Source organism: Chitinivibrionia bacterium (genome assembly GCA_009779925.1).
Lineage (GTDB): Bacteria > Fibrobacterota > Chitinivibrionia > Chitinivibrionales > Chitinivibrionaceae > WRFX01.
Window position 1 is genome coordinate 57672 of record WRAZ01000004.1, and the last position, 57577, is coordinate 115248.

Sequence of the window (57577 nt, forward strand, 5' to 3'; positions counted from 1 at the left end):
TTTTCGGACAAGAAATGCTTTATCGTTGGAGCAGAAGCGGCGGAACTGACGCTATTTTACGCCATCGTAATATTTTGAGGGTTATAACGACGCCCGACGGTTTTATTTACACATTAGACAATAACGGAAGATTGAGTGTTTGGGACAGAAACGGCAGAAGCAACACAAGTCAACAAGAAGAAATAATTGCAAGATTAGGCAAACTGAATATTCCGCCCGACTATATTTTAAATGACATTGCCGTTTTTGGTAATAATCGTGGATATTCGTTAGCATTTGCTTCCAACCGAGGTATTTTTTATTCGCCGAACGAAATTATCAAAACGCCGTTTGAACACTTTTACAAAAACATTCCGATAAGAAGCGGTCTCAGAGAAGTTTACGCCGAACCGGGGATACTCGCCGCAAACGACAGAGAAAGAAACAGATACGCAACTTTTCGCTACGCATTAGACAGACCCGACCGTATCACAATCGATATTTTTAACTATAATTTGGATTTTGTAGTAAGAATTGCCGAGAATGAATTCAGGCAAGCGGCAAGCGATGGCGTACATTCTACCAACGCGCGCGTTGACAGATGGGACGGCACAGTAAACAACAACGGAGGACGGCGAGCTCCTCCCGGAGTATATTTTTTCAAGATAACGACTCAAGAAGGAAGGCAATCTGCATTCGGAAGGATAGTGGTGGCACGATGAGACAGCAATGCGATATTAAAAATTTTAGACGCAGAATTATTTCTATCTGTGAGAATAATGCAAAATATAAAAATTGCCTGAAACACGGCTTGGCGCTTAAAAATTCTGCGTCTAAAATTTTTAACACCGCATTGCTGGTGGTTGGCGTACTTTGTGGTGTAAGTTATGCTGCGGGGCTTGGTGCTTATTCGGGTGGGTTTGAGCGCATTCCTCTGACAACTGAGGCGTGGGCGCGCGGAAATGCCGTATCGGCAAATCCCGAATACGCCGCCGCTCATATAAATCCCGCAAAATTAGGTTTTGTGCAGGGATTTCAACTTTCTTTCGGCAATACAATAAGACCGTTAGGCAGATACGAAAACTTTTTGTCGGCGGAATATAAAATTCCCGATACTCGAATTGGCGTCGGCGGCGTTTTTGCGTACAGAGGAATATCCAACCTTGACGGTTTGCGCTACGAAGGCGAAATCTATAATTCTACAAGCTTCATAAATACCACGCTCAAACTGGGTGTGGGAGCAATAATTTCAAGAAATTGGTCTATGGGTTTCTCGGCAACTTGGTTTTATTCCAGAATGCCTGTCGCATTCATCCCCGACAGCCGCGACATAAAAACAAACACAAACAGCACAATAGGCGGACTTACGCTTATGGCAAAATATCGAAACCACAGAGGCTTTACGGGCGCAATAGGTATTCGCGACATTTTTTCTTACAGTGATTGGAGCTATAAAGAAGCAGACGAGCTTTTTATTAACACGATTATGGACACAATGCCAATGCTCTTTGTAGCGGCGGCGGAATATGAATTCACGGTATTGGACACTCAAACCGTAAAAGTCAGCGCGGACTTTAACGGATATTGGATAAACTCCTTTTTTCAGCGCTACGAACACGTCGCCTTGTCGATGAATTATGGCTTTGAATGGTCGCCAAACAAAGTAATTTCGTTCAGAACGGGAATCAGAGACATCCTGCTAAACCGCAATTTCTTCGCCGACCGCCCAACTTGGCGCGACGAAAACAACCCACGCATCGGATTTGGAGTAGGCGTAAACTTAGAAACAATCCCCAATTGGAACCTATCCAGAAAATTCGGCGTAAATTACGCAGTAGCCAACAGCGGCGCCCAAGCAGGTTTAGAACATTCCGTGGACTTGGTATTCAGGTGGTAGAACACGAAAAATATATGCAAGCGGCGTTCGACGAAGCGCAAAAAGCATTCGCTAATGACGAAGTTCCGATAGGCGCGGTTGTCGTTAGAAATGGCGAAATAATCGGGCGTGGCTTTAACAAAATAGAGCTTTTGCAAGACCCTACCGCCCACGCGGAAATTATTGCAATTCGCGAAGCGGCGACAACAATCGGAACTTGGATTTTAGACGAATGCGACCTTTATGTCAGCGTTGAGCCGTGCATTATGTGCTTGGGGGCGGTGTTTCAGTCGCGGATAAAAAGCATAATTTACGGCACAGGCAACAGCAGATTTGGCGCAATAACAGATAAGAATTACATAGAATTGGCAAAAACAGCATATATGCGCGAACCGCAAATTATTTCCATCGGCGGTGAATACGAAGAAAAATGCCGAGATTTACTGCAAACTTTTTTTCGACAAATCAGAATTAAAAATAAAAGTGAAAAAAACGAGATTGTGAAATTCGCGGAGGAGTGAAATTACTACTCCTCAAATCCGAACTTATCTTTGAATAAGAAACGTAAGATACTATCAGCCTTTTTGTTTTTGTTTGATTTGCGTTTTTTTTTGATTTACCCTTGACTTTTAGAGTGGTTTGTTTGTATATTATTTATGTTAGGGTTTGTAGAATTGAAAAAATCCCGCAAACCGTAATCTATAAAAGGCGGCTTTGTTTCTTCCCCTCGGTGGTGACCGAGTGCCGGTTGAACAAGGTCGCTTTTTGCGTATATTTCCATATCGCTGACAACCGCCGTTCGCACATTGTTTTGCCCGTCAATTGTTTCAGGAATAGCAAATCGTATGTAATATCCATTTGCGCCATCAGTGAATTTGTTCACATAATGATGGTATTCCTTAAAGTTCGGGTGTTCTTTGTGTCCCGCAAATTTAATTTCAGATTCCGACCACGCTTTAATAGAAGTTTTGTACAAATTCGGTAGATTTTTAATAATGCGCGTCATCAAATATCTGTTACTGCCGATTATCTCACCAACTCTGCCAATAGGAAAAACAACAGCGCGACCATCAAAGTGCTCTATTTCTCCGAATTCTTTTACGATATTTTTCGCCTCTGTTTTTGTCAAATCTTTTTCAACATTTATTACAATTGGATTCATATTGTTTAATTTGTTTATGATATTCAAACGCTCCGCTACTTTTTTCGGAGACATATCAAAATCTTTTATCGAGTTTATCCTTAAATCTTCACTGCTAAAATTTTTTTCAAGCATAAAAATCCTTGTTTTTTATAATTTCGAAGACGAAAATACTATTTGCGCTATTTGTAAAACAAATTTAATTAAAAATACTTACTATTAATAATTCACAATTTCCCGCAATTCTCCCCCATTTCCCCAAAGCCCGAAACTATATTAAACAGACACAAATCCCGCATTTTCTTTCACCAATTGAAAACACGCATTGATACAAAAAAATCTAAGATAAAAATCTTTGAAACTCCGCTTGTGTATTGGGGTTATAAGCGATTTTAAGTGTAGGAATTTAAACCAACGTTTATTTTCCTATGCTTAATATATTACAAACTTTTGCTTTTTGCACAAATTTTTTACAAATCATTTTCTTTTATGAAAACCGACAAAGTTTTAGTGTCAACTTTCAATGTTTTTGCCATTTTTCGCCTATCCAATTGTTGATTTTCAGCTCGTTTTTGGTGCAGTAATTTTCAATCTCAAACATCTGATTTTGAGTTGTTTGTTTGTCGGTACTTACCCGAATATATCCGTAAATCATAAAAAATCCTCCTTAAAAAAATTGGGTTAAAAGTGTAGGAAAATAAACGTTGGTTTAAATTCCTACACTTTTAGGTGAAGTGAAAATATATGAGAGGTTGGAATATGGGTAAAAAAATTAAAACTAAAGTAAAGCACGAAGTCAAGGTTCAAAAGATATTTATCAAAAACTCTTTTTTGAGAGGGATTTTGTGTTGTTGTTTGGCTGTTCAAGGAATTTGGACGGTCTTTGTTTGTTTTGGTCAAAAAATGGTTTCAAATATAAATTTAACTTTGCCGAGAAAATTTCGGCAGGAAGGTGGTTTCTTATATGAGGCATGAAAATGTTATTGCTGTCAGTATTAACGATTCGTACAAGGGCGCGGAAAAGCATTTCGGAAAAGGAATGGTGAATATAAATGCCGTGTATGATTGCGCAAGAGCAGGTTGGGGAATTAACCTGAAAAAGCATAACCCTAACAACTTAAAATACGCAATAGCCATTTACAAGGGAAAAATCAAAGGGGTGTTTGAGATTAATAATGTTAATGGCTGGTATAATCAAATCAATTGTGTTAAACTGAATAAAGGTGATCGTATGGAAATTCCGCCGATATGGAGACATAATATGTTTGCAGGAGGTTATCTTCTGCCGGTGCCGAATGCTTGGAATTTTAGAGGAATGAATATTACTAATAAAAGCATAGGCAAAAATATTGCAAAGAAATGGTTGAGTAATTATCGGCTTTATGGTAAAACTAGGTATATGTATTTTCCTTGAAAAGGAGTTTGACAAATGAAAATTAACAACCTACTAAAACTACTGGCGATAGCACTATCCATCGCCACAAACCTATGGGCATTTGCAGGTGGCAACGGCACTGCCGCCGACCCGTTTATAATTACGACAGCCGACCACTTAAACGCTGTGCGCAATAACTTGTCGGCACATTACAGGTTGGCAAACAACATCACCCTCACGGAAGAATGGGTGTCGATACCTGAATTTAACGGAACATTTAACGGCGGCGGTAATACTGTAAGTGGAGTAAGAATTAACAACACCCTAAACAACCAAGCGTTTTTCAGCGTTATGAACGGAGCAGTTAAAGGCTTGTTGCTTGACGTTGATATTACGGGCGGGATTTTCGTTGCTGCATTAGCTGCGGTAAATTGGGGAACGATTGAGGAGTGCAAGGTTTCGGGGGTTGTAAAAGGCGCATTGATTGGTGGTTTGGTAGCCGAAAACAGAGGCGCTATCAGAAATTCATTTTCTCTGGTGGAGACGACAGCGCAGTTTATCCTCGAATTTCCTGTGGTCACGTCTCTTCCTTCAAATCCTGTAGAAGGTCAAGGGGTGCGGCTTCGTGTTGAGCATAATACAATTACCGCGCGATCTACTTATATAGATTTGGTTTATGTTGCACCCGGAGAGTTTACGCAAGGGGGAGCGCATTTCGGCGACAATAATACTCGCCCTGTCAGATTAACGCAAGGATTTTGGATTGGCAGATATCCGATAACGCAGGCGCAATGGCAGGCAATAATGGTAACTAACCCGTCAGCATTTACAGGAGCAGGTCGCGAAAATCACCCTGTATCTAATGTAAGTTGGAACGACGTACAGCCATTTATAGCGGCAATCGGCGCGCGCCTTCCGACGGCTGCGGAGTGGGAATTTGCAGCCCGCGGCGGTAATAGGCGCGACCCTTTTGCTTGGGCAGGAAGTGATAATGTGGATGATGTTGCTTGGCATAATATGCACCCTGATCGCATTCCCAATCAGACAATGCCTATTGGGCTGTTAGCACCGAATGGTTTGGGGATTTTTGATATGAGTGGTAATGTACAGGAATGGGTTAGCGATTTGTCGATGCTTTGGACGACAACAACAACAACAGCGGTAAATCCTACGGGTGGTACTACAGGCTCTAATCGCGTGGTACGCGGCGGCAGTTGGAGCCACGGTGCTTCTCACGCCCGTGTGGCTAATCGGTCCAACGGCAACCCCGACGACGGGAGGGTCCGCGGCTTCCGTGTTGCGTTCTCCCCCCAGTTCTAACACTTGCTGTTCGGATGTTTGGCTCTTTCTTTGAGTTGAAAAAACGGCTTTGGCTCAGTGTTGTCGTTGTGAGCGTTAGCCACTACGACTACTCTGAGCCGAGGCAGCTTCGAATGGCGATATTATGAAAAATGAGGAAAACAAAATAAAGGAGAAATAAAATGGAACGAAGTAAAAACACTAATGTTTTTCAACGAAACAAACTCAAAAACGTCGTATTGTTGCTCGCAATGACAATAACCGCCGCAACAGCATCGTCGCAATTTTCTTTCGGCGGTTTGGTCGGGACAAATTTTGGAATTATCGAAAACAGTTATTCGGCGGGAAAGGTCACCAATACTTCTTTTGTCGGTGGTTCAGGCGGATTAGTCGGACGAAACCAAGCGGGTATTACCACCATCGCCATCACCAATTCGTTTTTCGACAGTGAAATTACCGAACAATCCGACAATGACGGCAGAGGAATTCCGCGTACTACCGCACAAATGCGCCAACAAGCAACATTTATCGGCTGGGACTTTAACGATATTTGGGACATTAACCCCAATATAAACAACGGTATGCCGTTTTTACGTATAAATAATAACGAAGGCGGCACATTTATCCGCCCCCGCCAACCCACCGACACCCGATACGGCATTGTGTTGGAGAATGCGGTGGTGTCGGATTTGGCAAGGATTTCGGTGATACCCCCGGAGCCGGCAACGGTAAATTTGATGATTTTGGACAATTTGGGTAATGTTGTATTTTCGGCAAACGGTGTAGGGGCGGGGTTTGCCCGCCCTGAAAACAGAACGAACGGCGATTTGGGCGGGCAAACCCCGCCCCTACACAACGCAATCGTTTGGGATTTGACAAACAACGCAGGGCGATTTGTCGGCAATGGTACGTATTTAATTATCGTCGAAGCAATAGGCATTAGCGGTAGAAGATTTACGTATTCCGCACGACTTGGGGTAAGTAAATAGGTTTGGTACAAATAAAAGTTCAAGGCAAATCAGGCAAGTTTTTTGCTTGATTTGCCTTGAGCCAATCCCCCTTTTTTATCGAAAACATTCTCTATTTATCCTTAATTTTTGTCGATAAAAAGTCTGCACTATTATATACTCAAATATAATAGTGCAGTTTAATTGTATCATTACGAAAAATGGTTGAAATAACCGGAAGCTATCACTCCCCAAACCCGAACTTATTTTCAAACAGCGTTTTCATATTGGCAATTACTTCCTCTTCTCCTTCGCCGTTTGCTGTTATTGACACAGATGTTTTGTGTAAAATTTTCAGCATAAGAATTCCCATAATGCTTTTGGCGTCCGATTTGCCGCTTTTGGCTTCTATTTTTACTTCACAGTTTGGATATTCACTCGCCACTTTGACTATTTCAGCCGCAGGACGAGCGTGAATGCCGTTTACGTTTTCAACAGTTAGTTTTACATCAATCAATTTTACCGCCCTTCGTTTTCTGTTGTCGCGGCTGTCGCTCTTCTGTGTCGTCTTTCGCTGACAGCGCCAAATGGTCCTATACGTGCGCGCAAACGCAAACCGTCCACGCGAACTTCACTCAGTAATGTGTCAAGCACCGCTATTGTAGCCATTAGTTCTTCCATTGTTGTGCCGTCGTTCAAAAGAGAGCCGATAGAACCGTCTCCCGTATCGATTTTCGACGTAATGCTTTTTAAATCGGCAAGAAGAGAGTCGAGGTCAAACATCAAATTCGCCGCTCTGTCCGTCAGAGTGTCGGTGTTTGAAACGATACTGTTTATCCCTGCCCTGTTTTGCACAACAATATTGTCGAGAGTTCTTGTTGTAGAGCGCAAATCTCGGACGATGTGGTTGATGTTGGCGTCGTTGCCCTGCAACAATCTGTCCACGACTTCTACTATAGTATCGAGACGAACTACTGTCCTGTCCCAGAAATCTATAAATTCGTCGTTGCCCAAGGTATGCTCCAAAATAGTAGATACGTCTTCCACAAGAGCAGACGCATCAGCCATAAAATCGCCGAGCATTCCGAGCGCTTCGGCAATACCACTGTCGAAACCTCCGCGAATATACTCGCGAACTTTGCCGCGCTCATTCGGCAGACGACGTGTTCCTCTGTCGGAAAGCGTAATGTCTATTTTGCGCTCCCCCATAAGACCAACGTTTTTTACCGTAACCCGACAGGAGTCTGTAAAATATACATCACTGTCGAGCCGAAAATGTACCGCCACAAGCGCGCCGCGAAGTTCAATTCTTGCGACCGTTCCTTTGCGCAATCCGTTGACCGTGACAGGGTCGCCCGACTGCAACCCGCCAATATTCGAGAAAAGCCCCGTGTAATCCACCATTCTCTGAGTGAAACTGAAGGCTTTGAGCCACATTATTCCTCCGACAAGCATTATTATAGCCGAGAGTATAACTATTCCAACAAGTAAGTCCGCACGTTTTTTTCTCAAAACTTCTCCTTACAAAGATTGTGCAATATTCAATTTTATTCGCTTACAACAACTTTCTCTTCCATTACTTCGCTAAGCGGTTTTGAAGAATGATGGCTCTTTTTCTTCAATTCGTTTTGTTTTTTCAACTGCTCTACAACTTTTTGTATTGCGCCGTCAAATGCTTTGCCCATATTTTCGGAACTTGCGGTACCTACTACTTGCCCGCCGTCGATGTTCAATAATAATTTTACGGTGTCTTGAGTACCGCTTTTGAGATTTTCTTGCTCCCAAACTACCTGCGCAGAAGTAATCTTATCATAAAACTTTGTGAGAGCTTCAATTTCGCCTTCAATAAAGTCGCGGGTTTCGTCCGAGACCTTTCTGTCGTGTCTTGCTGTGATTTGAATATTCATAACTATCCTCCTAAATATTTTGACTGTGAAGTACAAATATAATATAATTTAACAGCAGAAATCGCAATTTTCGTATTTTTTTTGCATTTTCCGCATTTTTATCCCAATACATCGAAATTTGCCGCCGCCAAAATCTCGGAAACCACATAAAACGAGCCGCAAACTAAAATGGTTTCTCCGTCTGCAGTCGCCCTTTCAAGCGCCTCGCTCGCCGATTTGCAAACAAAAACATCTTTTACGCCCAATTTTTTGAAATCCTGCGCCAAATAATCCGCAAGCATTGCCCGTCTCGTCGCGGGAGTAAAGCAAAATACTTTGTCGGCGATGCCCTTTACACATTCTATAGTTTTTTTCGCGTCCTTGTCGCTCATAATTCCGAAAATCACCGAAAGCGGTTTTGAAATATTCTCTTTTGAAAGAGATTTTACCAACCCCTCCATAGACTGCGGATTGTGCGCGACGTCGAAAATTACTTGCTTGCCGTTTATTTCGCGTTTTTCCATTCTTGCCGTAATGCGAGTTTTGGCTATTGCATTTATTACCTTCTGATTTCCGCCGAAGCCCAAAGTTTCCAATGCGGTCAATGCTGAAACAAAGTTGATTTTTTGAAAATCCCCGTCCATTGTAAGCGTGTATTTTTCTTTGTCGTCCAAGAGGATTTCGCGCAGATTTTCAGAATTCGGAGCGATTTTTATGCGCGCCAAATCCGAAACTATACATTGCGAAGAAGTATGCCTGCAACGCTCGTGCGCCAAATCTATTACGGAGGGAACGTTTGCCGCGCTTATAACTAACGGAATATTTTGCTTTACTATCCCGAGTTTTTCGCCTGCGATTTTATCGACCGTGTCGCCAAGATATTCCATGTGATCCATCCCGATTGTCGTTATAACGCTGAGCTTGGGCATACAGATATTTGTCGCGTCAAGCCGCCCTCCCATACCCGTTTCGAGAACGACCCAATCGCATTTTTCGCGCTTAAACAACATAAAACCAATAAGCGTGGATATTTCAAAAAAGGTGAGCGAGTGTTTTTCACAGACGTCGCTCAGCTCGTCGTAAACGCTCAACCATTTCTGCGCGCCGACGACTTTTCCGTTTATGCGAAATCTCTCGGAGAAGTAAAAAATGTGCGGAGACGTAAAAAGTCCCACCTTAAACCCCGCCGCCGTCAGTCCCGCCGCAATCATTGAAGCCGTTGAGCCCTTGCCGTTGGTTCCCGCGACGTGAACAATTTTGCAGGCAAATTGCGGATTTTGGCAGTCCTGCGCCGCTTGCGTAATTCTATCAAGACCCGCAACTATATTATCGCGATTTCTCCCGAAAAAATTCTGCTGAATTTCATAAAATTTGTCTGCTGTTATCATAAAATCCCTGTTTTACTTCTTTCATCGGAGACAATATATTATTTTACCGCCACTGATAAGGAGAAAAAATGAGATAAACTGTAAAAAAATAAAATAAAATCCCTACAAGCCACACATAACTTTGCACTTTCAGGTCTCTTCATCGACAACATCCTGCGTTTGGAATATTAATCGTGTAAAAACCAATTTTCACCCCCAACATAGAGACGTATTACTATACGCCTCTTTCCGTACGCACTCCCCAAACCAACCACCAAACAAAAACCACCCAAACCTCTATTTCTCTCCCCACCGCTCTCCGCCAAATATTATTTTATTATCCGGAATCAGGTTTTCAGGGACAAAAACACTAAAATATAGGTTGCCACTATGCTCGCAAAAACAACACTCCCGACACTCGCAACATTGGCTTTAATTAAATCCAACGCCATTCTCCACACCTCAACAACCGCGAACGTGTTCGCGAAACCACCTATGTTTACCCCACCCCCCCCCCGCATAAGTCGTTGATTTGCAGACACTTACGCGCACCAACTAAAAGTAAAACACGAAGTCAAGATTCAAGGTATATTTATGGAAACCTCTTTTTTGAGAGGGGTTTGTGTTGTTGTTTTGTCGGCTCAAAAGTTTTGGGCGGTCATTCTTTAGTTTGGTCAAAAATGGTTTCAAATATAAATTTAACTTTTCAAAAAGGAGCGTTTTAGTATGAGTTCAAGTAAAACTACCCAAGAGGCAGTATCACCAAAACCGGACTTTAAGTCCATTGTTTCACCTTGGAAAGGATATTACAAATCCGCATTGCATTTAAAAAATGTAATGGGTGGTACTGCTAATTATGTAGGAGAATTCGCCGAAAGATTGGTTTGTGAATATTATGGTGTAGAAAAGCCTCTCACTAACCAAAAAAGTTTTGATTTTATTACAAAAAACGGAGAAAAAATTCAGGTTAAATCCAGAACAAAATCGGGAAAACTGAATATAATAAGAAGCTGGGATTTTGATATTTTAGTAGTAATTTTATTTTCACCTGACGGAAATGTTCTCAAGGCAGTCAAAATTAAAAAGGAGCATGCTAAAAATCTATCTAATGCAGATGAACATCAAAACGGACAGGCATTAACTACGTCTAAAGTGTTTAATAATTCCAATGCAAGCGATATTACAGACGAACTTAACAAGATAATTAGAGGAGAAGATTTATGAAAAAACAAGTTTTTATGATTTTGTTTGTAGCGTTGTTTTTTGCATCAATCGTATCGGCACAGACAATCGATTGGACTGCAGATAACATTACAATTAGAACAGAACGACAACTTAGAGACTTAGGGGAATATCTAAGTTCGGGAGTATCCTTTGGTGGTAGAACAATTACCTTAGGAAATGATATTACACTTACGAGCGCATGGGTGCCAATTGGCACTTCTGCACGCCCATTTAATAGGTTATTCGACGGTAACGGGCATTCCATCTCTAATTTGTCTATCTCTGGCACCTTTAGTGCAGCCGGTCTTTTTGGGCATGTTAGTGGAGGACAAATTAGAAATTTGGTTGTGAATGTTAGTGAAATAAGAGTCGATGACATTAATAACATAATGGCACAAACGGTGTCTGTTGGCGGATTAGCCGGCACATACAATTCAACAAGACCGGTAGAAAACGTCATAGTGAATATAAAAGACAGTATTCATTTTTCAAGAGCGGGAATTGCTTTTGTTGGTATTGGTGGGTTAGTAGGGATAGGAGATTCTTTAACAATTATTAATTCTTCTACAAATGGTAAAATTTCTTCTTCTGAGGCTATACCTATGACTACTTTGCCCAATACATACGTCGGCGGATTAATTGGAAGTAGTCGTAATATAAATATAAATAATTCTCACTCAACTGCTGATGTTTCTCTATCGACAGCAGCACTAGGGTTTTATGCTCACAGTAATGGAGCTGCTGGCGGATTGGTAGGACGCTTGCGACAGGGAAGCGCTACAATTGACAACTCTTGGGCTTCCGGAGACATAAGAGCGCCAATGAATATTGGCGGATTGGTAGGCGAAGTACTGAATAACAACGGAGTAATAAAAAATAGCTATGCTACCGGAAATGTAAGCGGAGGGCTGAGAGGTTTTGCTGGTGGATTGGTAGGAAGCAATGGAACGCGAAGTACCGAAAATACCGGCGTGAACATTGCGAATTCTTATGCGACGGGGACGGTAATAGTGGACTCATCGCATGTCGGTGGATTAGTAGGATTTAACCGTGGCGCTACAATATCTGGTTCACATGCAACCGGAACAGTGAGAGGAGCTCGCTCGATTGGTGGATTAGTGGGATACGCTAGTTCTGAAAGTGTGATAACCCTTTCTTATGCTACCGGAAATATAGTAGGAACTATCGGTATTGGTGGATTAGTTGGTAGTAATGAAGGAATTATAGAGCGTTCTTATGCTACGGGAAATGCGAATGGAAGATCAAATGTAGGCGGACTAGCAGGAACCTCTTCTGGAAAAATTGAAAATAGTTTTGCTACCGGAAATGCCACTGCTACTGGAATAACTACCGGTCCCGTTGTTAATCATGTGGACGGAGTTGTAGGTGGATTAGCAGGGTCAACATCAGCTGTTATTAATTCTTATTCTTTAGGAAGCGTAACAACAGAAAGAGGAGATTGGATTGGTAAATTATCAGGAAGTGGATCTAGTGTTTATACAGTCAGAAATTCTTACGCTTCACAACAAAGCGGCGGTAGAGGGTTTGTAGCAGGTGTGACTTCTCTTATTTGCCCAAATTCCGGTATAAGAACAGAAGCACAAATGAGACAACAAGGTACTTTCAATACTTGGGACTTTTCTTCAATTTGGGCGATTGACCCTAACATAAACAACGGTTTCCCGCATTTACGCGGTGTTGGAATCGGAGCAGGTAGCGGCGGTGGTGGTGGCGGCGAAACAGGCACAGCACCCGATTTAGCAGACGGAACTCACCAATGGGAACGCGATGTTGATTCTTTCGGCTCAAGCGTTAATTTTAATGTCGCCACAAGAAACGTATCGTTTACATTAAATCGCGTTGCAGATTTTCAACATCCGACAAATCCTGCTTTAAGTCGATGGAGTTGGGCGGGGATTACTTCTTATCCGTATGCAAATTGGAATAACTTTACAGGGATTGAAATTACCTATACATCAAACAGAGATTTATTGGTAGTTATTTGCGACCCGGAACTAACAGACTTGGGAGCAACTTTCAGAGCTGTTATACCGGCAGGAACAAACAGAAATATAACTCTTAACTTGTCGGAGTTCCGACAACCCGATTGGGTGCAATGGGAAGCCAGCATAAGAAAAACGCTTGACAGGTCAAAAATCACAGGAATTGGTATTACTGCGGTTGATGGCGGCGCAACAACAACGGGGGCAATAAGCAGGTTGGTTTTGAATGGCGTTGTAATGAATAGTGGCAGCTCTTCAATTCGTATTCCGCAAAATACAGACAACAGATTTGGAATTTTGCTCGAAAATGCCGTAGTTTCAAATGTTGCGAAAATTAGCGTAAAAACTCCCGAACAAGCAACAATAAACCTACGAATTTTCGACAATTTGGGCAATGTTGTATTTTCGGCGGACAATGTAAGGGCGGGTTTGAAACCCGCCCCTACGGCAGATGGTGCAATTGTCTGGAATTTGCAAAATTTCAACGGTCGCCTTGTCGCCAACGGCGCCTACCTAATCATCGCCGAAGCAACAACCATCAGCGGCAGACGGTATTTGTATTCCGCAAGAATTGGCGTGAATAGATAAGACTATTTCAGTTGTTTTCCAAGAGCAAATCTTCGGATTTGCTCTTTTTCCATCCATTCAATACATATCTTTCAATTCCGTTAAAACAATATTCTTATCCGCCGCGGCGGCTTTGCGAAGATTATCGTCGAAACCGCTTTTGGAGAACAGAAAGAAAAATTTGTTTTTGTAGCCGTCGAATATTTCGGATTTTCTTTGCAAATTTCTTAAAACTTCGATATCTACTAAAGAATTTGTGAATTTACACTCCGCAAATAACGCGCTGTCTTGCCGAGTGGTCATTATATCTATCTCTTCTTGTAAGCGAGTTTTTGGATTTGTCCCCCACCATCGACCGACATTACCGATAAAAAACGGGAGCGCGCCGCGCTTTGCCTGAACAGACAACCATTGCAAACATATATCCTCAAAAATATATCCCATATACGCGTTAAGATGGCGGTCGATTTCGTTGTCATAAACGTCGCCGCCAAGCCCTGCGTTAATCGCGCTGACGTTTTGAAAAACAAAGCGATACCAAAATCTGAACATAAAATCTTCGAGTTTGTAAATACTTCGTTTGCTCACAGTTTCGCCAAACGGGAGTTCTTTTTTTACTAATCCAAGCGCAATCAAGGAATTCAGATATTTGGAACATTTATTGCTCTCCAATCCCGACTTTACAGCTATCTCGTTTAGTCGCGAAGCGCCGCCGGCTATCGACTCAATAATTACGTTATATGTAGATGGTTCGCGCAATTCCTGTTTTATTAAGTTCGACGGTTCTTCAAAAAAATGACCCGATGTGCTAAGAAACATATCTATAATATTTTCACGCACGTTTTTTTGCGGATTGATTTTACAAAGATACTCGGGAATACCGCCTGTTATTCCATACAGAACCGCTTTATCGACAGTTGCAAAACTCGTGAAAAACGGAAACGCTTCAAAAAAAGTAAACGGGCGTATTTTAAACTGCGCAGTGCGACGACCGTAAAGCGGACTTTTGTAGCCGAGAACTTGACTTTCCATAAAACTCATACTTGAACCGCACAATATAAGCATCAATTTAGAATTGTCTTTTTTATGGTCTATCATAATTTGAAGTAAAGACGAAATACCGCGATACGATTGCGCAAGATACGGATACTCGTCAATCACTAAAACAAGTCGCTCGTTGCCTGCAAGTTCAAAAATCGCCTCTAATGCGCTTTCGTAATCGCTGAATATCGGCGCGTTGCTTTTACCGCCGATACACCTGCTGAAAGATAGCAAATTATCTGCCGCAGTGCTTTCGTTTGCAGCAAAAAACACAGATTTTTTATTCTTGACAAACTCTCGTATAAGCGTGGTTTTTCCTACGCGCCGCCGCCCGTAAATCACAGCAAATTCAAATTTGTTGCTATTAAACATCTCGTCTAATCGCTCCATCTCCGCATTTCGTCCGTAAAAAGCCATAATATGCTCCTTTTGCAATTGTTATACTCGTAAGTTTGCAACTCGTAAGTAGAATATACGTTGCGCCCAAAGAAAAAATCAATAGTTTTCGATGTTTTTCGTTTTTTTTCCTCATTTTCCTAAGCGCAATATATTATTTTATTGCCACATCTAAGGAGAAAAAATGAAACCGACGATAAAAAAAGACTTTGGCTTCTATTCGATACTTACCGACCCGACCCTCGGATATGATTATTTGGCGAATTTACTTGTTGAGCGCGAAGTCGCGTTTTTGCAACTGCGGATGAAAGACGAGGACAAGTTCAAAATACTTAAAACCGCTGAAAATATCCGAAAAATAACGCAGAATTCCAAAACGCTTTTTATTATGAACGATTTTATTGATATTGCAAAGGATTGCGGGGCGGACGGCGTTCATTTGGGACAGGACGACGAAAAATGCGATACGGCGCGCGACATTCTCGGAGAAAACGCGATTATCGGCTTATCGACCCACAATATAAATCAGACGAAAGCGGCGCAGAGCGAAAAAATCGATTATATCGGAATAGGTCCCGTCTATAAAACGCCGACAAAAAATATCCCCGACCCCGTGCTTGGACTGGAAAAGATGAAGGAGATGATCGACGCCTCGGCGCTTCCGGCAGTTTGTATCGGCGGCATAGATTTGGAGAGAATTAAAGAGGTAATGCAGGCGGGTGCGAAGAATTTTTGCGTGGTCAGATTGCTCAATAAATCGGACGATCCGAAAAGAACTTTGCGCGAAATACTAAAAATTCGTGATTTTTTTGCAAATTAGTATTACATTTTATTATATTTGAGGCTATAATTTTGTTATTTTGGTTTGTTTGCTGTTAAATATTGAAAGGAAGAGACTTATGTCCGACAAAAAATCCGCCGATGGCAATGAATTGACAGGAAAATACTTAACTTTTGTTTTAGGCAGCGGCGAGTATGCCATAGGTCTGCTCAAAGTTCAACAGGTTATTCAGATGCAACCGATGACGCGCATTCCTAAAGCGCCGAAATTCATTAACGGTCTCGTAAACCTTCGCGGAAAGGTAATTCCCACCCTTAATCTTCACAGTAAATTCAGTATGCAAATGCCCGAACAAACAAGCCGAACTTGTATTGTGATAGTCGAGATTTCCGACAAAGGGAGCAATCTTACCGTAGGAATTATTTTTGACGAAGTAAAAGAAGTAATGGAAGTTACCGCCGAAATGCTTACCGACACACCTGCTAAAACCGAGCAGTTGAGCAGTAGTGCAAAACACATTGTAGGCGCGTTCAAAGTGGGTAAAAAAGTACGCTTTATCTTGGATTTGGACGAAATTTTAAGCGTGGACGAGGTAGCGGCACTCAGAAAAACTATATGACGCCATATAAAGAGTACAGGAGAAAATTATGTTTAACGGCATAGTTCCATATACGCTCAATCCGGGACAAGTTCATCTTGTCAAAGAAACGGGATACATAAGAACCGTTGTAGGGAGTGCTGTGTCAATTTGTATATGGGACGAAGATTTACAATACGCTTGTATGTGTCATTTTGTATTTCCAAGTCCTGCTCCCGGTGATACGCCGAGCGGACTTTACGCCACAGAATCAATTCCGACAATGCTTAAAGCGCTGAGTAGCGCGGGCTCTAAAAGACGCTCGCTTTCGGCACACATTTTGGGCGGAGCAAGCCCATCAATTAACGTTGACCCCACGGCAGAAGCAAACGTCGATACGGCGCGAGCAATTTTATATCAAAACCGAATTCCCGTAATTTGCGAAGACGTCGGCGGAAACGTCGGACGAAAAATCGTGTTTAACGCAGAAAACGGAAATGTTGCAGTTGTAAAAGTAAGAAAACTAAGAGATGGAGATTGGAACAGTGATTTTTAAGAAAACAAGAATTTTAATTGTGGATGATTCGGCGTTGGTAAGACGCGTGCTTTCCCGCGAACTCGAAAAAGAGACGAGCTTTGAAATAGTAGGTCTTGCGCCCGACCCGTATGTTGCGCGCGACATAATAGCGAAAGACAAGCCCGACGTTATGATTTTGGACATCGAAATGCCGCGAATGGACGGTATAACCTTTTTGCGCAAAATGATGCAGAGTTTGCCCATTCCTACTATCATTGTGTCGTCGCTTGCTCAGAAGGGCTCGCAAATTGCGTTAGAAGCAATGCGTTGCGGCGCTGTCGAAGTAGTAGCAAAACCGTGCGAAGCATACTCAATAGAAGAAGTTATCCCCGACCTTATACGCAAAATAAAATCGGCGGCAATGGTTAACGTCGGAAAAATTCAAATGCAGGCAGGCGCGAGTTCTTTCGCAAAAATTACATCTTTCACGGCGACAACAAACAAAATTTTAGTTATAGGAAGTTCGACAGGCGGCACGGTCGCGCTCGAAAAAATACTTCCGACGCTTCCCAGAAATTGCCCGGGAACGCTCATTGTTCAGCATATTCCTGCTGGTTTCTCGCGCTCACTCGCCGAGCGTTTGAATACAACCTGCGACGTAAGAATAAAGGAAGCTGAAAACGGCGACAGTGTAGTGCCGGGACAGGTACTTATTGCTCCCGGCGGTTATCATATGTGGCTTAAACGCGACGGTGGGCGCTACGAAGTAAAAATCGGATTAGGCGACCCTGTGCATTATCAAAGACCTGCGGTTGAACATTTGTTTAACTCAACGGCGGAGCAGGCGGGCAAATCGGCGGTCGGCATAATTCTTACGGGAATGGGAGCAGACGGTGCCGAGGGACTTTTGAAAATGAGAAACGCAGGCGCGCGAACCATAGCGCAAGACGAAGCAACTTCGGTAGTTTGGGGAATGCCGGGCGCCGCAGTAAAAATAAACGCCGCAGAATTTATATTGCCGCTCGACAAAGTCATCCCGAAAGCGTTGGATTTACTGAAATAAAATGTGCAAATTACAGAAAAAAATGAACGTAGGGGCGGGTTTGAAACCCGCCCGTACATAATATAGAATATAGAAAAACAGAACAGAAAACAAATAAAGAAAGAGGTGTAAATGGGTTGGTTCAGCCACAAAAAAGAGGAAACCGTGAATGAGGTTATTTGGACAAAATGTTCAAAATGCAACAAATCGGTTTTCCACGACACTTGGATAGAGAACGACAAAGTTTGCCCGAAATGCGGATTTCACGACCGCCTGAACGCTTGGGAGCGTATAGAACTTCTGCTCGACAAAGGCAGTTTTAAGGAGACGGAAGCGTCAATCACGCCTGCCGACCCGCTTGGATTTGTCGATTCAAAAGCGTCTTACACCGAACGAATAAGCGCCGCAAAAAAGCAGACGGGGCTTAAAGAGTCCGTTATTACGGGAACTGGGCTTATGGACGGGCGCAATGTAGCCGTCGCTGTTATGGATTTTCGCTTTTTGGGCGGAAGTCTTGGAAGCGGAACGGGCGAAAAAATCTACAGAATTGCAATTAAAGCATACGAGCAAAATATACCGCTGATTGTAGTTTCGGCTTCGGGCGGCGCAAGAATGCAGGAAGGAATTTTGTCGCTTATGCAAATGGCGAAAACCTGCGGCGCAATTTCGATGCTCAACGAAAAAAACATTCCTTATATATCGGTTTTAACAGACCCGACGACGGGCGGCGTTTCGGCAAGTTATGCAATGGTCGGCGACGTAAATATCGCCGAAAAAGGCGCGCTGATTGCCTTTGCGGGAAGACGAGTTGTAGAAAACACCATTAAACAAAAATTGCCCGATGATTTCCAGACCTCGGAATACTTGCTTGAACACGGATTTGTCGATAGAGTTGTCGCAAGAGGCGATATGAAAAGAACAATTTCCGAAATTTTATCATTTTACAATCGAAACGCGGGGTAAATAATGGCAAAAACAGAAAAAAATACGGCGCAAACTACCGAAACACAAGTCGAGGCGGCGCAAGAAAAGAAAGCGGAAACCAAAGTTCCAAATACAAATTCGTCTTGGGAAGCGTGTTTAATGGCTCGAAATCTGAACAGACCTTATTTTAGCGATTATGCGAAAGGAATGTTTGCGGACTTCATTGAGTTGCACGGCGACAGAAGATTTTCGGACGACAAGGCGATTTCGGGCGGATTTGCAAGATTAGACGACAAACCCGTTATGCTGATAGGACACAACAAAGGCGGAAAAGACGTAGCGCTGAAAGACGAACACCGCTTCGGTCTCGCAGTTCCCGACGGCTACCGAAAAGCTCAGAGACTTATGGAACTTGCGCAAAAATACAACGTTCCCGTAATTACGCTGATTGACACTTCGGGCGCATATCCGGGGATTGAAGGCGAAGAGCGCGGACAAGCGGAAGCAATCGCGCGAAATTTGGTAGTTATGGCGCAGCTAAAAGTGCCGATTATTTGCGTAGTAGTCGGCGAGGGAGGCTCGGGCGGCGCGCTCGGAATTGGCGTAGGCGACACAGTTTTAATGTTAGAAAACGCTGTTTATTCGGTGATTTCCCCTGAAGGTTGCGCCGGAATTTTATGGCGCGACGGAACAAAAGCGGAACTTGCGGCAAACGCATTAAAAATTACGGCAAAAGATTTACAACGCTTTGGAATTATAGATAAAATTATCGAAGAGCCCCAAGGCGGCGCGCATAAAAATCACAAGGAAACTTTCGATAATCTCAAAAAAGCAATACTCAAAGAATTAAGCGTTTTGGAAAAACTCGACGTGCAAAAGCGAATAGAAAAACGTATTGAGAAATTTGCAGGTATGGGTGTGTTCGACGAGTAATAAAACAAAGCGACAAAAGCGCAATGTAAAAAACGGAGAGCAGATTCAATCTGCTCTCTTTCTTTTTGGTATTCATAGTTTGTCTTTTGTTTCGGCGAGGCGAATGGCGAATTCTTTTCGTTCTCTTTCGTAAATTTCTCTTATTTCGGAGATTTGCGCACGAAGGTCTTCTAATTTTTCGCCTGTAAGTTGCGGAGTGGCAATCATTCGTTTGTTCGACGGATTTATCCATTGCCCTCTCGGGTCTCTTATACGGAAACACAAATGCGGTCCTGTGACCATTCCTGTCGCTCCGCTGAGCCCTATTTGCTGTCTTGCCCTTACTTGCGCGCCGACTGATACCATTCGTCTGCTGAGGTGCAAATAGTACGACGTAGTGCCGTCAACGTGTCTTATTGCAATGTAATTTCCGTTCAGATTATCCTGCCTTGACTTTACTACCCTACCCTCCGCTACTGCAAAAACGGGTGTGCCGATCCTTGCGCGATAATCTACTCCCCAATGCATTGCCCTAACGCCTGTGACGGGATGACGGCGCATTCCGAATGGCGAGGTAATGTGAATTCTGTCCAAAGGATAACGAAGTCCTGCAAAAATCATTGCCCGTCCGTCCTCCCCGTAATGCGCGTTGTAGGAGGAGTTTGGCGCGTCAAAAAATCTGTATCCTATGTGTCGTCCCGCCCTTACGCCCGAATAAAAAAGGCGAAGAACTTGCGTTCTTTCGTCAAGCGTTCTTTCGACGATTTCGCCGTTATCGAGTGTGTCGGTAAAATATATTTCTTTAAGAAGCAGTGAAAAATTGTCGCCAATTCGCGCGTCTGTCCTAAATGCCACCCTGCTCGCTAAAACGTTGGTTGCAACGCCAACAAGATTAGACGACAGCCCCATAGAGCGAAGTTCTGCGTCAAGCGTCGGCGAGTTAAGCGTTCCGCTCAGTAAGCGATGACGGGTCTCGCTCGGTCGCTCTTCCAAGACGTATTCAATACTCTCCAAGTCGCCGTTTTCGTCGTATGTTATTCTTACTCTGTGCGTTGTAATCGGGTTTTGAAAATAAACAAACTCGAGCAATTTTGTTGTGTCTAAATCAAATATTCCCGCAAATCTCTCGCCTGCCCGAAGCGCGGTAAAGTCCGTTTCGTTCGCCAGATTATCTATAATTCTCTGCCGCAAACGCCTGTCTATGTTGAGCCGTTCCATAACGTTGAAAGGACCTTCGCCGCCGCGTAATAACGTTTCGACAACAACAACCGTATCTTCTATTACGACGGGAATTTCTTCTGCAATTTCAATTTCTTCCTCTTGTACCACGCACGTATATTCAACTTGCGGCTGTGTGTTTTTTTTGTAAATTCCAAAAAACAAAAACGACAACATTATAATAACAAGAAGCGCCGCAACACCAAAAACTTTAATATTCATTTTTCCTGATACTCCTCCAATTACTCTATGTTTGCGCCGATATTGTTAAAATCATCTCTGAAAGTCGGATATGTAACCGCCGCCGCTTCCGCTGTGTCTATTACTGTTTCGCCGTCGGCAACCATTCCCGCAAGAGCAAGGGACATCACAATTCTGTGGTCGCCGCGACCGCTTACTTTTGCACCCAAAAGTTTGGACGGATAAATCATCATTCCGTCGTCAAATTCTTCGATTTTTGCGCCCATTTTTGTGAGCTCCGCGTTCATTGCCGAAATTCTGTCCGTTTCCTTAATTCGCGCTTGGGCAACATTGAAAATTTTTACGGGCGATTTTGCCTGCGTTGCCAAAACGCTGATTGCCGGAAGCGCATCGGGTGTTGCGTTAAGGTCAATATCCAAACCGTGCAAGTCGCCGCTTCTTGATACGATTGCGCCCGTCGATGTTTTTTGAATGGTGGCACCCATTTTCTCAATTATTTCAAATATTGCTTTATCGCCTTGCGGGTCGGTGAAATCTATGTTGCGAATATCGAGTTTGCCTTTTGTAAGAGCCGCTCCGACTGCCGAAAAAGTCGCCGAAGAAAAATCGCCCGCAATAGTCTCGTTTATCGGAGAATATTTCTGATTTCCCTCGACTAAAAACTTCAAATTATCGAAATCCGCCGAATATTTTATGCCCATTTTGTCGAGCCACCAAAGGGTCATTTTAACGTAAGGGCGCTCAAAAAGCGAAGGAAGCGAAATTTCGATTTTTCTTTCCAAAAGCGGTGCTACAAGCAACAAAGAAGAAAGATATTGCGAATTATTACCCGTGATTTCTACACTTCCGCCGTTAATTTTCCCGCAAATTGTAAACGGCGGCTTGCCGAATTCCGCGTGATATTCCACTTTCGCCCCAAGTTTTTCGAGGGCGCCGAGCAAACTTTCCATAGGGCGAGAACAAAGCGAAGTATCGCCGTCGAAGCGAATTGGCGTTTCACCCGTTGCCGCCGCCGCGCAGAACAAATTCAGTCCCGTGCCCGAATTCTCCATATCTACGGTTTTTGCAAGATTTACCTTGCCGCCAATGCCAAATATATGCAGTCCGTCCGTTTTGTTTTCGTATTTTGCGCCTATTGCCTTTACGGCGTTGAGCGCGGTGTAGCCGTCGCCCGTAAGAAGCGGCTTTTTTACGACGGATTCCCCGTCCGCAAGCGCGGAAATAAGAAGCGCGCGAATAGTATGCGACTTTGAAGCGGGGATTTCAAGAGTTCCGTTCAACGTCGATTTTTTTACTTTCCATTCCATAGTTTTTCTCTTTCGTCAGTCAAATTTCTTGGGTAAAATACTATTTGCCAATTCTCGAAAGTATATCCTTTTTCCATTCGTCGAAAGAATTTGCTAAAATTTGTCTTCTTGCTTCTTTAACCAAATTCACGTAAAAATGGACGTTGTGAAGCGAAAGCAGACGAAGCGCCAGAATTTCGCCCGCGTGATACAAATGACGAATATACGCCCGCGAAAAATTTTTGCAGGTATAACAGTCGCAATCTTTGTCAATCGGGTTGTCAAAATCGGTTTTGTGCTTTGCGTTTCGGATGTTTACCTGCCCGTTCCACGAATAAACCGAGCCGTTTCGCGCGTTTCTTGTCGGCATAACGCAGTCGAACATATCCACTCCCCTGTCGATACACTCTATAATATCCGTCGGTTTTCCCACTCCCATAAGGTAGCGCGGCTTATTTTGCGGCAAGATATTCGCCGTAAAACCAGCGATTTTATACATATCTTCATTGCTCTCCCCTACCGCAAGACCGCCTATCGAATAGCCGTCAAAGTCCATATCAATAAGTTCTTTTGCGCAGTATGCACGCAGATTTTCATTAACTCCGCCCTGCACAATTCCGAACAAATATTGCGGATATCCGTGATAAAACGGTATTTCTTCGTGCGATTTTTTGCAACGCGCCGCCCATTTTATTGTGCGTTCGCAAGCCCTTTTTATTGCGGGAATTTCGGCGGTGGACGGCGGGCATTCGTCAAACGGCATAATTATATCCGCGCCAAGATTATGCTCGATTTGAATAACGCTTTCGGGCGTAAAAAAATGTTTGGAACCGTCCAAATGCGACTGAAACCACACGCCGTCGTCGGTAATTTTGAGCGTATCTTTCAGCGAAAAAACCTGAAATCCGCCCGAGTCGGTAAGTATGGGTTTGTGAAAATTCTCGAACTTATGAAGCCCTCCCGCCTGTGCAATTATTTCGCTTGACGGGCGCAAATGCAAATGATAAGTATTCGCCAAAATAATGTCCGCGCCCAAATCGTAAAGTTCGTGCGGCGAAAGCGTTTTCACGGTCGCCTGAGTTCCGACGGGCATAAACACGGGCGTTTGAATTTCGCCGTGAGCGGTTGTGATTTTCCCTGCGCGAGCGGCAGAGTTTTTGTTTGTTGTTATGTGTTCAAACGGTAGCATTTTTTCTCCTTATTTGCGGGTAAAATACGTTTTGCCGATAAAGAAAAACGAAAACGAAAAGAAATGAGACGCAAGCATTGCGTCTCTACGGGGAATGATGAAATAAGGGCGTTGTGATACGCCCTTATTGTTTGATGTTATCTGTTTACTCCAATCCTTGTCGAATATGTAAATCTTCTGCCGCTGATACCTGTTGCTTCTACAATTATCAGATATGTTCCGTTGGCAACGTATCTGCCTGATTGGTTGGTTAAGTTCCAGAGAACCGCCGACGAATGTAGGGGCGGGTTTAAAACCCGCCCGTACGGGTACGCGACGGTTTCCGTAAACACAACATTACCCAAATTATCCAAAATTCGGACATTTACCGTTGCGGGTTCGGGGGTTATCACCGAAATTCTTGCCTGCTCCGATACTACTGCGTTCTCCAACACAATGCCGAAGCGGATGTCGGTATCTGTACGTCTGAATACCGAACTTGGCGCTCCTACCACTATTGTTAAATCCCTGTCGAGCGTGGTGAAGTTTGTGATGTTCTGCGGAGTATATGTAGCAACGTGAGTTCGGTTGCCTATTGCGCCTACAGCTGTTGTAAGAGCTTCTTTCCAAGACCAGCCCGCGGGGAGTGTTATGTCCGCTAAAGTTTGGTCGGCGGCGGCAACAAGACCTGTGGGAGTAGTTGGGCTGGGAGTTGCTCTGGAGATGTTCACCGTGATACCTGTCGGTTGGATGAGCATGTAGTTGTACATCGCCTCACCTGTGAGGGAGAAGGAAGTGCTTACTGCTTTGTTGTCGCCTGCGTTTGCGTTAGCCATTATTCCGTTTCCTCTGTTGAAACCAACTTCATCGTCTCCGATAACGCCGACGAGTTCGCCGCCTGTGAGAACTACCGTATTGAAGCCGTTATATGCACGGTCTGTTGCTGATACTCCGGTAATTGTGAGCTGTGCTCGATTTACAATTACGCTCCAAATATAGAAGAAACCGTCAGAATAACGAATACCGCCCTGACCTTCGCTGTTCAATCTCCACATTGCCGAATTTGCAGGCAGAGATGTTAAACCATCTCTTGAACCCGAGGTGTATGTGCCTACTCGGTAAGCGATAATTGTACCGCCTAATTCTCCCGTAAGTTCTGCACCGAGAACACTTAATGGATCCGAAGTTATATTGGTTCTCTGTGCAATTATCAAACCATCGGTGATAACTAATGTATTATCATCACTACTAGAAAAACCAAATACAAGGACATTTTGTAAACCATTGCCACTTATTACAACTCCGCCTGAAACCGTAGCATTAATTACATTATCAGAAGTCCCTTCAAATACGACTGCACCCCAAGTGCTGCTGACTTCTCCGCCTGAAATCGATAAATGAATTTCACATTCATAAACACTTTCTGAATAGACCGCATAATAATAGCCACCGACTACTCCGCCTGAAATCGCGATATGTATTTCACTTTCATAAACACTATCTAAATGGATCGCAATCTCGTCGCTACTAACTACTCCGCCTGAAATCTCGATATATATTTGACTTTCATTAACATCAATTAAATAGATTGCCGCCATATCGTCGCCGCGGACTTCTCCACCTAAAATCATGATATGTATTTCACTGTGATGAACGTCTTCGATATAGATTGCGGCATAATAACTAGACACTACTCCACCGAAAACCGTGATTATACCAGTAGTATTTTTTAAAATCGCATACCCCCAGTCGGTATTTCTAATTTCCGCACCGTCCACAACCTCAAATACACCTTCGCCTTCAAGTTGTATAGTTGCCCAATAATGAACACTAGAACTGTATCTCGCCTGCCAAATGACTTTTGATGAAGCTGGAATATTCAGGATAATACTCTCAAATCCGTTGAAAATCAATTTATCGCCTGCACATATAATCGTTATCGTTGCATCGTCAGGCACTTCCAGCGTTCCAGACGCCCCTTCAAAAATTTCAACAACAGAACCGTCTTCGAGATCAATCACCCCGCTACCGCAACCATCCCACTCATGGGTCGGAGCCAAATCCGCCCACACCGAACCGACAGCAACCATTGCCGCCAGCAAAAACATTTTAATGAACCTACTCATAAAGAGCCCTCCCTAAAAAAATTGATTTGTTAGATTTTCTCATCAAACAACACAACGCTCGACATTTCTCCGTTGGCTGAGCGGTAAAAAATGCAAAAATTTTTCGACCGAAAAGTCGCCCCCTTGTAATATCCCCACATATATTATACTTTGTATAATTATATGTGTTGTGTTGTGTTGTGTTGTGTTGTGTTGTGTTGTGTTGTGTTGTGTTGTGTTGTGTTGTGTTGTGTTGTGTTGTGTTGTGTTGTGTTGTGTTGTGTTGTTAACGGCAAAAATGAGAGCAATTATCATTGCTCCTGCGGTGAGTTTGCTTTTGAGATTTGCGAATGTTTTTTCTTGTTCGCTTTGTTTACTCAATTTTGCCCCTCTTTGTAGTTGTTTCTCGGCTCGTCATTGCCTTATGCGGTAAATATAATGCAAGATTTCAGATTTTGCTTGTTTTTCACTCAATTCTCCCAAAATTCCGCTCAAATTCTGCAACTGTCAAAATTATGGGATTAAGGTTTTCAATCGAAAAATCGTCATAAGCAGGAACTCTGTTTAATGCGGAAGTATCGGTGATAATTACTGTAAAAAAGGCTCGGTTTTCAAAAAAACGTCTTGCCTCAGTGCTAACATCCGCCGCCGTAATTGTTCGCATCCTTTTAACGTAATCAATATAATGGGTGGGGCTTCTGCCGTCAAATTCGTCGCGCAAAAATGTCGCCGTTCTTGCCTCGCTCGTGCGAAATGCCGACGGAAGCGACAATATAAACTGCTCGATTTTTTCATTAACTTCGCTGTCCGCGAGTTTTTCTTGAGCTGTGTTTCCTATAATTTCCTGCATTAAAAACAATGCTCTGTTTGTATGCTCTGTTTGAGTGGTCATCTGCGCGTTAAATGTCGCAGGAAAAAGATAATTGCTACCAAGTTGTGAGTGAATAGAATAAGTCAACCCCTCGTCGCTTCGTATCCGCGAAACAAGCCGCGAGTTAAAACCGCCGCCTAAAATTTCGTTAAAAACCGAGAGCGGGTAAAATCTTTCGTCGGGGCGCATAAAAGAAGGAAATCCCGTTGCTATAAGCGATTGCGTGAGACCATCTCTGTGAATTATCAACGTTTGCGCCAATATTTCGGGCGAAATTTCGGGAATGCTTCGAGAATTTACTTCGCGTTCCGCTCCAAAATTTCTTTCTACAAAATCGCGCACAACGCGTTCCTCAATATCGCCGCTTGCCGCAACTATCATTCTCGCTTCATTCATTAAATATCTATGATATTGCATAAGGTCGTTTTGCGTTATTCTTTGAGGAAAATCCCTCGGTAAAAGTTCGCTTATTTGCGTTTGCGGATAATTCACCGACCGCCACCCCGCCGCAAGCAAACTTGAGGGATTATCAAATCTGTGGCTGATACCTTGCGATAAATTTGTTCTGTTGAGACGAACTCGCGCTTGGTCGAATGCAGGATTTTGCAGAATGTCTTCTAAAATCTCCAATGCAACAGGCAAGTTTTGAGAAAGCCCCGAAACGGCAAAATCAGTTCTTGCCTGCCCGTTTGCAACCGAAATCGAAACAGCATTAAGCGCAAGCAAACTGTCCACCTGCGCAGGCGAGAATTTACGACTTCCGCCGTTTCTTATTGACAGCGCATACAACTGCGAAGTCCCTTTCGGCTGTGGATATTCAAGCATCGAGCCCGCTTCAAAACTTAATTGCAAGTGAAAAAGCGGAACAACATCATCTTTTTCGTAAAAAAACGGAATTTCACCGATAGTTTGTCTGAAATCATTTCCGTTCGGAAGCCGCCAGTTCAATTCTCCGAAAACAATCGCGTCGGGGTGGGGGAATTTATGCGAAAAGCCATCGGCAAATTCGTTTGCTCTTCTTTCGCGAAGTATAAATATCACTGCTAATACAATAATAAAAATTATCGGTAATTTTTTGTTCATTTTGGGTCTCCTTTGTTTATTATTTTCCAATATCCGTTTTTGTCTGCGCCTATTCGTTCAAGCAGACCTTTTTCTTTAAGTTTGGCAAGATTTACTCTGACGTTAATCGCTGTTATACCAACTATTTCAGCCAATTTTTCAGAAGTTATATATGGATTTACTGCAATGCTGTCTAATATTAACTGTTGTTTTTTCTTTAAACTTACTGTATCGTTTCCAGCATTTACTGTATCGTTTTCAGCATTTACTGTATCGTTTTCAGCATTTACTGTATCGTTTTCAGCATTTACTGTATCGTTTTCACTGCCGTAATCTACTACTTCATTATACAATACTACTTGAAAACCACCTGTCATTTCGTAAAAATCGGGTTCTTTTACGCCGTATTCTCTGCAAATTTTACGCACGCGCATAATTCCCGACCCATAACGCTCTATCATACCGATTTCTTTGAACGTTTTTGCTATCAATTTATTGCGTGATTTTGAAGTGTAATTTCCCGATAACAAATTTTCGATAGTAATGCCGTCGTAAAGATTTCCCGGATTAAAAAATTCAATTCTGTTGTCAAAAATTTTAATTATGCTCGCCGAACTGTCTCTGTAATCGCGATGGACTATCATATTTATGACGATTTCGCGTATTGCGTCCAAAGGATAATCGAGCCGCTCCGTTCGTTGCGGATTGCCTGTTATTATGTATTCCACTTTCAAATGTTTTTTTATGAATACTATAATAGCCTCGACTTCTTGGAATAAATCGCAATTCAGGGATAAAGAATCAATAATCATAGTATCGCTCTTAAAACGTCCGATTTGCACATCGCTTATGGAGCAATAATCTTTGGCAAACAGTAAATATGCGCCAAAAGTGATTTTATTTCCCCGAAATATTTCCATTTTTTCAAGAATTTGCGTATCGGACATTTCGAGTTGCCCGATACTTTCATTTTGCCTCATGACATTCGCAAATTTTTTTATTTTTTCGTCGGACAAATCTTTTTCGCTGTGATTGGGGGCTATATAAAAATCCCAACTTGAATTTATTGTTTTCAGATGTTCGTTTGCTATTTCCTGCGAATTTAACAAATGGTTGGAATTTCCGAAACGCTTAAAATGTTTTCCGCGTGTAGAAACAGGTTTTACAGGATATTCGGCAATAGAAAATGCGGCAATATCTTTGCCGTCAATACTGAATACCTCTACATCGGGAACTATTTGCGGGCTTGTAATTGACTTTATATCGTTTATCCAATTTGCAACGGACTCTTTACCTATGGTTATTCCGAGCGGAGTTCCTTTTTTATCGTGAACGCCGACAAAAACAGTTCCGCCTTTCGCATTTGCAAAAGCAACAAGCGTTTCAACAACTTCCGTATTGAAATTCGGCTTAAATTCAGTTTGAATGTCTTCTTTTTCCGGTAGTTTTCTCATTATTTTTATTTCCGTTTTATTTTGAAAACCATTTTTTAGCATTAGAAAAATAATATTTGCCCAAAAAACAAAAGAACGGAAAAACGGCATTATTTGTTTTTTCGTGAATTTTGCGAAATAAATAAATTATATTTATCTGAAAAAACAGAAAGGAAACCTCAAAATGCCATATCTTACAGAAATCGAACTACTCAAGGAAATAGTGCAAATTGTCGGAAAATACCAGCTCGAAATGCAACCGAAGCTAAAAACGGTCAATCTCAAAGAAGACCGCTCGCCGTTTACCGAAGTTGACGTCAATTCCGAGAAAATAATCAAGGACAAGATTTCGGCAATGTTTCCCGGCGACGGGTTTTTGGGCGAGGAATTCGGCGAAACCGCGGGAACTTCGGGACGACGTTGGATTATAGACCCGCTCGACGGCACTCGCCCGTATATTCACGGCATTCCTACTTACAGCATACTTATCGCCCTCGAAGATAACGGCATTTTGGCGGCGGGCATCGCGCATTTTCCCGCGTTGAGCGAAACATATTGGGCGACTTTGGGCGGCGGAGCGTTTTGCAACGGCGAAAAATTACACGCTTCAAAAACACAAATTTTATCGGATTGTATGGCTTCCGCTCTCGGAATTGTGGAAGCGGCAAACGAGAAAAACGGAAAATTACTGCTAAAAACCATTCAAAAATGCGACTATTTTTACGGATTTATGGACGCGTATTCTTATGTAAGCGTAGCCGCGGGAAAACTTGACTTTTGCGTATCGCTACTCGACAAAGCGTGGGACAGAGCGCCCGTTGCGCTTATTGTAAAGGAAGCGGGCGGAGCATTCGGCGATTTATCGGGCAAAGAGACAATTTACAGCGACGATTTTTTAGTCTCGAATACCTTAATTCACAAAGACGTTTGTGAAAATTTTTCCTAATGCTAAAATTCGTCCCAACGCCGAACCCAAACCTGCAAAAATAACCACAAGCAAAATTCTTGTTAGAGGGTTTTTCCAAAATCCTTTGACGGTTTCTATGTCGGTTGAAACATTTTCCATATCCAAAACCGTGGGTTTTTTTACCGCCGCCTGAACAAGTCCTACTACCCAACCCGTGCCTATCATCGGGTGAAGCCCAACGGTCGGCGCAACAAAAAACGCCGTAATTACTGCAAGCGGATGCCCCCAAGCAATAGCGGTAAATAAAGCGGAAAATCCGCCGTTCAAAATCCAAAACCAAAATATATTTTCTATTCCACTTTCGGCGCCGCTTATAATTCCATAAGCCAAAAGACCGATAATCGTAGCGCAAAATCCCCAACCGATAATCGCAGGTATAATAGATTTCGGCGGAATTTTCTCGATTTCGGACAAATCAAACGGTTTTTTTACGTATTCGGCAACCCCTTTGCAGTGCGCCGCACCCAAAACCGCAACTATTTTTTGCCCGCTGGCAGTGCGAATTTTTTCAGCCAAATACAAGTCGCGTTCGTCGATAAGCGGACCTTTTACTCCCGGAAAATCTTTTGCCAATTCGTCCATAGCGTCGCCTATATTGTCGCCTTCTTTCAGGTTTTCCACGGTATCTTTATCTATTTCTTCGGCTGAAAAAAACAACATTCCGAACAAGGTGTAAATACCCTTTAGTTTTTGCCGAAAACCGAGAGCGCTCCAAACTCTTTTTAGCGTAATATCAATATTTCTATCCGCCAAAACAAGATTTATGCCGCGTTTTTTTGCTTCTTCGGCGCCTTTTATCATTTCCGCGCCCGGCTCAACGTCGAGTTGTTTGCCTATCTGTTTGTAAAACGACGACATTATAAGCTGAGTAAGCAAAAGCAAAACCTTTTTTTCTTTAATAACTGTGAAAATGTCGGTTTTCTTCCACTGGTCTTTGTTTTTTATGCTGTCGAAGCGTTTTTGGCAAAGTTCGATACAAACCGAATCGGGTTGCACTTCTTCTATGACTTGGCTTACCTCTTCAACGCTCTTTTTAGACACGTGCGCCGTCCCCAAAAGGTAATACGTTTTTCCTTCGCTTTCAACAATTCTGACCGTTTGCGGCAACATTTTCATTCTCCTTTTTATTTTTCTTCAATTTTTCGTATTCTTTTACGTCGGCGGGAAGTTCTATGACAAATTCCGTGCCTTTTCCGACTTGCGACCACGAAATATATATTTTTCCGCCGTGATATTCTTCGACTATCCTTTTCGCCAAGGTAAGTCCAAGCCCCCAGCCGCGTTTTTTCGTGGTAAATCCGGGATTAAATACGCTTACGCGCTGCTCTTTTGGAACGCCTCTTCCGTTGTCTTGGTGAGTAATCCTTATTTTTTTATCGGCTTTTACGTAAATCGCCCGTAAAGTAATTTTTCCGTATTCCACGTTTATTGCGTCAAGCGAATTTTTGAACAAATTCTCAAAAACCCACGAAATCAAATCGACATTGATGACCGCGTATAAGTCGTCGCGGCAATCGTAATCTATCTCTATTTTTCTGGTTTCTCTGGGCAGACGTTTAGCAAAATATGCTATGTGTTCATCAAGTACAAGCTTAAGATTTTTCTTTTCCAGAAGAGGTTTTGAGCCGATAAACGAAAATCTGTTCGCCACCTTTTTTATTCTTGCCACGTCTCGCGACATATCGTTGGTTATTTGTAATACCTGATTGGAAAAAGCAACATCGCCGCCGCCTAAAATTGCGTCGTCGCTCTGCTCTTCGACCCCCAAGCACTCCGTTTGCAAATATTCAATCCAACCCGTAAGAGACGTCAGCGGAGTTCCGAGTTGATGCGCTGTTTCTTTGGCAAGTCCTACCCACAAATTGCTTTGCTCCGTAACTAAAAACGCGCGCGCTATCAAATAAACGACCGCCACAAACGACAGTATAAAAAACACCTGCCAGTAGGGCCAAAATGACAATCCGCCGATAAAATGGCTGTCGCCGTAATACAAAAATCCCATACCCGTTCTTCTGTCGCGACCGTAAATAAGTTTGGGCTTGTGCCGCTCTTGCAGACGGCGCCTTTCGGCAATCAAAAACATCATTGTTTCATAACTGTTATCGTCTTGCGAAATAGTTCTGCGCCCAAGAAAATTGCCTCTGGTAATGTTTTTCCAAATTCGCGGTCTGCCCATCATATCCGTTATTATTATAGGCATATCGAAATCCTGAATTATCTGCTCTAAAATGATATGTTCAACCTGAGTTCCCATTCTGTCGAAAAGCGCCTCGCTTATGAGCCGCGCGTAAGTTTGGGTGGTTGCGCTCGAAAATTTTTGCAGGCGCTCTATCATAAATTGCGTATAAACCGCCCAGCCGATAATGCCCGCCGCGGCAAAAAACAGGAGTAAATTTCGTGAAGTATTGGGCGCAATCTGCCCGAAAAGCGCATAAACCGCCCTTAAAATATCCTTTTTTTTAGGGAAGCGAAATCGCCTTTTCAGATGCTTTATATCCTCGTCAATCGGCGCCAATTTCTGTCTGTCCGTCCATATAAGGTCTCAAAACTTTCGGAATAATCACCGTACCTTTTTCGGTCTGATAATTTTCCAAAATCGCCACCAAAATTCGCGCAGCTGCAAGTCCTGAACCGTTTAATGTGTGGATAAATTCGGGTTTGCCTCCGTCTCGTCTGAAGCGAATATTGAGCCTCGTCGCTTGAAACGCCTCAAAATTACTGCAACTCGATACTTCGAGCCACTTTTTTTCGCCCGCCGCCCAGACTTCCAAATCGTAGCATTTTGCCGCGGAAAAACTTAAATCCGCGTCGCAAAGACTGAGAACGCGATACGGCAATTCCAGAAGTTGCAGAATATTTTCAGCGTCGGCGCGCAATGTTTCGAGTTCTTCATAAGAATTATCGGGGTGCGCAAATTTCACCAATTCCACTTTGTCAAACTGATGAACGCGCAAAAATCCCTTTGTGTCTTTGCCATAACTGCCTGCTTCTCTGCGAAAGCACGGCGAATACGCGCAAATTTTTCTCGGCAGGTCTTTTTCGTCAATATATTCGTCTCTGTATAAGTTCGTTATCGGAAGTTCCGCAGTCGGAATTGCGTACAAATCGTCTTCGGGCATATAATACATCTGCTCTTTGAATTTAGGCAACTGCCCTACTCCGAACGCGCTTTCGGCATTCACAAAAAAGGGAGGTTGCATTTCGGTATATCCTCTTTGCCTATGCGTATCCAAAAAGAATTGTATAAGCGCGCGATTAAGCCGCGCCCCCGCCCCGCACAAAACGGGAAATCCCGAGCCGCTGATTTTTGCGCCGCGCGGAAAGTCAAAAAGCTTAAGTTTTTCGGAAATCTGCAAATGGTCTTTCGGCGCAAAATTGAAATTCGGCTTTTCGCCGCATTCGCTTGCGACAACGTTATCGTTCGCGCTTTTTCCGAGAGGAACACTTGCATGCGGAATATTCGGAACCCACGCCAAAGCAAGGTCGCGCTCTTTTGTTATACTGTTAACTTTTTCGTCCAATTCTTTGATTTTCGCGGAAACGCCTTGCATTTCAGTAATAAGGTCGTCGGCATTTTCTTTGTTTTTCTTTTTCTGCGCGATAATCTCAGACGTTTCATTTCGTTTGTGCTTCAAAGTTTCAACTTCGCCGAGAATTGCCCGTCTTTCGTCGTCCAAAGCAATAATTTTATCTATGTCCGCTTTGTCGCCTTTTGCAAGGCATACGTCTTTAACTTTTTGCGCATTTTCACGAATGAATTTTATATCAAGCACTTTTTGCCTCCGAAATAATACCAAGCCCCTCGATTTTCTGCTTAATTTGAGCGCAAATCTCCAAACTTTTTACCTTTATCGCTTCGGGAAAATTGGAAACTTTCGGAAAGAGCGACAAATAATATTCTATTCCCGCAAGCATATTTTGACCTACTTGTGCAAAGTAATTTTTCTGTTTTTCGTCGCCTTCCTGCAAATTATTTACGCCGCCGAGCAAGTAATCTTCGTACATTTTAAGCTCCCGAACAAAAAAGTGAGGACGTTCAACCCCTGCCAACAAGTCCGTTCTGCCGTAAATATGGTCGGTCATTTCTTCGAGCGAATACGTTCTGTCAAATGAAACAAGCGACGGTCCGGGGCAAATAGAAACGCCCGTTCCTTCAATTTTAGTATCCAACTCATTGTTTGTTAAAGCCGCTGTTCCGAGCCCTACACAAATACACGCCTTTTCTACTACCGCCGCAATAGCCGCATTTTTTTGCTCCGCCGACAAATCGCTTGCGTTTATTTCTTCAATTTTCAGCGTTTGATACTTGCGGGAAGCCGTACAAAGCGCCCTTTCGCCAAATTCATTATTAAGCGCCAAATGGTCTTTGGAACACGGACTTCCGGGAGTTCCCGCCGCAATAAACGCGTCTTTTTCTATGTCTTTACTGTTGCCGCGAATGTTATTAAAAGGCACTCCGAGCGGTGAAATTCCGCTTAAATAATAGTCGTCTTCTTTGGCGTTTGCAAGCAATTCTAATGTGTGTTCGTCAACATTTGTCGCCTCGGGAACAAGCAAAAACGCCGACCCCCAGCCAACGCTGTCTATACCGTAATAATCAAGCAAAAATTTGTGTTCGTTAGCCGTTCCAACTCCGCCTTGCGCCGTAATTTGTACGTCGAAATCGCCCAAATGTCCAAGCCCTCTTTTTTCGAGCGCTTTTTTGTAAACTGCGTTTAATTGCGTTTTGAGGTCGTCTCTGTTTTGCTTAAACTCTTCCAAAATCGGACCCATCAAATGCCCTTCAGTCGGAAACGCGTGTCCGCCGCAATTAAGTCCCGACTCCACTCTGAAGTCGCTCACCCACAAACCTTTTTTCGCTAAAAGTTTGCCCTGAATAAGCGCCGAACGATAATCGCTCACCTTAAGAATAATTTTCTTTTTTATATACCCGTTTTCGTCCGGAAAAAAGTCTTCAAATTCTGCAATATACGAATACAAATGCTGATTTATTCCCGCCGAAAGCACCAATGACGAGCCGTCGAGCGCGCTCTGTGCAAAACCGCGCAAAGCGGCGTGCGCGTCGTTAAATTCTACGGGTAATTTTTCGCCGTCTTTGTAGTTTGCCTTGTCTAATTTCGTCATAATATTTACGTCAATTGAGCCGACGGGTAAATGCTCTCTTATCCAATCTTGGATTTCCGCGACTTTTTCGGGGATAGCCGTTTCTTTGAGTTCCAAATACATTTGCTTGATTTTTGAATTTTCAAAAGCCATTTCCAAGTATTTGTACAACTCGCCGCCCTTTTCGAATGTAGAATTTTTTATCTGCACAAATTTGTTTTGCACGACAATATTAAGTACGTTAAGATAAGCGGTAATTCTTTTAGCTCTGTAATCAATTTCGTCGCGCCCTATCGCCTTAAAAGGCAATTTGAACTTCGTACAATAAAATTCCCTCATTTTTTCCACGAGCAAATCATCGACAAGCGAAACCACAGACGATATTCCAAACGGAGCAACTTTTGCAGGCGTATCTATTGTGTATCCGATACCGAGTACAGGGATATGAAAATTGTGCGCAGTCGTCATCTTTTTGACCCTTTCCAAATTTTTCCGTAATTTTAACGCCCTAAAATACTATAATGCAAAAGCAAAATGCAAAAAACACGCCGTTTTTTGAGCAATTTCACATAATTTTTTTCCATTAAATCAGGCTCTCGATAAGATTTACCACCTCAACGCTTGTTTTTTTGTCGCCGAGCATTCCTCGCAGTTCGCGCAATTGAGCTATAATTTTTTCTTGTTCCGCCGGATTTTCCAAGATTTTTTGCACCGCGCCGACAACGTTTTCCACAGCCATATCACTCTGCAAAAATTCGGGCATAATCTCTTTTTCAACTACTATATTAGTCAGCCCGATAAGCGGTTTTTTCTTTATTATAGCCTTAAAAATCGCAAAAGTAAGCGGCGAGGTTTTATACAAAACAATATGCCCCACACCCGCAAGCCCCAACTGCAAAGAAGCTGTCCCCGATGTGGCAAGCGCAAAATCGGCTTTCTGCAAAACTTTCAAAAAATCCGTTTCAAATTCAATATTTTCTCCTTCCGCGCATTCGTACAAATCTTGCGAAAAAGGCGCTTTAGAAACAATTATTTTAATTTTCGGATATAATTCTTTAAGATTTTTCGCGCATTCTGTCATAAACGGCAACATTTTTCGGACTTCCTGCTCGCGACTTCCCGCGATAAGCGCCAATGTAAATTCAGCTTGTGGATTTATCGCCTTTTTCTCGCCGATTGCCGACCAGTCCAAGTTTTCCAAAAGCGGATTTCCGACAAAACTCACCGTTTTTACGCGGGGGCTCCAATGTTTCGGCTCAAAAGGAAAAATACAGGCGATATGCGCTGGATACTTTTCAAAAAAACGCAAATATTTTTCCTTTTTCCACACCCAAATCATAGGAGCGATAAACCACAAAACGGGAATTCCCAACTTGTTAGCCTCAACGACAAGTTTTTTGTTAAAGCCCGAAAAATCCACACAAACAAGCGCGTTCGGCTTTTCGTCCCTCATTTTCTGAATAAATTTCTTTTGCGCCGCCAAAAAAAACGGCAAATTTTTAATAACTTCCCAATATCCCATTTTGTTAAATTTCGAGAATTCAAAATCGCTCTTAAATCCCGCCGCCTGCATAGCCGATCCGCCAAGCCCGCTAAGTTGAGCGCTAGGATATTTTCGTTTTAGTTCGGCGATAATTCCCGCGGTATTATTGTCGCCGCTGACGTCGCCTGCTGAAAATAGTATTTTCATAGTGTTGTTTCCTTTTTTTATTGCAGTAAAATACATAATTACACCAATTAAAAACGGCAAATATTATTTTCCCCTCAAAAAAGGAGCAAAAACAATGACTATAACAATAATTTTCTCAATAATCGGAACTATCGCCATAATTGCGGCAATACTGCTAACCAGCCAACAAATAAAAACCTTGGAAGCGGCGAAAAGTCTGGCAGAAATGCAACGAGACGACAAGCAAGAAAAGATAAACGAGCTCGAAAGAGAAAAAGCGTTGCTTTATGCAAACTTGAATGTCGCAGAAGAAAGGCTTGAAAGCCAGAAAATTGAAATCAAGGCTATGCAAGAATCCGCAAAAAATGAATTTAAGGTTATTGCAAACGAAATTCTAAAAGAAAATACTAAGAATTTTAACGAGCATAACGCCGATAAACTTAATGAAATCTTAAACCCGCTGAGAGAAAATTTGGGCGAATTCAAAAAGAAAGTCGAAGAAGCCCAGACAGAAACAACAAAAGGAACGGCGGAACTTAAAGGTATAATAACCTTACTTTCTCAACAAAGCAGACAGATTGGCGAAGAAGCGAAAAATTTAGCGCAGGCGCTTAAAGGCGACAACAAAGTCCAAGGCGATTGGGGCGAAGTAAAGCTAAAAGTCTTGCTCGACAAATTGGGTTTTGAAGAAAACATACATTATAGAAAACAGAACAGTTTTAAGGGTGAAGGAAGCGCTCAACTTCGTCCCGATTTCATCATAAATCTTCCGGAAAACAAACACTGCATAATCGACTGCAAAGTATCTCTTACGGCATACGAGCGGTATTTTAACTCAGAGGATAAGGAAGAGAAAGAACAGGCGTTAAAAGAGCATATTAAAAGCGTAAACAACCACATAAAAAGTCTTTCGGGAAAAAGATACGAGGGAATAAGCGAAATAAACTCGCCCGATTTTGTGTTTATGTTTGTACCTATTGAGGCGGCTTTGGCGCTTGCTGTTCAAAACAATCCCACACTTATAGAAGACGCGGCGAAAAACAACGTAATGCTTATGAGCGCAACCACTTTGCTTTTTGCGCTGAGAACGGTCGCATATATTTTGAATGCCGAGAAAAAAGTGCTTGACCAAAACAGAAACGTTAAAGAAATCGCGCGAATAGGCGGCGAAATATACGAAAAATTTGTAGGTTTTGCAACAAATATGGAAAAAATCGGCAACAATTTAGGAAATGCGCAAACTGCTTACGACGCCGCAATGGGACAACTGACAAAGAAAAACCAAGACGGAAGCGCTTCGGGAGTATCTATCGTAGGAAAACTTGAAGTAATGAAAAAACTGGGTATTGACACCGATAAACAAATTTCGCAAAATCTTTTAGGGAAAACAGAAAGTTAATGCCTCTTTGCTTTTTGCCGCCCGAGACTTATTCTCTGTCGAGTAAAACTTTTGACCAATCGCTCATAACTTCTATTAAAGCAGTGTTGTGCATTTGATTGTTTTGTATTTCTCTAAGAAGCGCATTACTAACCGAATCGTAGTACGCAATTCGCTCTCTGATAAATTCTTCTTGTATGCGAATTTCTTGCCGCGCAACTCTGATGTCTTCTCGTGCGAACATTACGGCGCCAAGCGTAATGACCCACAATATGTTTATTATAACAAAAGTAATTTGCATAAATCTTTCATTCATTTTGTCCCTCTTCTCCACAAAAAACTGCGTGTTAAATCCCTGTCCCCATAAAATATATTATGCCACTTATAAATAGTATAAACAAAATACGATTAAATTAAAAAAATCCCGCTTTTTTCACGGGATTTTTTTAATAATTCGCGATGTTCGCAATTTACTACTTGCGCAGACCCAATTTTTCTATCAACGCGCGATATTCATTGATGTCGTTCGCTTTTACATAATCCAACAACGCCTTACGTTTACCAACCAATTTAGTAAGACCATAGCGCGTATGGTTATCCTTTTTGTTGATTTTAAGGTGCTCGGTTAAATTACGAATTCTCTCCGTAAGAATTGCAACTTGAACACGGCTGTTGCCCGTATCCTTGGCGTTTTCGCCAAATTCCGCAACTAACTCTGCGGTTCTCTCTTTTGTGATAGACACTCTTCACTCCTTGAAAAAGTAACGCTTAATAATTTCCACATCCGCACTAATTTGTTCAACCAACTCCTCGCGGGAGTCGAATTTCTTATCGTGCCTGATAAATCGGTGTAGCCAGAGCGCACACTCGCCACCAATCGCCGGTTCCAAAGTTATTTTTTCCAGCGAAAAAAACTCCAAATGAAGTTCCCGATTTCCGAATGTCGGACAAGCGCCGTAATACAAACAACCTTTAAGGGAATGTCCGCCGAACGACACCTCTGCGACATACACACCCGAAGGCGGAACTATCTTTTCCATCACCGACGGCGACGTAAAGTTTAGTGTTGGATAGCCGATTGCGGTTCCCACACGCTCGCCCCGAATTCGAGTTCCCATAATCAAATATGGATGTCCAAGCAGATTTACGGCTTCGTCAACTTGAGCTTTGAGGAGCAGTTTTCGTATCTGCGTAGAACTCACAACCACGTTGTTTTCGCCGTACAAACTAATAACAGCGTCGGTAAAATCGTTTTTGCCGCAAGCCGAATGCGGATTTTTCTGAAAATTCTCGTTTTTTTTACTTCCGTAATGCTGATTTTCTCCCGAAATGAACTCAATACAGCCAAGTTGTTCCTGCAGAATTTTGTGCTGAAACTCACTTTTGGATATTTTTGCAAACTCTTCGTCAAAGGGAATTATAACGCAGATGTCCACGCCTAACTTCTCAAATAAAAGCGCTTTCTCATCGGTTGTAGTAAGTCTTACAACGCAACATTTCTCAATGACTTCGCGAGTATGCGGCTCAAATGTCACAATGCACGACTTAACTCTCAGTTGCTTTGCACGACTTATCAGTTTTTTGATTAAGACGCGATGCCCGTTATGAACTCCGTCGAAATTTCCGAGAACGACCGCTGTCGCCTCGCTGATTTTTGTATCTTTTTCGTAGCGAATTTTCTGCATAAGATTTGGCGACCTCTATCTTCGACGCATCGGAAATTCGGGCGGACGGTCTCTTATAATTACCATACTATCGTTAAAATATTCAGGGAAACGCGTATATAAATCCCGCAATTCACGCCGAACTAACGGAACATCGAAATGCCCGCGCGGTGCAGTCTCCAAAAATAAATTGCCCAAACGCGCCGCCTCTCTGAAATTTCTCAAATTAAACATATACAAAAAGAACAAATTCCGCGTAAAATCGGGGTCGGCTTCATAATTATCCCAGCGTTTCAGGAAATCTGCCGCTTCGCGATTTCGACCGAGCCGCGACAAAGTTATGCCATAATTAAGATGCGATTCTCTGTGCGGTCCTCTGCGCAAAACCCTTTGGAACGTATTCATCGCTCTTTGAAACCAACCCTTGTCCATATATATAGAGCCGATTAAAGCCTTTGAATTAGCCCAAGTTCTGTCGGATTCCGCCGCGCGATACAAAAAATGCAGGGCACTGTCCACGTCTTGCCCCACAAACCAATCGTCGGGGTTTTGAGCGTATTGCCGCCATCTGTCGTCCTCGTATCTTTGCCACGCGATTAAATACCACGCCTTGCCTTTCCAAAAAAGCATAGTGTCGCTTCCCTGTTTGGTTATGGGACGGCGCGAGATTTCGTGAAGTATTTCTTCGGGATTGCCGTGTAAAATCAAATTGTCGAAATTCGGTGGTCTTCGCAAAGTAAACCCTCTAAAATTTTCAGGTAAAAAATCCGAAAATCTTTGCATAAAAAAATCACTGCTGATAAAAAATATCCCCGAAACAATAACGGCGGAAATCATTATACAAACAATACTGACTGCCAGCGGGCTTATATGCTCGCTTTTTTTACGCAATTTTTTAGTTTTCACCGTTTTCGTTTCCGTTTCTGCCGTCGTTGCCGTTAGGGTTTTCTGTTTCTTGCGCTTGCTCTTGCATTTCTCCGTTTGCGCTTCCGTTCGCTCCGTTTCCGTTTTGGCTTCCGTCGGTATATCTTTGCCTTTCGCCGTTTATGCCGTTCCCGTTTGTAGCCGGGTCGGGCTCAGGAATTCTGAATTGTATCCGATTTAATTCTCTGAGCGCCGTGGAAATTCTGCCAAAATCCGAATTGCCTCTGATGGTTGTACCGATTTTTATCCAGCCCGAAACAGGCAGTGGCTTCTCTTCGCCTCTGCCGCGAGGGTGAATTTTTGCCCTCAACCAAGTCTCGCCCGAATGAATTTCGATAGTGTCTGCAAAAATCTCCATTTTATAGATTTTTCTCGGATTTATTTTTACGTTGCCGCCCGTCCTGCGAAAAAACACGTCTTCCGTAAACGTAGCCCTCCGTATAGTTTTTTCATCTCCGTTGCGAAATTCAATAATCGTGCCTCGAGCGTAAGAACAGACGACAAAAACAAGCAAAAAAAGCAATATCAATATTTTATTTAGCAAGAACAACTCCTTGGTCGGCGGTGAAATCTTCTCTTGTGCGATAAATTGTCATAAGACCGCAAACTCCCGCTTCATACAATTTGTCGTAAACGTCGTCGTCTTTTACTAACGCGAAACAGTCGGTCATCGGAGCATTCGGGTCTTCTTTGTACGCTTCTCCGAGGTTCATCAAATCCTGCGCAAAGTCGCCGTATTCGTCATCTTCTTCCGAATAAGGAGCGGCTATTTTGTTTTTTAATTCCTTTTCGATTTTCTTTTCATCCAAGTTTTGCGCCCACAAAACATTGATGTCTTCAATATTTTCACTCTGCTGAGAAAGACAACTTATGAAAACGTCTATTCCGTCGTCGTCAATGTCTTCCACTTTTTCGAGGTCAAACAAGACTTTGCTCCCGACCTTTTTACTTGCAAAATCATTTATTGCGTTAATCAAAACCGACGGTTTATCTTTCGCCGTCATATTTCCTATAACACGCACCACCAAAAAATCGCCCAATTCCTTAATATCGTATTTCATACCCCTCTGCCCTCCTCGCAATCGTGTATTACACCTGCATTTTTTTTACACTTCCACGTCGCGCACAAACAACAAATCGACGTATTCCAAAAAATCGTTCATAATTGTATCTTTTAATCGGTATCCGTTCCTCATAAATCTCGCAACTACCAAGTCTATTTCATCAAAAATATCTTTTGGTGCGCGCTTAAAACCGATTTTTATGCGATATTCTTTATATTCAAGCATTTTTTTTATTTTCACCTTTCAAAAAAAACGGGCAGACCACATGCGGTCTACCCTTAAATGCACTCTAAAATCTTATCTTGTAGCCGTAATTCTTTGTTGCAACACAGAAACGCCGTTTCTTTTCACATTGAGAATATGCACGCCTGCCCCAAGATTATCCGTTCTCAAACCCGTTGAGTTTATACCGTTTACAGCATTTATGTTTCTGCTCGAAATCAGTCGTCCCTGCAAACTGTAAAGTTCAACGGTGTATGCTCCCTCTTGCAAACGAAGCGATATTTGTCCGTTTCGTATTCCCGCAAAACCCGCAACAGCCGCAGGTCTTCTTTGAGTAGCCTCTATTTCTCCGATTTGCGTTGCGGTTGGGTCTGCCTTAAACACGCGGACATAATCAATCCGCATTGTAGCAGGAAATTGCGCAGGGTCAATATTTCTTGTTCCGTCAGGGTCAAACCAACCGCCTATTGCAAGGTTCATTATGATATGGAAATATTGGTCAAACGGCGCATACGGATTATTGAGATGCTCAAGTCCCGCGGCGGGAACCGAATGCCACTGATTATGACCCGCCGCAAAGAACATATATCCGTTCACATACCATTTTATGGAATCTTCTTGCCACACAACGCTATAAACGTTAAAATCTCTAGTATCAAAGGGACGTCCTTCTCTCGGACGATTATAGCCTGCTATGTGAGTGTTAGCGGGCCACGCTCCGCCAAAGTGAATTGCCCCGACGCTTTGGTTAGGAAGACGACCCATTCCTTCCATAACGTCAATTTCGCCCGAAGACGCCCAGCCGCCGTAAACATCGTACTCTGGCATCATCCACGCCGCGGGCCAAGTGCCGACTACTCCGCCGGGAAGCTGAATTCTAAAGTCAATTCTTCCGTATTTAAAAGAAAATCTTGATCCGCCAAATCTGCGGTCGGAAAGAACTTTACCCGAAGAAAAATAAGCCGTTTCGTTGCAGTTTGTAAAGTGTCTCGGATCGTTTGCTCGTGCGACTAAATGCAAATAACCGTCTTGCACAAAAACGTTATTGGGATGGTCGCGGTAATGTTGAAGTTCATTGTTTCCCCAACCGCGAGTTCCGCAGTTTACACCTTCGTCGCTACCATCTTGATTAGGATTGCCGAGATGCCAACCTTGGTCAACTCTCCAATTGTCCCTGTTGATTTCCGCACCTTCAAATTCATCGTTCCAATAAAGTCTCCACCCCGTTAAATTTCCCGGAATTTTAGGGTCTCCAATCGGAATATTGCCAAATCGCGACGGGTCAGGTCTCGGAGCGCTCGGATTTCCTACAAAACTAAAGGTTGCCCAATTGTTGCCAACCGTGCCGCCTGCTTGTCCGTTTTCAGGAAAGCCTATACGAAAATTGTAATTTTGCGTAATGGGTTGAAACCAAATACCGCCGCCGTGTTCCCACCAAAAACCCCATTGATTATCGGGCGACATATTGTTATACCCCGAATTTTGCCAAGTAAATGTACTTGCGGAATTATCCATAGCAACCCAGTTTTCGCCTATTCTTATTTGATAAACAAATCTTTCTCTGTCCTGCGCTCTTACCGCCGCACCGCCGATACGAAGGTCGTTAAACGAAATACCAAGCGACCCTCCGTTGTCTGCTCTGCGCTCATTACTGCCATATATGGTTAATTCGTTTCCGGTTCTTGTTCCGCCGGTAAAATTCAAAGTGTATTCAACGGCAATGCTCGTATTTGTGCTTGATTGTAATCTTACATTGGTGTTTCTGTCCACATAAATCCAAATTCCGCCGTATCCTTCGGGAGGCCACCAAGCTCCCCAGTTTTCGCCCCATATAAAACCGCTTTCGGCATTCCCGTTAAGCACTACCCAGTCGCCGCTTGTCCCGTTTGCTCTGACAAAAACCCGCAAATCTTCAAATACTTGAGCAAAATCCATTGCTCCACCATTAAATATCGGAGAAACAATACCCGCATTTCCTGCTAATGTGGTATTAATCGTTGCTTCACCTCTTCTCTCCATTGATGTAATTCTGATAACCTGCGCCGACACAGTTGTAGCAATAATCCCCATTATCGCCATTGCCTTAAAAAGATAGCCTGCCCCCATTTGATACCCTCCCCAAAAGATACAATAGAAAATGATACATTACCGTAAATATAATGTATCATTGGAAAGAATGCCGTTTTTTTTACGTTTACCTAAAATCCGTCGATAATTCTATTGAAAATCTCCGAGGGGCGCATAATTTTTTTCGCTTTTTCTTCGTCGAAAAGGTAATATCCGCCTAAATCTACGGCGCTCTTTTGCACGGAAAGAAACTGCGCGACGATTTTTTCTTCGTTTTCTGTCAGTTGCTTTGCGGTTTCTTCAAATTTTTTCGCTAATTCCACGTCCTTTTTCTGCTCTGCAAGCGCTTTTGCCCAATACAAAGCCAAATAAAAATGCGAGCCGCGGTTATCTATGCCGACAGGCGCGCGTTCGGGCGATTTTTGGTTTTCGAGTATGTTTTCTATCGCAGTATCGAGCGTTTCGGCAAGGATTTTTGCGCGCGCGTTTCCGTGAGTTTCGGCATATTTTTCGAGAGACGGAACAATCGCCATAAATTCGCCTAAACTATCCCAACGAAGAAAATTCTCTTCCGTAAGCGCGCTTACGTGCTTGGGAGCAGTGCCGCCCGCGCCTGTTTCGTATAGTCCGCCGCCGTTCATTAAAGGAACTATCGAAAGCATTTTCGCCGAAGTACCGAGTTCGATTATCGGGAACAAATCGGTCAAATAATCGCGCAAAACGTTGCCCGTTGCAGAAATTGTGTTTAGCCCTTCAACCATTCTTTTTACAGAAAAAGCGCAGGCGTTTTCGGGCGACAAAATACGAACGTCCACGTCCGCGAGGTCAAGCTCGCCCATCTCTTTTACCACTTTTTTCACCACTTCTCTGTCGTGCGCTCTGTAAACATCAAGCCAGAAAATCACGGGCTCGCCTGTTATTTTGCCGCGCTCTACGGCAAGGCGCACCCAATTAAGCACTGCGGCGTGTTTGCATTGAGAAGCGCGGAAAATGTCGCCTTTTTCTACTTTTTGTTCCATAAGAACAGCGCCGTTTTCGTCCGTAATTTGCACAATGCCGTCGGCTGTTATCTCGAAAGTTTTGTCGTGCGAGCCGTATTCTTCCGCCTGCTGAGCCATAAGTCCCACGTTCGACACGCATCCTATAGTTCGCGGATTAAACGCGCCGTTTTCTTTGCAATGCTTAACAACCACGTCGTAAACTCCCGAATAAGTTCTGTCGGGAATTATAGCCAAAACGTCCGCGGTGTCGCCGTTTTTGTCCCACATTTTTCCGCCCGCCTTAATCATCGCGGGCATAGAAGCGTCGATTATTACGTCGCTCGGAACGCTGAAACTACTTATCCCTTTGGCGCTGTCCACCATTGCAACCGAAATTTTGTCGAAACATTTGTTTATTTCGGAAATTATCTCTTTTTCGCTCGGATTTCCCTTTATTTTATCGTACAAATCTGCAAGTCCGTTGTTTGTATTTACGCCCAATTTTTCAAAAACTTCGCCGTATTTCGTAAAAACATCGGCAAAAAACGTTTTAAGGATAACGCCGAAAATTATAGGGTCGCTGATTTTCATCATTGTCGCTTTTAGGTGAAAAGAGAACATAATGTCGTCTTTTTGCGCTTCTTCCATACATTTTTTCACAAAACTTTCGAGCGCTTTCGCAGACATCGTCGAAGTATCGAGAATTTCGTGCGGCAAAAGTTTCAAAGCGGGGCGGAGATTTTTAGAATTGCCGTCGTTGTCCGTAAAAACAAAATTAACGCTCTTTTCTTTTTCGCCGTTTGTTATGGATTTCTCGCTCGCGTAAAAATCGCCGTGAGACATAGAAAGCACCTTTGTTTTGCTGTCTTTTGACCACTCGCAGACTTTATACGGATGTTTTTTCGCATAATTTTTCACCGATTTTGCCGCGCGCCTGTCCGAATTTCCCTCGCGAATAACAGGATTTACCGCCGAGCCGAGCGTTTTGCGATATTGACTTTGAACAGTCTCTTCCTCGTTGTTTTTTGGATTATCGGGATATTCGGGTATTGCAAAACCTTTTTCGCGCAATTCCGTAATCGTCCCCTTAATCTGCGAAACCGAAGCCGAAATATTAGGCAATTTTATGATATTCGCGTCTTGTTCCAAGCAAAGTTTCCCCAAATATTCGAGGTCGTCGCTCACTTTTTGATTTTCGGGAAGATAATTATTCACCGCCGCCAAAATTCTGCGCGCCAAAGAAATGTCCTTTTGAACGACTTCAACGTCCGCCTTCGACAGATACTTTTCTATAATCGGAAACAGGGACAAAGTAGCCAGCGCAGGCGCTTCGTCCGTTTTTGTATATACGATTGAACCGTTTTTCATTTTCGTTTTTCCTTCAGTTTTTTTACAAATTTTGCGGTAAAAATAATATTTGGGCGACGGTCGCCACCCTGTTATTTATAAAATTGGATGTTTTTGCATAAAAAAGGGCGTATGCGATACCCCCCCTGCTAAAATTGTTAGTTATCCGGTTCGCTATTTTAGTTTTTTTTAACTATACTTTCAATATTCCTACATATACGTTGTGCCGAAACTGAAAATTTAACAAAAAGCAATCTTTCTCTCACTTAGTCCTTATCCAAATAGTATTTTATGTAAAAATGATACACGACTACCATTTTTGCATATTTTGATGTAATGTGCGCTTGTCAAGCGGAGTTTGACGTATGCAAGAATTTCAGAAAGGCGGAAAATATGTATAAAAAGCGAACTATCGGCAGATATTTTGAAGAGGCGTCAAGGCATTTTAAGGTTTTATTATTGACGGGAATGCGACAGGTCGGGAAAACCACCTGCTTAAAAAACACATCTGCAAAAGGGCGACGTTATATCACACTTGACGACCCGCAAATTTTGTCTTTAGCGAAAAACGAACCCGAACTTTTCTTTGAGCGGTTTTCTTTGCCGTTATTTATTGACGAAATTCAATATGCTCCGGAATTATTTCCGTATATAAAAATGCTTGTCGATAACAGCGACGAAAAAGGGCAAATTTGGCTTAGCGGTTCGCAACAGTATTCTATGATGAAAAACATTACGGAAAGTTTGGCGGGACGAGTTGCCGTTGTCGATATGTTTGGTTTTTCGCTTTACGAAAGAGATGATTTGGGCTTATTGCAAATGCCGTTTTTGCCGTCAAAGAATCCAAAGCCGACGCTTGAAAAAAGAACTTCTCCGCAGACCTTTGAAATTATATGGCAGGGGGCGTTTCCGCACATTGTGAACAGCGCAACGCAATGGAAAATGTTTTATTCGTCTTATGTTAAAACATATTTGGAACGCGATGTTCGTCAAATAATAAACATAGGGGACGAAACGGCATTTTTCCGTTTTATGGGCGTTGTTGCGGCGAGAACGGCGCAAGTTCTCAACATTTCAGACATAGCCAAAAACGCCGATATTACGGTAAAAACAGCCGAAAAATGGTTGTCGGTTTTGCAAACGTCGGGAATAGTTTATTTGTTGAAGCCATATTTTTCAAATGTTTCAAAGAGGTTTACCAAACGTCCGAAACTTTATTTTACCGATACGGGATTATGCGCGCATCTTACCGAATGGACTTCTTGGCAGACCTTGGAAGCGGGGGCTATGAGCGGCGCATTTTTTGAGACATTTGTGATTTGTGAAATACTAAAATCGTATCATCACAACGGCGAATTTCCGAATTTGCATTATTATCGCGATTCCAACAATGTAGAAATCGATTTGCTTATTTCGCAAGACGGGCTTTTGTATCCCGTAGAAATCAAAAAAACCGCAAATCCCAAGAAAGAAGACATAAAAGCGTTTGATACGCTCGCCAAAATCGCCAATACGGGTTTCGGTTCGCTAATTTGCTTGGTAAAAGAAAGCATTCCGCTGACGTCCTCGGCAAATGCAGTTTCGATTTGGGAAATTTGAGAACAATACAATTTTCCTGTTATCTTCATCTGCGCAAATAGTTTTTTCCAAAAAAAAACAAAAAAAAGGCAACCGTTTCCGATTGCCATTTTTGTTGAGTTATTTTTCTGAAAACTCCACCTCTTACCTCACCATAACCCTTCTCACCGCTTGGGTGTTTGCGCCCTCGACTCTCACTATTGCTACGCCTTTGGCTATGGTTCTGTTTAGCGACAGGACGTTTGCGCCGCTTGCGAGGTTTGCTTGGGTTTGGGCGAGGATTCTGCCGTTTACGTTGTAAATGGAAATTTTGTAGTTTCCTGCTTGCGGGATTGTTAAATTCAGATTTCCTGCCGTTGTAATTCCGCTTACTGCAAAGGATATTGCTCGCGCGCGGGTTGCCGAAGAAATACGGTTAGGATTGCCGCCGTCGCCGCCTCCAAACAAATGGGGGTTTTCGGCGATAAATCTGTTTCTGTCCGCTTCGCTCAAAAGGTCTGCGCCTAAGATAAACGATGTTTTAACGTCTCTGAAACGACTTGGGTTCGTCCAACTTTGCGCGGGCATTGCTTGTTTTGTAGTTTCAAGCGCCGAGAAAAAATTCGCCGTGTAAATTCTGCGTTGGTCTGCTACCGAAGAGTTCGGTTTTGCAAGACCGTATTGAGTAACCACCAAAGAGCCCCATTGGTGGTTTTGCCACTCAAATTCGGGAAGCCATTCGGCTGTAAACGAATTTATTACGCGGGCGTGGTCTGCTCTGCCGCCCCAAAACGCTTCTGCGTGCGTAAATCTTACCGAATCGCCTATTGCAACGGGAATACGTCTTGTAAATCCTGCAACATTTCCCTGCCAAGTCCAAGTATGGTTCCACGCTCTCTGTCCGCCTGCCCAAATTTCCGCCTGAATATACGTTCCCGAATTTACCCAGTGCGGTGCGCCGCCCGCTGCATTAACAACAAGTTCTCTTGCCACAGGGTCATACGTTATCGTCGCAACCGTTCGTGCGCTGCCGCCGCGAAACAAAAGTTGCGTTGTTCCCAGCAAAGGCGAGGCGGTAAGTTCGCGATATTCTACGGTTAAGTCTGTTCTCTGACCGTTCCTGACAACCAAATGATGATGTCCCGTATGAAAAAAGCCCGCTTTTGCTGAAGGTAATTTCACAAAATACGCGCCTATCGCAAGCGCGGGGAAATCTACGGTGTTTGAGGTGATTTCCGCTTGAAAAACCACGTCGGAGCCGTTCATAATACGCAAAGTTTCGCCTTTTATGAGGTCTATGTCGCTTATATTTATCGTAATTGTGCCGCCCGTGCCGTTAAGACCGCGCGCCGCATTCGGCACAACGGGAGAAATTGTTCCGTATAACACTTCGGCGGTTGCTATGCGCTGTGCCTCGCTTCCTGCAATGCGGTCAAGGAAATACCCGATTTTGTTGTCTTCTTCAAATGCGTAAGCCCTCATTAAATCCGATAAATGCGGTCCAAAACCAAATGCTTCCATATAGGGAACAATGTTCGTATTTGCCGCGTCGCTGAATGCTTTTGCGTTCAAATTAGCCAATGACCAATTCTGACCTTGGACGTGCATTTCTCTGTTTAACCGCTGAGCCGCCGCATAAATTTTCTGAGGTGTTTCTATGTCGGTCATCGGGCTTCCGTTGGCATACATATTTACCAAAATGAAGAGATTATCCCTAAAGCGATTCGGCTCTGCGGCAAAATTCGATAAATTTCCCGTTCTGCGGGTAATGGCTCTTGCGTCGAGCGCGGAAGAGGTTGCGGCGGCGTTTCCGTAGTCAAAAAGCCAAGACCAACGCCTATCGTTTGCCGAGGTAAAGTCAAAGTGGTTCGCCTGATAAAAATGCGACAAAATATTATTGGCTATTTCGCCTAAACCCACTTCCTTGCCTCCCGAAAAATTGCCGTCGTAGCCGTGTCCGATTTCGTGAAGCGATACCCAAAAACTAAGACCTGAGATTGCCTGCGTCGTCAGCGGCACCATAGCCGGAAAATTAAGATAACTGCCTATGCGCGAACCGTTCATTCCCGTTACGTCATCCGCGCCATAGAACGCATATCCAAAACCGTTTAATTGCGGCGCTATTAAAAATCTCGTGTGAATAAGTCGGTGGTGCGGATTTTGGGAATTTATGTCGAGCCCGTGAAAGCGGTTGAACTGCGCTGTAAGATTTTCGTAATATTTCAGCAAATCGTTTATCCTGCTGTTAAGCACAAGTTGACGATGGTTTACTCCGCCCGATCCGTAGTTTAATTCTCTGTCGTCCCAGTCAAGCATCATTGTTATTACGTTATTCTGAAGCAAGGCATAGCGATTTTGCGACGAAGTCCATCTTTGCATAAACGCGGCATTGTCGTCGTCGCCGTAGTTGAAGAAATCCAAAGTTCTTACATTTCCCGAGAATTCCACATCTATATCCACAGTTCTTATATTGTTGCTTCTCGGCGTACGAATAAAAGGTATTCGCCCGCGATTATTTGCAGGTGCGGCAGGTCTCCACTCAACCTGCTGAGCACCAAACGAGTGCGTCTCTGACATTATCGCCCTCGCGCGTGCCTGTAAACGCCCTTGCTTGAATTGCTTGCGGAAATTCCGTAATTCGTCTCATTCGCAAAGTTGAATTTGCAGGCATAAAAAGCCCCAAATGCTGAACATCTTGGTTGTCGCCGCGCCTTGCGTCGCCGATTTGTATCGCCTCAATTACGCTTTCGGGCAAAGTGTAAACCGTTCGCCGAACGACTATTGTCGAGCCCGCCGCTCCAATAGCAACGGGAACGGTAATTGTCTCTACGTCGCCTCTACTGTTTTCGACGGAATAGACAACATTCTGCGTTCCTTGCGCCGCCGTGCTCACAACGTTGTTCGGCGCGCCCGATACAATTTGAATTCTATGCGTAATATCGCCGTCGAAGTCGCACCTCGCCAATACTCGATAAAACGCGTTTGTTCTGACATTAACCGTTGTGTTTACGGGCACGTTTATTCTTGTCGCCCCGTAGAAAATAATGTCGCCGAATGTTAGTGTTGTTGTACTTATAACGACAAAAAATGTAGCCATTGTAAGTTTCTTAATGAAGTTCATAACAACCTCCTTTTATTTAATTATGTAAATATATAGATACCATATATAAATTTAATGCCATAAATAGAAATTCGCTTGTTTTTTTTGTTGTTTTATTTTATTTTTTGTCGGTGGGAGAGTTTAAGGAAAAACTGTAGTTTTTTTGTCGATTATAAATGACACTCTCCCATGTTTTAAAAATTCTGTCGATTATATTTGACAAAATATTGAAAATCCCTTGTTTTGTCGATTATACATTTATTATTTTATTGTAGAAAAATTTAATTGAAGGAGTTTGATTATGATAGAAAGAAACGAATATCTTCAAAAAGTTCTTCCGTTTATAGACACGGATTTGATTAAAATATTTACAGGTATAAGGCGTTGCGGCAAAAGCGTTATGCTTGATTTGATAAAAAAAGAATTGCAGAAAAAAGGCGTCGAAAAAAATCAATTCATAAGCATAAATTTTGAAGATATTGAAACGGAAAAGTATCGAGAATACCAAAAGCTTCACGAGCATATTTCCGAAAAAATAAAAAAAATCGACAAAAAAGCATATTTGTTTTTGGACGAAATACAAGAAGTCGACGCTTGGGAAAAATGCGTAAATTCTCTTCGTGTAAAATTCGATTGCGATATCTATATTACGGGCTCAAACGCGAAATTGCTTTCGGGCGAGTTTGCCACTTATTTGGGCGGAAGGTATGTAGAAATTACAATATATCCGTTCTCGTTTGCGGAGTTTATCGAGTTGTATAAAAAAAGCGAAAACAAAAACGTCGGTGTTGAAAAAATGTTTAAGGAGTATCTGCTTGTCGGCGGAATGCCGTATTTGAAAAACGTAAAATTTCGCTATGACGCAAGCATAATGTATTTGCAAGACGTGTATAATTCCGTCGTTCTTAAAGATGTTGTCCAGAGAAACAAAATTCGCTCTACAGATTTGTTTGCGCGGGTAATTAAGTATGTTATTGCGAATATCGGAAAAACCTTTTCAGCGAGAAGCATATCAAACTATTTCAAAAACGAGAAAATGGATATTTCTGTGGACACTGTACTAAATCATTTGCAATATTGTGAAAACGCGCATCTTTTAAGCTGTGTTCGACGTAAAGATACGGTCGGTAAAAAAATTTTGGCGGTAAATGAAAAGTATTATATTGCCGACCACGGATTGCGGGAGGCGCTTGTCGGAAAAAATCAGGCGGACATTTCCATAGTTCTGGAAAACATTGTGTTTATGGAACTCAAAAGGCGAGACTACAAAATACACGTTGGAAAAGTTGGCGAGCTTGAAATAGACTTTATCGCCGAAAAAAACAACTATTGCATATATGTTCAAGTTTGTTATTTGTTGGCGTCGGACGAAACTATAGAACGAGAATTTTCGGTTTTGGAAAAAGTAGAAGACAATTTTCCTAAATTCGTCGTATCGCTTGACGAATTTGATATGAGCAGAAACGGTATTCGACATCTTAATATTCGCGAGTTTTTGTTGAGCAAAGAATTGTAAAGTTTAAGGCGGATAAATATTTATCCGCCTTTGGAGAACCGACAACAAAAAAACTTGTCTCTGTTTAGTTCAAATACTTTGTTTCGCCGCTCGACAAAATGCTTGCCATTTGTCTTGCGCCGCTGTTTATGTCGGCGACTGCGTCTTTTTGCGTTTCGGTGGACTTGGAAATTTCGCTTATCAATTCGTTGCTGGAACTTATTCCGACTACTATTTTGGCGAGCGATTCGGCGGTGTCGTTGGCTATTTGCATACCGAGTTCCGCTTTTGCTATGGAATTATTTATAAGCGCGTTAGTGTCGCTTACCGACTTGGAACTTTGTTTCGCAAGATTTTTAACTTCGCCCGCAACAACGGCAAAACCTTTACCGGCTTCGCCTGCTCTCGCCGCTTCGATAGAGGCGTTTATCGCCAAAATGTTGGTTCTTGAAGCAATACTGCTTATCGTTTTTGTTATATTCACAATGTCGTGGCTTGCTTCGTTTATTTCAATCATTGCTTTAGTCAATTTTTCCATATAACCCGAACATTTTTCGGCGCTTGCTTTGATTGAGTTCACCATATCGGCGGCTTGGTGCGTTGTTGCTACGTTTTTGTCGGCGTTGTTTGTTACTTCAGCCGAGACATTGACGAATTTGTTGCTGAGATCGCCCAAGCCTTCAATCATATTCGCTTGTTCAATTTGCGTTTTCTTAAGGAAAGTAATATCCTGAACAATTTCGATATGTCCTGACTTGCGACCGTATCTGTCGTGCAAAAAGCGAGCGTCCACTTTAAAATTTAATCCCCATTGGTCAAAAAACGAATGGTCTCTTTCTCCCGACAGCAAACATTTAACCGTGCAATCAGGCGTATTACAAATTGCGGCGCCCCAGTTGCTGCAATGTTTTCCGATAATATCCGAACGCTTAACTTTCTGCAAGTCTTCCACTACTTTGTTGATAAACGTCCAATTCATATTATTATCTGTTACGGATATAGGATAAGGAAGCGCGTCAAGCATACTGTCGTACCAATGAATTTTCCCGTTAATCCATCCTGCAAAGATATACATTAAAATCGAAAATACCACCATAGCGGCAATGCCGACTGTTATAAAGAAAACACTTTCTCCGTAAGCGCTCAGCTTATACAAAATAACACAACCAAGAACATTTGCAAGCAAAACAAGCAAGCCGATGACTATAGAAAACACCTTAGCGGTTCTGTTTGCCGCTAAAAACGAAAAGTTTGGCAAGATATGCATAGAATTCCTCCTTCAATTTTCACCCATATTTTTTATATTTGCACTAAATATACTATATTGCCTCGACAGCGAGCGAAAAAATTTTTTTGTTTTGATGAATTTTTTTGCATTCTTTGCAGAGCGCAAACCCGTTAACGCCCTTGAGAAGCCCGTTTGCGGTCTCTGCAAAGCAGTAAAAACTCACTCCACCGCCGCCATCTCAGCAAAATACTCTTCTTTCGTCGGGATTTTTCCGATTTTTGAGATTATCGCGGCTACTTCGGCGCTGCCTAAGTACACTTTTGCGCCGTCGCCCATTCGGTTGTCGAAGTTTCTTGTCGAGGTCGAAAATACGCTGTCGCCGTCGCTTACTCTCAACTGATTTCCCATACAAAGCGAACAGCCCGCGGGCTCTATTGTCGCGCCGATTTTGTTGAATTCGGCGAATAATCCCTCTTCTTTAAGGATGTTTGCGTAAATTCTTGTCGGAGGCGAAACAAATGTGCGCGTCATATTGCGGTTGATTTTTGCCGTTTTCCAAATTTTTGCGGCTGTCCTGAAATGCTCCACACTAACCATACAACTGCCGATAAACACGTCGTCGATTTTTGCGCCGCTCACTTCCGAAAGCAGTTTTACGTCGTCGGGGTCGTTAGGGCAGGCGACTATCGGCTCGGTGATTTCGCTCAGATTTATCTCCAAAACCGCGGCGTATTCGGCGTTTTCGTCTCTTTTCATAAGATTAAGATTTGAAAGACGGCTTTTTACTTCCGAAATTCTTGCTTCTAACGCGGTTTTCGATTGATAGCCGTCTTTTATCAAGTTTTCCATAATTACGATGTTTTCTTCCAAAAATTCGCGCACGCGTTCTTTGCCGAGCGAAAATGTGCAAGCTGCCGCACTGCGCTCCGCCGAAGAATCGGTGATTTCATAAACTTGCTCGGCTGTTATATTTTCCAAGCCCTCAATTTCCAAAATCCGCCCGTTGAAAACATTGATTTTGTTCTTTTTGGGGACGGTCAAAAGTCCTTTTTTTATCGCGAAATACGGAATTGCGTTTACTATGTCGCGAACGGTAATGCCCTTGTTGAGCGCGCCGCTGAATTTCACCAAAACGCTTTCGGGCATATCGAGCGGCATAAATCCAAGCGCCCCCGCAAACGCAACAAGTCCCGACCCCGCAGGAAACGAAACTCCAACAGGGAAGCGGGTATGCGAGTCGCCGCCCGTGCCGACCGTGTCGGGAAGCAAAAGGCGATTTAGCCACGAATGTATTACGCCGTCGCCCGGTTTAAGCGCAACGCCGCCGCGCTCTTCCACAAATTTCGGAAGGCGTTTTTGCGTTTTTATGTCCGCCGCTTTCGGATAAGCGTTCGTGTGGCAAAACGACTGCATAAACATCGGCGTCTGAAATTTAAGGCAGGCAAGTTCGGTAAGTTCGTCAACGGTCATAGGTCCCGTTGTGTCTTGCGAGCCGACCGTTGTCATTTTGGGCTCTACGCTTTCGTTGGGCAAAACTCCCGCAAGTCCGCAGGCGGCGCCCACCATTTTTTGCGCAAGAGTGTAGCCCTGTCCTTTTTTGTGCTCGGTTTTGGAAATTTCCACAAAAATCCCGTTCGATTTCGGCATTCCCAAGAATTTTCTTGCTTTTTCGGTCAGCGCTTTTCCTATAATAAGGTTTATTCTTCCGCCCGCGCGAAATTCGTCTTTTATGGTTGCGGGTTTCAAGTCCAATTTTTCCGTATCTATGGTTATTTCGTCGCCGTTTTTAAGCGAGGCAACGTCCCAAACTATCGGCAAACCGCCCGAATCCTGCATAGTATTGTAAAAAATCGGAGCGATAACGCCGCCCAAAACCACGCCGCCGCGCTTCTTGTTCGGGACAAAATCGATGTCGTTTCCGATGTGCCACATAACGGAATTCACCGCGCTTTTTCGGCTCGACCCCGTTCCCACAACGTCGCCCGCAAAGGCAACCGTGTGCCCTTGTTTTCTCCATTCGGCGATTGTTTTTATGCAGTCGGGAAATTTCGCTTTTCCCATTGCCAACGCGTGAAGCGGAATGTCGGAGCGCGTAAACGCCTCGCTCGCGGGAGAAAAGTCGTCGGTGTTTATTTCGCCGTCAACTTTATACACTTTCACTTTTATGGTTTTGGGAAGTTCTTCTCTGCACAAAAACCATTCGGCGCAAGCCCAACTTTCAACGACTTTTTTTGCGTATTTATTTGTTTTCGATAATTCGCAGACCCTGTCAAATTCGTCGTAAACAAGCGTTATTTTGCATAGTTTTTCCGCGGCGATTTCGGCAATATCGTCGATTTTCAGCGCGTCCACCAATGGTTTTACGTTGTAGCCGCCTATCATAGTTCCTAGTATTTCGACCGCTTTGCGCCTGTCGATAAGCGGCGATTTCGCCTCGCCCAAGATTATCTTTTCGCAAAATTCCGCTTTTACTTTCGCCGCTTCGTCCACGCCGGGGTTTATGCGGTTTTCGAATAAGTCAAGCAAGAATTTGTCGTTTTTTTGCCGCAAATCCTCACATAATCCTTTTGCCTGTTCCGCGGTGAGCGCAAGCGGCAGAATGCCCAAAGCGACTCTCTCGTTTTCGTGTTTTCGGTAATCTTCAAGCCACATAGTTTTTCCTTTTTTTATTGTTTATTTTTTCGGGAAAATACGTTTTGGACGACGGCAAAAGGTATTTTATAACTGAATTTAATATTTTTATAAGGCGAAACTGTTTATTATGCGAGCTGAGATAAGCCACGAAAACAACAGAAATCTTTTGTATCTCAGGTATTTGGAAATCCTGAAATCTGCCGATAATTTGTCGAAAACTTACGCAGACCAAGAAAAAATTTCCATTGAGTATTCAGACATCGATGAAGCTACCAATACTATCGTGCTTCGCGAATTTTCCATCGAAAGAGACGAGTTTATTTTCGACAAAAACGGCAATTTTAATCCCGATGCGTACAACGTAATTACTTGCAGGCAATTCAAAAAAGAAAAAGGCGTAAAAAAAGATGAAGAATACGAGTACATTTTGGAAGTTTATAAAGGCAGAACCGCAATGCGAAAAGACCGCAGATGGTACTGCACTTTTTGCCCCGACGGTTATGGTTCTATAGACCGCGACGAAGACGAAATAAGTTCTGTTCTGGAAAAAATAGAGGCGGACGTATCAAGCGCAAAAAATATTATGGATAAAAGATACGGTTCAAAAAAAAGAAAGAACAGCCCTTCAAAAAACTTGTTTAAAATACTCGCTGCCGTCCTGTTGTCGGGGGCAATAATCGTTTTCGGAAGCGAAATTGTGTTAATGTTTCCTGTAAAGTAAAAAGAGGCGACCGTTTCCGATTGCCTCTTTTTTTAGTTTTTGCTTGAATTCACTCTTTATCTTCTAACGCCAATCGGAGCGACGTATCTGTAAATTCTGCCGTTTTGCGCCGTAGCCTCGACCATTATCAGGTATGTGCCGCTTGCGACAAAACGCCCCGCCGAATTACGCAAATCCCAAACAATCGCGTTTTGTAGGGGCGGGGTCTGCCCGCCCAAATCGCCGTTCGTTCTGTTTTCAGGGCGGGCAAACCCCGCCC

General features: G+C 43.1%; 52 protein-coding genes and 1 pseudogene (1 of these 53 running past the window's edge). 20 read left to right on the forward strand and 33 right to left on the reverse strand.

What is annotated here, in order from left to right:
- The 3 genes in view from FWE23_02745 to FWE23_02755 are tightly spaced (each overlapping or abutting the next) and all read left to right on the forward strand, a layout consistent with a single transcriptional unit that may run on beyond the window.
- Positions 1 to 701 carry the 3' portion of a hypothetical protein gene (locus FWE23_02745; protein MCL2844354.1) on the forward strand. The gene continues 652 nt to the left of window position 1, outside the view, so 701 of the gene's 1353 nt are visible here — the last part of the coding sequence; the start codon falls outside the window, past its left edge; it ends in the stop codon at positions 699 to 701.
- The gene (locus FWE23_02750; protein ID MCL2844355.1) at positions 698 to 1876 is read left to right on the forward strand and encodes a hypothetical protein; all 1179 of its coding nucleotides are present in this window, start codon (positions 698 to 700) and stop codon (positions 1874 to 1876) included. Before FWE23_02745 ends, FWE23_02750 begins: the two co-directional genes overlap by 4 nt.
- On the forward strand, positions 1870 to 2376 hold the full coding sequence (locus FWE23_02755) for a nucleoside deaminase (protein ID MCL2844356.1): 507 nt from the start codon (positions 1870 to 1872) through the stop codon (positions 2374 to 2376). Before FWE23_02750 ends, FWE23_02755 begins: the two co-directional genes overlap by 7 nt.
- A gap of 95 nt (positions 2377 to 2471) precedes the next feature.
- On the opposite strand, the gene FWE23_02760 is transcribed toward FWE23_02755, so the two are convergent.
- Together FWE23_02760 and FWE23_02765 are read right to left on the reverse strand one after the other, a co-directional pair.
- Positions 2472 to 3131: a hypothetical protein gene (locus FWE23_02760; GenBank protein MCL2844357.1), complete on the reverse strand. Its 660-nt coding sequence runs from the start codon at positions 3129 to 3131 to the stop codon at positions 2472 to 2474.
- A gap of 403 nt (positions 3132 to 3534) precedes the next feature.
- Positions 3535 to 3651: pseudogene (locus FWE23_02765) on the reverse strand (recombinase family protein).
- Positions 3652 to 3755: 104 nt separating this feature from the next.
- On the opposite strand from FWE23_02765, the gene FWE23_02770 reads away from it, so the two are divergent.
- The 4 genes from FWE23_02770 (at position 3756) to FWE23_02785 (ending at position 6659) form a co-directional block, all read left to right on the forward strand.
- Positions 3756 to 3971 carry a hypothetical protein gene (locus FWE23_02770; protein ID MCL2844358.1) on the forward strand — a complete coding sequence of 72 codons (216 nt, stop codon included), beginning with the start codon at positions 3756 to 3758 and terminating at the stop codon, positions 3969 to 3971.
- Positions 3961 to 4410, forward strand: a complete 450-nt coding sequence (locus FWE23_02775) for a hypothetical protein (protein ID MCL2844359.1) — start codon at positions 3961 to 3963, stop codon at positions 4408 to 4410. The genes FWE23_02770 and FWE23_02775 overlap by 11 nt, the downstream gene beginning before the upstream one ends.
- 15 nt (positions 4411 to 4425) lie before the next feature.
- Entirely contained in the window at positions 4426 to 5691 is a 1266-nt protein-coding gene (locus tag FWE23_02780; protein MCL2844360.1) for an SUMF1/EgtB/PvdO family nonheme iron enzyme, read from the forward strand.
- 161 nt (positions 5692 to 5852) lie between these two features.
- Entirely contained in the window at positions 5853 to 6659 is an 807-nt protein-coding gene (locus tag FWE23_02785) for a hypothetical protein (protein ID MCL2844361.1), read from the forward strand.
- 202 nt (positions 6660 to 6861) lie between these two features.
- Here the strand turns inward: FWE23_02785 and FWE23_02790 are convergent, their stop codons facing one another.
- The 4 genes from FWE23_02790 to FWE23_02805 form a co-directional block, all read right to left on the reverse strand.
- Complete coding sequence (locus FWE23_02790; GenBank protein ID MCL2844362.1) at positions 6862 to 7134, reverse strand: HPr family phosphocarrier protein; 273 nt, start codon at positions 7132 to 7134, stop codon at positions 6862 to 6864.
- A 2-nt stretch (positions 7135 to 7136) separates the two neighbouring features.
- Complete coding sequence (locus FWE23_02795) at positions 7137 to 8129, reverse strand: MlaD family protein (GenBank protein MCL2844363.1); 993 nt, start codon at positions 8127 to 8129, stop codon at positions 7137 to 7139.
- 35 nt (positions 8130 to 8164) lie between these two features.
- Positions 8165 to 8524: a ribosome-associated translation inhibitor RaiA gene (gene raiA / locus FWE23_02800; GenBank protein MCL2844364.1), complete on the reverse strand. Its 360-nt coding sequence runs from the start codon at positions 8522 to 8524 to the stop codon at positions 8165 to 8167.
- A gap of 98 nt (positions 8525 to 8622) precedes the next feature.
- Entirely contained in the window at positions 8623 to 9891 is a 1269-nt protein-coding gene (locus FWE23_02805; protein ID MCL2844365.1) for a bifunctional folylpolyglutamate synthase/dihydrofolate synthase, read from the reverse strand.
- A 705-nt stretch (positions 9892 to 10596) separates the two neighbouring features.
- Between FWE23_02805 and FWE23_02810 the strand changes: the two genes are divergently transcribed.
- Both FWE23_02810 and FWE23_02815 read left to right on the forward strand, forming a co-directional pair.
- The gene (locus tag FWE23_02810) at positions 10597 to 11094 is read left to right on the forward strand and encodes a hypothetical protein (protein ID MCL2844366.1); all 498 of its coding nucleotides are present in this window, start codon (positions 10597 to 10599) and stop codon (positions 11092 to 11094) included.
- Positions 11091 to 13685 carry a hypothetical protein gene (locus FWE23_02815; GenBank protein MCL2844367.1) on the forward strand — a complete coding sequence of 865 codons (2595 nt, stop codon included), beginning with the start codon at positions 11091 to 11093 and terminating at the stop codon, positions 13683 to 13685. Before FWE23_02810 ends, FWE23_02815 begins: the two co-directional genes overlap by 4 nt.
- Positions 13686 to 13742: 57 nt before the next feature.
- On the opposite strand, the gene FWE23_02820 is transcribed toward FWE23_02815, so the two are convergent.
- On the reverse strand, positions 13743 to 15122 hold the full coding sequence (locus FWE23_02820) for an ATP-binding protein (protein MCL2844368.1): 1380 nt from the start codon (positions 15120 to 15122) through the stop codon (positions 13743 to 13745).
- 163 nt (positions 15123 to 15285) lie between these two features.
- Between FWE23_02820 and thiE the strand changes: the two genes are divergently transcribed.
- From thiE to FWE23_02850, 6 genes are all read left to right on the forward strand, one after another.
- The gene (gene thiE / locus FWE23_02825) at positions 15286 to 15921 is read left to right on the forward strand and encodes a thiamine phosphate synthase (GenBank protein ID MCL2844369.1); all 636 of its coding nucleotides are present in this window, start codon (positions 15286 to 15288) and stop codon (positions 15919 to 15921) included.
- 79 nt (positions 15922 to 16000) lie between these two features.
- Positions 16001 to 16501 (forward strand): chemotaxis protein CheW, encoded by a 501-nt coding sequence (locus FWE23_02830; protein MCL2844370.1) that lies wholly within the window; start codon positions 16001 to 16003, stop codon positions 16499 to 16501.
- 28 nt (positions 16502 to 16529) lie between these two features.
- Positions 16530 to 17015: a chemotaxis protein CheD gene (locus tag FWE23_02835; protein ID MCL2844371.1), complete on the forward strand. Its 486-nt coding sequence runs from the start codon at positions 16530 to 16532 to the stop codon at positions 17013 to 17015.
- The gene (locus FWE23_02840) at positions 17008 to 18039 is read left to right on the forward strand and encodes a chemotaxis response regulator protein-glutamate methylesterase (GenBank protein ID MCL2844372.1); all 1032 of its coding nucleotides are present in this window, start codon (positions 17008 to 17010) and stop codon (positions 18037 to 18039) included. The genes FWE23_02835 and FWE23_02840 overlap by 8 nt, the downstream gene beginning before the upstream one ends.
- Positions 18040 to 18150: 111 nt before the next feature.
- Positions 18151 to 18981 (forward strand): acetyl-CoA carboxylase, carboxyltransferase subunit beta, encoded by an 831-nt coding sequence (gene accD / locus FWE23_02845; protein ID MCL2844373.1) that lies wholly within the window; start codon positions 18151 to 18153, stop codon positions 18979 to 18981.
- A 3-nt stretch (positions 18982 to 18984) separates the two neighbouring features.
- Entirely contained in the window at positions 18985 to 19875 is an 891-nt protein-coding gene (locus tag FWE23_02850) for an acetyl-CoA carboxylase carboxyltransferase subunit alpha (GenBank protein ID MCL2844374.1), read from the forward strand.
- Between the two features lie 72 nt (positions 19876 to 19947).
- Here FWE23_02850 and FWE23_02855 read toward each other — a convergent pair whose 3' ends face one another.
- The 7 genes from FWE23_02855 to FWE23_02885 form a co-directional block, all read right to left on the reverse strand.
- Entirely contained in the window at positions 19948 to 21294 is a 1347-nt protein-coding gene (locus FWE23_02855) for a M23 family metallopeptidase (GenBank protein ID MCL2844375.1), read from the reverse strand.
- 20 nt (positions 21295 to 21314) lie between these two features.
- Positions 21315 to 22580 carry a 3-phosphoshikimate 1-carboxyvinyltransferase gene (gene aroA, locus FWE23_02860; GenBank protein ID MCL2844376.1) on the reverse strand — a complete coding sequence of 422 codons (1266 nt, stop codon included), beginning with the start codon at positions 22578 to 22580 and terminating at the stop codon, positions 21315 to 21317.
- Between the two features lie 40 nt (positions 22581 to 22620).
- Positions 22621 to 23748, reverse strand: coding sequence for a tRNA guanosine(34) transglycosylase Tgt (tgt, locus tag FWE23_02865; GenBank protein ID MCL2844377.1), 1128 nt, complete (start codon positions 23746 to 23748; stop codon positions 22621 to 22623).
- A gap of 137 nt (positions 23749 to 23885) precedes the next feature.
- The gene (locus FWE23_02870) at positions 23886 to 25853 is read right to left on the reverse strand and encodes a YDG domain-containing protein (protein MCL2844378.1); all 1968 of its coding nucleotides are present in this window, start codon (positions 25851 to 25853) and stop codon (positions 23886 to 23888) included.
- 42 nt (positions 25854 to 25895) lie between these two features.
- Positions 25896 to 26213, reverse strand: coding sequence for a hypothetical protein (locus FWE23_02875; GenBank protein ID MCL2844379.1), 318 nt, complete (start codon positions 26211 to 26213; stop codon positions 25896 to 25898).
- An 85-nt stretch (positions 26214 to 26298) separates the two neighbouring features.
- Positions 26299 to 27786 (reverse strand): insulinase family protein, encoded by a 1488-nt coding sequence (locus FWE23_02880; GenBank protein MCL2844380.1) that lies wholly within the window; start codon positions 27784 to 27786, stop codon positions 26299 to 26301.
- Positions 27783 to 29219 (reverse strand): putative DNA binding domain-containing protein, encoded by a 1437-nt coding sequence (locus FWE23_02885; protein MCL2844381.1) that lies wholly within the window; start codon positions 29217 to 29219, stop codon positions 27783 to 27785. Before FWE23_02885 ends, FWE23_02880 begins: the two co-directional genes overlap by 4 nt.
- Positions 29220 to 29382: 163 nt before the next feature.
- Here FWE23_02885 and FWE23_02890 point away from each other — a divergent pair, with 163 nt between their 5' ends.
- Entirely contained in the window at positions 29383 to 30144 is a 762-nt protein-coding gene (locus tag FWE23_02890; GenBank protein ID MCL2844382.1) for a hypothetical protein, read from the forward strand.
- Here FWE23_02890 and FWE23_02895 read toward each other — a convergent pair.
- The 5 genes from FWE23_02895 to lpxB form a co-directional block, all read right to left on the reverse strand.
- On the reverse strand, positions 30109 to 31275 hold the full coding sequence (locus tag FWE23_02895) for a TraB/GumN family protein (GenBank protein MCL2844383.1): 1167 nt from the start codon (positions 31273 to 31275) through the stop codon (positions 30109 to 30111). The genes FWE23_02890 and FWE23_02895 overlap by 36 nt on opposite strands.
- A complete protein-coding gene (locus FWE23_02900) occupies positions 31247 to 32680 on the reverse strand; it encodes a HAMP domain-containing histidine kinase (GenBank protein MCL2844384.1) in 1434 nt (477 codons plus the stop codon). The genes FWE23_02895 and FWE23_02900 overlap by 29 nt, the downstream gene beginning before the upstream one ends.
- Complete coding sequence (gene serS / locus FWE23_02905) at positions 32667 to 33938, reverse strand: serine--tRNA ligase (GenBank protein ID MCL2844385.1); 1272 nt, start codon at positions 33936 to 33938, stop codon at positions 32667 to 32669. Before serS ends, FWE23_02900 begins: the two co-directional genes overlap by 14 nt.
- Positions 33931 to 35736 carry a hypothetical protein gene (locus FWE23_02910; GenBank protein MCL2844386.1) on the reverse strand — a complete coding sequence of 602 codons (1806 nt, stop codon included), beginning with the start codon at positions 35734 to 35736 and terminating at the stop codon, positions 33931 to 33933. Before FWE23_02910 ends, serS begins: the two co-directional genes overlap by 8 nt.
- Positions 35737 to 35851: 115 nt before the next feature.
- Complete coding sequence (gene lpxB, locus FWE23_02915) at positions 35852 to 36958, reverse strand: lipid-A-disaccharide synthase (protein ID MCL2844387.1); 1107 nt, start codon at positions 36956 to 36958, stop codon at positions 35852 to 35854.
- 94 nt (positions 36959 to 37052) lie between these two features.
- Between lpxB and rmuC the strand changes: the two genes are divergently transcribed.
- Positions 37053 to 38336, forward strand: a complete 1284-nt coding sequence (rmuC, locus tag FWE23_02920) for a DNA recombination protein RmuC (GenBank protein ID MCL2844388.1) — start codon at positions 37053 to 37055, stop codon at positions 38334 to 38336.
- A 28-nt stretch (positions 38337 to 38364) separates the two neighbouring features.
- Here the strand turns inward: rmuC and FWE23_02925 are convergent, their stop codons facing one another.
- The 9 genes from FWE23_02925 to FWE23_02965 all read right to left on the reverse strand — a co-directional run bounded on the left by FWE23_02925 (position 38365) and on the right by FWE23_02965 (position 46604).
- Complete coding sequence (locus FWE23_02925) at positions 38365 to 38631, reverse strand: hypothetical protein (GenBank protein MCL2844389.1); 267 nt, start codon at positions 38629 to 38631, stop codon at positions 38365 to 38367.
- A gap of 157 nt (positions 38632 to 38788) precedes the next feature.
- Positions 38789 to 39058, reverse strand: a complete 270-nt coding sequence (gene rpsO, locus FWE23_02930; protein MCL2844390.1) for a 30S ribosomal protein S15 — start codon at positions 39056 to 39058, stop codon at positions 38789 to 38791.
- A gap of 3 nt (positions 39059 to 39061) precedes the next feature.
- Entirely contained in the window at positions 39062 to 40000 is a 939-nt protein-coding gene (locus FWE23_02935) for a hypothetical protein (GenBank protein ID MCL2844391.1), read from the reverse strand.
- 15 nt (positions 40001 to 40015) lie between these two features.
- Positions 40016 to 40885: a hypothetical protein gene (locus tag FWE23_02940; protein MCL2844392.1), complete on the reverse strand. Its 870-nt coding sequence runs from the start codon at positions 40883 to 40885 to the stop codon at positions 40016 to 40018.
- Positions 40875 to 41447 (reverse strand): hypothetical protein, encoded by a 573-nt coding sequence (locus FWE23_02945; protein ID MCL2844393.1) that lies wholly within the window; start codon positions 41445 to 41447, stop codon positions 40875 to 40877. Before FWE23_02945 ends, FWE23_02940 begins: the two co-directional genes overlap by 11 nt.
- Positions 41437 to 41964, reverse strand: a complete 528-nt coding sequence (locus tag FWE23_02950) for a hypothetical protein (GenBank protein ID MCL2844394.1) — start codon at positions 41962 to 41964, stop codon at positions 41437 to 41439. Before FWE23_02950 ends, FWE23_02945 begins: the two co-directional genes overlap by 11 nt.
- 45 nt (positions 41965 to 42009) lie before the next feature.
- Positions 42010 to 42192 (reverse strand): hypothetical protein, encoded by a 183-nt coding sequence (locus tag FWE23_02955; protein ID MCL2844395.1) that lies wholly within the window; start codon positions 42190 to 42192, stop codon positions 42010 to 42012.
- A gap of 72 nt (positions 42193 to 42264) precedes the next feature.
- A complete protein-coding gene (locus FWE23_02960) occupies positions 42265 to 44295 on the reverse strand; it encodes a family 16 glycosylhydrolase (protein ID MCL2844396.1) in 2031 nt (676 codons plus the stop codon).
- A 92-nt stretch (positions 44296 to 44387) separates the two neighbouring features.
- A complete protein-coding gene (locus FWE23_02965) occupies positions 44388 to 46604 on the reverse strand; it encodes an NADP-dependent isocitrate dehydrogenase (GenBank protein MCL2844397.1) in 2217 nt (738 codons plus the stop codon).
- A gap of 372 nt (positions 46605 to 46976) precedes the next feature.
- Here FWE23_02965 and FWE23_02970 point away from each other — a divergent pair, with 372 nt between their 5' ends.
- On the forward strand, positions 46977 to 48182 hold the full coding sequence (locus tag FWE23_02970) for an ATP-binding protein (GenBank protein MCL2844398.1): 1206 nt from the start codon (positions 46977 to 46979) through the stop codon (positions 48180 to 48182).
- 123 nt (positions 48183 to 48305) lie between these two features.
- Here FWE23_02970 and FWE23_02975 read toward each other — a convergent pair whose 3' ends face one another.
- A complete protein-coding gene (locus tag FWE23_02975) occupies positions 48306 to 50717 on the reverse strand; it encodes a T9SS type A sorting domain-containing protein (GenBank protein MCL2844399.1) in 2412 nt (803 codons plus the stop codon).
- Positions 50680 to 51261: a hypothetical protein gene (locus FWE23_02980; protein ID MCL2844400.1), complete on the reverse strand. Its 582-nt coding sequence runs from the start codon at positions 51259 to 51261 to the stop codon at positions 50680 to 50682. The genes FWE23_02975 and FWE23_02980 overlap by 38 nt, the downstream gene beginning before the upstream one ends.
- Positions 51262 to 51541: 280 nt before the next feature.
- On the opposite strand from FWE23_02980, the gene FWE23_02985 reads away from it, so the two are divergent.
- Positions 51542 to 52756 carry an ATP-binding protein gene (locus tag FWE23_02985; GenBank protein MCL2844401.1) on the forward strand — a complete coding sequence of 405 codons (1215 nt, stop codon included), beginning with the start codon at positions 51542 to 51544 and terminating at the stop codon, positions 52754 to 52756.
- 64 nt (positions 52757 to 52820) lie between these two features.
- On the opposite strand, the gene FWE23_02990 is transcribed toward FWE23_02985, so the two are convergent.
- Both FWE23_02990 and FWE23_02995 read right to left on the reverse strand, forming a co-directional pair.
- The gene (locus FWE23_02990) at positions 52821 to 54002 is read right to left on the reverse strand and encodes a methyl-accepting chemotaxis protein (protein ID MCL2844402.1); all 1182 of its coding nucleotides are present in this window, start codon (positions 54000 to 54002) and stop codon (positions 52821 to 52823) included.
- A 180-nt stretch (positions 54003 to 54182) separates the two neighbouring features.
- Positions 54183 to 56615: a bifunctional aconitate hydratase 2/2-methylisocitrate dehydratase gene (locus tag FWE23_02995; protein ID MCL2844403.1), complete on the reverse strand. Its 2433-nt coding sequence runs from the start codon at positions 56613 to 56615 to the stop codon at positions 54183 to 54185.
- Between the two features lie 109 nt (positions 56616 to 56724).
- Between FWE23_02995 and FWE23_03000 the strand changes: the two genes are divergently transcribed.
- Positions 56725 to 57318 (forward strand): hypothetical protein, encoded by a 594-nt coding sequence (locus FWE23_03000; protein MCL2844404.1) that lies wholly within the window; start codon positions 56725 to 56727, stop codon positions 57316 to 57318.
- 56 nt (positions 57319 to 57374) lie between these two features.
- Here FWE23_03000 and FWE23_03005 read toward each other — a convergent pair.
- On the reverse strand, positions 57375 to 57577 hold a 203-nt coding region (locus FWE23_03005; GenBank protein ID MCL2844405.1), incomplete at its 5' end, for a hypothetical protein.

Bases quoted from the DNA above. Each gene is read 5' to 3' on its own strand.
- FWE23_02750 (MCL2844355.1), top strand. From the start codon at position 698: ATGAGACAGCAATGCGATATTAAAAATTTTAGACGCAGAATTATTTCT.
- FWE23_02760 (MCL2844357.1), bottom strand. From the start codon at position 3,131: ATGCTTGAAAAAAATTTTAGCAGTGAAGATTTAAGGATAAACTCGATA.
- FWE23_02770 (MCL2844358.1), top strand. From the start codon at position 3,756: ATGGGTAAAAAAATTAAAACTAAAGTAAAGCACGAAGTCAAGGTTCAA.
- FWE23_02775 (MCL2844359.1), top strand. From the start codon at position 3,961: ATGAGGCATGAAAATGTTATTGCTGTCAGTATTAACGATTCGTACAAG.
- FWE23_02780 (MCL2844360.1), top strand. From the start codon at position 4,426: ATGAAAATTAACAACCTACTAAAACTACTGGCGATAGCACTATCCATC.
- FWE23_02785 (MCL2844361.1), top strand. From the start codon at position 5,853: ATGGAACGAAGTAAAAACACTAATGTTTTTCAACGAAACAAACTCAAA.
- raiA (MCL2844364.1), bottom strand. From the start codon at position 8,524: ATGAATATTCAAATCACAGCAAGACACGACAGAAAGGTCTCGGACGAA.
- FWE23_02805 (MCL2844365.1), bottom strand. From the start codon at position 9,891: ATGATAACAGCAGACAAATTTTATGAAATTCAGCAGAATTTTTTCGGG.
- FWE23_02810 (MCL2844366.1), top strand. From the start codon at position 10,597: ATGAGTTCAAGTAAAACTACCCAAGAGGCAGTATCACCAAAACCGGAC.
- FWE23_02815 (MCL2844367.1), top strand. From the start codon at position 11,091: ATGAAAAAACAAGTTTTTATGATTTTGTTTGTAGCGTTGTTTTTTGCA.
- FWE23_02820 (MCL2844368.1), bottom strand. From the start codon at position 15,122: ATGGCTTTTTACGGACGAAATGCGGAGATGGAGCGATTAGACGAGATG.
- thiE (MCL2844369.1), top strand. From the start codon at position 15,286: ATGAAACCGACGATAAAAAAAGACTTTGGCTTCTATTCGATACTTACC.
- FWE23_02830 (MCL2844370.1), top strand. From the start codon at position 16,001: ATGTCCGACAAAAAATCCGCCGATGGCAATGAATTGACAGGAAAATAC.
- FWE23_02835 (MCL2844371.1), top strand. From the start codon at position 16,530: ATGTTTAACGGCATAGTTCCATATACGCTCAATCCGGGACAAGTTCAT.
- accD (MCL2844373.1), top strand. From the start codon at position 18,151: ATGGGTTGGTTCAGCCACAAAAAAGAGGAAACCGTGAATGAGGTTATT.
- FWE23_02850 (MCL2844374.1), top strand. From the start codon at position 18,985: ATGGCAAAAACAGAAAAAAATACGGCGCAAACTACCGAAACACAAGTC.
- FWE23_02855 (MCL2844375.1), bottom strand. From the start codon at position 21,294: ATGAATATTAAAGTTTTTGGTGTTGCGGCGCTTCTTGTTATTATAATG.
- aroA (MCL2844376.1), bottom strand. From the start codon at position 22,580: ATGGAATGGAAAGTAAAAAAATCGACGTTGAACGGAACTCTTGAAATC.
- tgt (MCL2844377.1), bottom strand. From the start codon at position 23,748: ATGCTACCGTTTGAACACATAACAACAAACAAAAACTCTGCCGCTCGC.
- FWE23_02870 (MCL2844378.1), bottom strand. From the start codon at position 25,853: ATGAGTAGGTTCATTAAAATGTTTTTGCTGGCGGCAATGGTTGCTGTC.
- FWE23_02880 (MCL2844380.1), bottom strand. From the start codon at position 27,786: ATGAACAAAAAATTACCGATAATTTTTATTATTGTATTAGCAGTGATA.
- FWE23_02885 (MCL2844381.1), bottom strand. From the start codon at position 29,219: ATGAGAAAACTACCGGAAAAAGAAGACATTCAAACTGAATTTAAGCCG.
- FWE23_02890 (MCL2844382.1), top strand. From the start codon at position 29,383: ATGCCATATCTTACAGAAATCGAACTACTCAAGGAAATAGTGCAAATT.
- FWE23_02895 (MCL2844383.1), bottom strand. From the start codon at position 31,275: ATGTTGCCGCAAACGGTCAGAATTGTTGAAAGCGAAGGAAAAACGTAT.
- FWE23_02910 (MCL2844386.1), bottom strand. From the start codon at position 35,736: ATGACGACTGCGCACAATTTTCATATCCCTGTACTCGGTATCGGATAC.
- lpxB (MCL2844387.1), bottom strand. From the start codon at position 36,958: ATGAAAATACTATTTTCAGCAGGCGACGTCAGCGGCGACAATAATACC.
- rmuC (MCL2844388.1), top strand. From the start codon at position 37,053: ATGACTATAACAATAATTTTCTCAATAATCGGAACTATCGCCATAATT.
- FWE23_02925 (MCL2844389.1), bottom strand. From the start codon at position 38,631: ATGAATGAAAGATTTATGCAAATTACTTTTGTTATAATAAACATATTG.
- FWE23_02935 (MCL2844391.1), bottom strand. From the start codon at position 40,000: ATGCAGAAAATTCGCTACGAAAAAGATACAAAAATCAGCGAGGCGACA.
- FWE23_02950 (MCL2844394.1), bottom strand. From the start codon at position 41,964: ATGAAATACGATATTAAGGAATTGGGCGATTTTTTGGTGGTGCGTGTT.
- FWE23_02955 (MCL2844395.1), bottom strand. From the start codon at position 42,192: ATGCTTGAATATAAAGAATATCGCATAAAAATCGGTTTTAAGCGCGCA.
- FWE23_02960 (MCL2844396.1), bottom strand. From the start codon at position 44,295: ATGGGGGCAGGCTATCTTTTTAAGGCAATGGCGATAATGGGGATTATT.
- FWE23_02965 (MCL2844397.1), bottom strand. From the start codon at position 46,604: ATGAAAAACGGTTCAATCGTATATACAAAAACGGACGAAGCGCCTGCG.
- FWE23_02970 (MCL2844398.1), top strand. From the start codon at position 46,977: ATGTATAAAAAGCGAACTATCGGCAGATATTTTGAAGAGGCGTCAAGG.
- FWE23_02975 (MCL2844399.1), bottom strand. From the start codon at position 50,717: ATGTCAGAGACGCACTCGTTTGGTGCTCAGCAGGTTGAGTGGAGACCT.
- FWE23_02980 (MCL2844400.1), bottom strand. From the start codon at position 51,261: ATGAACTTCATTAAGAAACTTACAATGGCTACATTTTTTGTCGTTATA.
- FWE23_02985 (MCL2844401.1), top strand. From the start codon at position 51,542: ATGATAGAAAGAAACGAATATCTTCAAAAAGTTCTTCCGTTTATAGAC.
- FWE23_02990 (MCL2844402.1), bottom strand. From the start codon at position 54,002: ATGCATATCTTGCCAAACTTTTCGTTTTTAGCGGCAAACAGAACCGCT.
- FWE23_02995 (MCL2844403.1), bottom strand. From the start codon at position 56,615: ATGTGGCTTGAAGATTACCGAAAACACGAAAACGAGAGAGTCGCTTTG.
- FWE23_03000 (MCL2844404.1), top strand. From the start codon at position 56,725: ATGCGAGCTGAGATAAGCCACGAAAACAACAGAAATCTTTTGTATCTC.